Raw genomic sequence first — 56,510 nt, 5'->3', positions numbered from 1 at the left:
AGGAGAGCGGGTGCGACCTTCCAACTCGCCTGGAGCAGCGGGTAGTTCCACGGGGTGATCAGTCCGCACACGCCGATCGGCCCGTACTCGACGCGGCTGACCGCGTCGTCGCGGCCGGTGTCGATCACCCGGCCGGCGTCGGTGCCGCCGAGCCCTCCGTAGTAGCGGAAGCAGGAGACGACGTCGGCGATGTCGTACTCGCTCTCCACCAGCCGTTTGCCGGTGTCCAGCGATTCAGCTCGGGCGAACGCGCCGGCCTCGCGTTCGAGGACGTCGGCGGTGCGCAGGAGGAGGGCACCGCGCTCGCGCTCGGGGGTGTGCGGCCAGGGCCCTTCGTCGAAGGCCCGGCGGGCCGCGGCGATGGCCGCCTCGGCGTCGGGGCGCGTTCCTTCGGACACGGTCACGGAGAGCGTGCCGTCGGCGGGGCAGCGGATGTCCCGGTGGCCGCCGGCCACGGGATCCCGCCATTTTCCGTCCACGTACAGGTCTGCCACGTCGAGTGCCCTTCGAGCGAATCGCGTTGCGCATCGTGCACCGCATTGCTTGTGGTGGAACACTCTGGAGAAGGCCGCAACCCACGTCAAGGGGTTGACCGGTGACGGTTTCGCCAAGGAGGCACGCGCGAGGACGCGACGCCTGATCGGCCCGGAACGCCTTGCTTCCGGGCCGATCGGCTGTCTGAAAACTGCTCGTTACGGCACGGGACGGTGCCGGTAATACGCGGCGGAGGACGGCGGCAGCGGGTCCTTCCCGAGGATGAGGTCGGCCGCCTTTTCCGCGATCATCATCACCGGCGCGTAGATGTTGCCGTTGGTGATGTACGGCATCACCGACGCGTCGACGACCCGCAGCCCCTCCACCCCGTGCACCCGCATACTGGCCGGATCCACGACAGCCATCTCGTCGGTGCCCATCTTGCAGGTGCAGGACGGATGCAGCGCGGTCTCGCCGTCCTTGGCGACCCAGGCGAGGATCTCCTCGTCGGTCTCGACGGACGGCCCCGGTGAGATCTCCCCGGCGTTGTAGGGGGCCATGGCGGGCTGGTTGAGCAGCTTGCGGGCGACCCTGACGGCCTCGACCCACTCGCGGCGGTCCTGCTCGGTGGACAGGTAGTTGAAGCGCAGCGCGGGGTGCTCGGCCGGGTCCTTGCTCTTGATCTTCACCGAGCCGACGGCGTCGGAGTACATGGGGCCGACGTGCACCTGGTAGCCGTGTCCGCCGGCGGGCACGGAGCCGTCGTAGCGGACCGCGACGGGCAGGAAGTGGAACATCAGGTTGGGGTAGGCCACGTCCTCGTTGCCGCGGACGAAGCCGCCCGCCTCGAAGTGGTTGGTCGCGGCGGGGCCGGTGCGGAAGAGCCACTGGAGGCCGATGAAGGGCGCGCGCCACTTGGCGAGGTACGGCTGCATGGAGACGGGCTGCTTGCAGGCGTACTGGATGTACACCTCCAGGTGGTCCTGGAGGTTCTCGCCGACGCCCGGCAGATCGTGTACGACGTCCACGCCGAGCGCGCTCAGTTCCTCGGCGTTGCCGACGCCCGAGAGCTGGAGCAGCTGCGGGGAGTTGATCGCGCCTCCGCAGAGGATCACTTCGCGGGCACGCACCCGCTGGGGTCTGCCACGACCGCGCCGGTATTCGACGCCGACGGCCCGCTTGCCTTCGAAGAGGACGCGGGTGACCAGGGCACGCGTCCTGACCGTGAGGTTGGGGCGCTGTCGCACGGGCTTGAGATAGGCCTTGGAGGCCGAGAGACGGCGGCCGCGGTGGACGTTGCGGTCGAACCGGGCGAAGCCTTCCTGCCGGTAGCCGTTCACGTCGTCGGTGGGAGCGTGGCCCGCCTCCTCGGTGGCCTTCAGGAAGGCCTCGAAGAGCGGATTGGTCCCCGGGCCGCGCTCCAGGACGAGAGGGCCGTCGTGACCGCGGAACTCGTCGTCCGGACCGGCGGCGAGACAGTCCTCCATCCGCCGGAAGTACGGCAGGCAGTGCGCGTAGTCCCAGGTCTTCATGCCCGGGTCGGCCGCCCAGCGCTCGTAGTCCATGGGGTTGCCGCGCTGGAAGATCATGCCGTTGATGCTGCTGGAACCGCCCAGCACCTTGCCTCGCGCGTGGTAGACGCGCCGGCCTCCCATGTGGGGCTCCGGTTCGGACTCGTACCTCCAGTCGTAGAACCGGCTGCCGATCGGGTAGGTCAGTGCCGCGGGCATGTGGATGAAGACGTCCCAGGGGTAGTCGGGCCTGCCCGCCTCCAGGACGAGCACCTGGTTGCCCGGATCCGCGGAGAGCCGGTTGGCCAGTGCACTGCCGGCCGATCCACCACCGACGATGACGAAGTCGTACTGCAAGTGAGCCATGGGGCCTCGTCTCGCTCGCGCCGTTGAGAATGCGCGGCATGCTAGTACTCGTATCACTATGCGCACCAGGTTGCGAACCGCGCAACTTCTTCGAAACCTGCACAAGGCCCTGACCTGCAGCGCTGCCTGCTATGTTTAACGCCCGTATAGTTGCGTTGTGAGCAACTACCATGCAGATACCGAAACGACAACTGCGCCGACCGGTGGCGTGCAGTCCGTCGACCGCGCCATCACCGTGCTGGAGATCCTGGCCCGGCGCGGCGAGGCCGGAGTCAGCGAGGTGGCCACCGAGATCGATGTCCACAAGTCCACCGCGTTCCGGCTGCTCGGCGCCCTGGAGGTGCGCGGCCTGGTGGAACAGGCAGGCGAGCGCGGCAAGTACCGCCTCGGCTTCGGCCTCGTCCGCCTCGCCGGCGCGGTCACCGGCCGCATCGACATCACGCAGCAGAGCCGACCGGTCTGCGAGCGTCTCGCCGAGGAGATCGGCGAGACCGTGAACCTCGCCGTGATGCAGGAGCAGTACGCGATCAACCTGTACCAGGTGCGGGGCCCCGGCGCTGTCACGGCGTTCAACTGGGTCGGCCAGCTGACGCCGCTGCACGCCACCTCCAGCGGCAAGATCCTGCTGGCCCACATGCCGCCGAAGGAGCGCGCCGCGCTGCTGTCGGAGACCGGCCTGAAGAAGCTGACACCCCGCACCCTGACCGCGAAGACGAAGCTCGAGAAGAACCTCGCCGAGGCGCTCGAGCGTGGCTACTCCTGGACCCTGGAGGAGTTCGAGGTGGGACTGCACGCCATGGCCGCGCCGGTCCGCAACAGGGACGGCGAGGTCATCGCGGCGATCAGCGCCTCCGGACCGGCGTACCGCCTCACCGAGGACCGGATGCACGACCTGGCTCCGGTGCTGGTCAAGGGCGCGGACGAGATCAGCCACCGCATGGGCTATCTCGGCTGAGCCCGCCGTGAACCGCCGCTACTGCGGCCGTCCCACGCCCAGACGCTCCTGGACGAAGGCGTGGAACTCGCCGATGTGATGCTCGCTGGGCACGAGGACGCCGCCCTTGGCGTACAGCCGGGAGCTCATCGCGGGCTGACAGCGCTCGCACGCGTCGAAGTCCTGCCGGTTGACTCGGTCGAAGAGCTCCACCGACCGGCTGACGTCCTTGCCGCTCTCGACGACGTGCTTGAGGTAGAGCCAGTCGCACTCGACGATGGTGCGGTCGGCGGCGACCGGGTACATCCGGTGGAAGATCACGTGGTCGGGCACGAGGTTGATGAACACCTGCGGCCGGACGGTGATCGCGTAGTAACGGCGGTCCTGGTCCTCGGTCACGCCCGGAATGCGGTCGAGGCCTTCGGAGCCGTCGACGGTGAAGCCCTTGATCTCGGAGCCGAACTCCGCGCCGTGTCCCACGTAGTACTGGGCGGCGTACCCGTCGGCGAACTCGGGGAGCACCTCGGTCAGCTCGGGGTGGATCGTCGCGCAGTGGTAGCACTCCATGAAGTTCTCGACGATGAGCTTCCAGTTCGCCTTCACGTCGTAGACGATCCGTGCACCGACTTCGAGGTTGTCGATGTCGTAGTGCTCGATCGACTCCGTGTCGCCCAGGCGTGCGACCACATCCCCCACCACCTCGTCGAAGGGGGGCGGGTCCGCCGCGAGGCACACCCACACATAGCCGAGCCATTCCCGTGTGGCCACTGCTGCCAGGCCGTACTCGGTGCGGCTGACGTCGGGCATCTTGGTGAGGTTGGGTGCCGCGACGAGTTTGCCCGTCAGGTCGTACGTCCAGGCGTGATAGGGACACTGGAAGGCGCGTTTGACCTCGCCGGTCTCCGCCGTGCAGAGCTTGGCGCCGCGGTGCCGGCAGACGTTGAGGAAGGCCCGGACGGAGTTGTCCCGTGCACGGGTGATCAGGATGCTCTCGCGGCCCACCTCGACGGTGCGGAAGGCACCGGGCGCGGCGAGGTCGGCGGAGCGCACGGCGCAGAACCACATCGCCTCGAAGATGTGTTCCTGCTCCTGGGCGAAGATCTCGGGATCCGTGTAGGAGGAGCCGGGGAGGGTGGCGATCAGGCTTTCCGGCAGGCCGGTCGAGGTCACAGTGCACTCCTCGGGGAACGTCGTGGGTCGGGCATGCACGCGCCGGGACGAGCGGCACCGGACGTCGTGGAGCGACGGTGGCTGTGCGAGCGAGGTCTGCGCCCTGTCAGGGCGTCTTGGTCGCGAGTTGCTTGCGCCAGCGCGTGAACAGCTTCGGCTGGTTCATCCCGAGTACGGCGACCGGGTGTCCGGCACGCCGGTAGACGGCCAGGACGTTGCGATCGTCGGCGGTGCCTTCCTCGATCGTCACGCCGTCGGCGCGGGCCGCGTTGCCGGCGAACTGGATCTTCACGCCGTACTGGTCGGACCAGAAGTACGGCGGCCGGGGTATGCCCGGTTCGCACTCGCCCCAGGACAGCAGGGCGGCCACGGCCGCGTCGGGACGTTCCCGGGCGCCGGTCCAGTGCTCGACGCGGCGGTGGGTGCCCGCGCGCGGGTCGTACCAGGAGGCGCAGTCGCCGACCGCCACCACCCCGGCCAGGCTGGTGCGGCCGTCCGCACCGCACTTGACGCCGTCGTCGAGTTCGATGCCGGATCCGGCCAGCCACTCGACGCAGGGACGGGCCCCGACACCCACGACGACGATGTCGGCGGGGATGCTGCGGCCGTCCTCCATCAGGACGGCTTCGACGCGGGTCTCGCCGCTCAGCCCCTTGACGCCCACGCCGCACAACAGCCGTACACCGTGGTCGGCGTGGAGGGCGGAGACGATGCGCCCCATGGCCGCGCCGAGCGGACCGGCCAGTGGTGTGGGCGCCGCCTCGACGATGGTCACGTCGAGGCCGAGAGCGGAGGCGGTGGAGGCGACCTCGGCACCGATGAAGCCGCCGCCGATCACGACCAGGCGCCCGCCCCGGGCCAGTTCGTCCCGCAGGGCGCGGGCGTCGTCCAGGGTGCGCAGGGTGTGCACACCGGCCAGTCCGTCCATGCCGGGCAGGGTCCGGGCGGCGGCGCCGGTGGCGATGACGATGCCGTCGGCCCGCACCTGGCGGCCGTCGGCGAGCCGCACGGCGCGGGGCGTGGTGTCGAGTCCGGCGGCGCGGGCACCGAGCAGCCACTCCACTCGCAGGTCCTCGTCGTCCGGCTCCAGTGCGAGGTCGGCTTCGCCGATGCTGCCGGCGAGGAACTCCTTGGACAGGGGCGGCCTGTCGTAGGGGCGATGGACTTCGTCGCCGATGACGACCAGCCGTCCGTCGTACCCCTGTTTGCGCAACGAGCGCGCCGCGGACAGGCCCGCCAGCGACGCGCCCACCACGGCCACTGTCCTCACGCGACGCCCTCGGCGAGCCGGGCGGCGATGCAGGGGGGCAGGTTCGGGGCTGCCGTGGACAGCCGGACGTAGATCATGCCGTCCTCGACGAGGACCTCGTGCGTGCGCACCGGGAGCTTGGCCGGCGGGGCGTCGACGGCTCCGGTCTTGAGGTTGAACTTCGAGGCGTGCAGCGGGCATTCGACCTCACAGCCCTCCAGCCAGCCGTCGGCGAGCGAGGCGTCCTGGTGGGTGCATGTGTCGTCGATGGCGAAGAGTTCGCCGTCGTCGGTGTGGAACACCGAGACCGGCGGGTCGATGTCGAGCCTGTGGGCCTCGCCTCGGGGCAGATCCACGAGACGGCACGCGGCAATCATCATGACACCTCGGTGCGTATAGCGAAACGGATTGCGGTGAACGCAACGCCAGTTTGAGGGCGCCTTCAAACCCTTGTCAAGGAGTTCGCGGGACACCTGACGCCCTCAATTTCTGTTTCACATCATGAAACGATCTGCATCATGAGAAACGCAGGTCGGAGCGGAGCACCTCGCGGGAGTCACCAGCCGCGGGCGGCCCACTCCTGCAGGTGCGGTGCCTCCGCCTGGACGGTCGTCGTCTCACCGTGTCCGGTGTGGACGACCGTCTCGCCCGGGAGGGTCAGCAGCCGGTCACCGATGGAGCTGATGATCGTGCCGAAGTCGCTGTACGAGCGCCCGGTCGCGCCGGGTCCACCGGCGAACAGCGTGTCACCGCTGAACAGCGCACCCAGCTCGGGCGCGTACAGGCACACCGCCCCCGGAGCGTGTCCCGGCGTGTGGAGGACGCGCAGGCCGATGCCCGCCACCGTGAGTTCGTCACCGTCGGCGAGCGGCCGGTCGGGCCGCCGGCCGGGATGCGCCATCTTCCACAGCACCTGGTCGTCAGGGTGCAGGAGAATCGGCGCGCCCGTGGCCAGAGCGACGTCCGGCGCGGCGCGCACATGGTCGTCGTGGGCGTGGGTGCACACGATGGCCGACAGCCGGCGGTCACCGACGGCCGCCAGGACGGCGTCGGAATCGTGGGCCGCGTCGATGACGACCACCTCGTCGTCGTCACCGATGAGCCAGACGTTGTTGTCGACGTCCCAGGTCCCGCCGTCGAGGCTGAAGGTCCCGCTGGTGACGAGGCGTTCGATGCGCGGTGCGCCGGCCATCACAGCACCACCACCGAGCGCAGCACGTCGCCGCGGTGCATCTTCTCGAACGCCTCCTCCACGTCACCGAGGCCGATGGTCTCGGAGACGAAGGCGTCCAGGTCGAAACGGCCTCCCAGATACAGGTCGATGAGGGCCGGGAAGTCGCGCGAGGGCAGGCAGTCGCCGTACCAGCTGGACTTCAGTGAGCCGCCCCGCCCGAAGACGTCGAGCAGGGGCAGCTCCACCTTCATCTCCGGGGTGGGCACGCCGACCAGCACGACCGTGCCGGCCAGGTCGCGGGCGTAGAAGGCCTGGCGGTACGTCTCGGGGCGGCCGACCGCCTCCACGACGACGTCCGCGCCGAAGCCGCCCGTCAGCTCGCGCACCGCTGCCACGACGTCGCCCTTCGCCCCGTCGACCGTATGGGTGGCCCCCATGGCCATGGCCCGGTCCAGCTTGCGCCGGTCGATGTCGACGGCGATGACCTTGCTCGCTCCGGCCAGCCTCGCCCCCGCCACGGCGGCCATGCCGACGCCGCCGCAGCCGATGACGGCGACGGAGTCGCCCCGGCCGACGGCACCGGTGTTCACGGCCGCGCCGAAGCCCGCCATGACACCGCACCCGAGCAGACCGGCTGCCGCCGCCGGGGCCGCCGGGTCCACCTTGGTGCACTGCCCGGCGGCGACCAGCGTCTTCTCCGCGAACGCGCCGATGCCGAGCGCCGGCGAGAGCGGGGTGCCGTCGAGCAGTGTCATCGGCTGTGTCGCGTTGTGGGTGGCGAAGCAGTACCAGGGCCTGCCCCTGCTGCACGCCCGGCACTGGCCGCACACCGCACGCCAGTTGAGGATGACGAAGTCACCGGGCTCGACGCCGGTGACCCCCTCGCCGACCGCCTCGACGCGACCTGCCGCCTCGTGCCCGAGAAGGAAGGGGAAGTCGTCGTTGATTCCGCCCTCGCGGTAGTGGAGATCGGTATGACAGACGCCGCAGGCCTCGACCTCGACCAGCGCCTCACCCGGTCCGGGGTCGGGGACGACGATCGTTTCGACGGAGACCGGTGCGCCCTTCTTACGGGCGACGACAGCACGAACCTCGTGAGCCATGAGCTGCTCCTCAAGCGGGAAACCCTCGCCAGTGCGTTGCTCCATTCGCGACACGCACCGCTATGCGCAACCGAGCATCCCGGAGGGGCACGCCGAGGGTCAAGGGCCTGGTTCCAAACCGGGCAGTCAGGGCGCGTGCCGGAGTTCGTGGGCTTCGGCGAGGAGGAGGTAGGCGGCGGCGGTCCAGGTGTAGGCGCGGTCGCGCAGGCCGCTGCCGGTGAGGGCGTCGAAGTTCTCCGCGAAGCCGTGCGTCTCGCACAGGGCCCGGAAGCGGGTGCTGATCTCGTCGGCGAGGCGCTGGTGGCCGGCGCGGCGCAGGCCGTCCTCGACGAGGACGGTGGCGGGGGCCCAGATCGGGCCGCGCCAGTAGCCGTCGGCGCGGTAGTGCGGTGAGGTGGGGAGTTCGGTGGCCAGTCCGTACGGGGTCAGGTGCGCCTCGATCCGGGCGGCCAGGGTCTTGGCGACGTTCTCGGGCAGGTGCTCGCCCAGGGCGATGGGCATCAGGTCCAGCAGGCTGGAGCTGCTCCAGGTGTCGCCGCTGCCGGCGCCCCGGGCGACGAACCGCTCCCCCGCCCACAGCTCGTCGAGCATGGCCGCCCGGGTCTGCTCCGCGCTGCGTCTCCACGCGTGGGCGTCGTCGGCGAGACCGAGTTCCGTCGCCAGGGCGGCGAGCTCGTGCAGTTGGAGGGTGAGGAACGCGGCGAGGTCGGCGGTGACGACCACGCGCTCGGGGTCGAAGGTGGTGGCGTTGTCCCAGCCGCTGTCGTTGCCGTGCTGGTAGTGCGGCAGAGCGGCGCCCGGCGCTCGGCGTGCCGTGAGCCAGAAGTCCGTCCAGCGCCGCAACCGGTCGTAGATCTGGGTGAGCTCGGCGTGGTCGAGGGGTTCGGGGAGGCGTCGGCGCAGGCGGCCCAGGGTCCAGCCGTGGATGGGCGGCTTGACGAAGTTGCGGAGGACCTCCGAGTGGGTCACCGAGTCGGGCAGGGCCCCGGTCTCGTCCTGGTGGTCGAAGGGCAGCGCGAACTGGTCCCGGGCCAGCGCGGGATCTCCGGATGCCAGTGCGAGGGCGTTGAAGCAGTGGTCCCAGCTCCAGACCTTGTCCATCCAGTGCTTGGACATCAGCACGGCGGGCCGGGTGACGAGGCCGGCCGGGTCGACCGTCGCCGACCACAGGACGTACGCGGCGAGTCCGGCCGCCGGGGTGCGGGAGGAGCGCCAGGGGGCCACCGCGTCGGCGAAGGCGGTGAAGGCGTGTTCCGCGGCGGTCACGACCTCGCCGAACGCCGTCCGGGCGGTGTAGGGGCGGCGTGCGGTGTCGAGTTCCTCGATGGCGGCCTCCCAGGTTCCCCCGGCGTCCGCGCCGATCGTGAGACCGCGGTCGGCGCTGCCCAGGTCCTGGCCGCCGGTGGCATCGGTCACGGCCCCCGACAGCACGGTGATCCGGTAGCGGCGCCCGGTCTCGTACGAGGTGAACACGTACGCTCCGTCGGCCGGGTCACGGAAGAAGTACGTGCCCGTGAAGGGTGTCAGGGTCCGCGCCACCGCGGTGACGCGCAGGCTGGTGCCCTCCCCGCGCAGGCGTACGGTGTCCTGCGACTCGTAGGCGAGGTCGACGCGCCCGCTCTCGTGGGTCCAGGTCAGCAGACCCGGCGTCGCCGTGATCCGGGTCCCGGCCCGATCGCCGCTCGTGGCGTCGACGGGGACGAGGCGCAGGACCGGGTGCATGCCGTTCTGGTGGGAGACCAGATGGAGGTCCTCGGCGTAGGTGTTCTCGGCCAGGACCGGTGAGATGTCGAACCAGGATCCGCGCGTGCTGAACGGGATGTCGTGGAGGGAGAAGGCCGGGCCGGTCGGGGCGGCGGTCATGACGGGTCACTCGTTTCTTGAGCAGGGAGCACCAGTGGTGTGCCGGAGGTCAGTCCTTCACGGCTCCGGCGGTCACGCCGGCGGCGACGTAGCGCTGGGCGAGGACGAGGATCACCGCGGCGGGCAGCGAGGCCACGACGGCGGTGGCCATGATGGCGTTCCACTCCTGGTTGTTGTTGCCGATGTACTGGTAGATACCGAGGGTGATCGGCTCGTGCGCGCCGCCGTTGGCCAGGGTGCTGGCGAAGACGAAGTCGGACCACGACCAGAGGAACGCGAACAGCGACACCGTGACGACGGCGTTGCGGCTCATGGGCAGCACGATCGACCAGAAGGTCCGCAAGGGGCCGGCCCCGTCCGTCCTCGCCGCCTGGAGGAGCTCCTCCGGGATGCCGGACATGAAGGCGGTGAAGATCAGCACCGCGAACGGCACGGCCAGCGTGGAGTCCGCGACGATCAGTCCGGGCACCGACTGCAGGAGCCCGAGGCTGAGGTAGATGGCGTAGAAGCCCATCGCCATGATGATGCCGGGGATCATCTGGGCGACCAGGAAGAGGAAACTGAGCACGCCGCCGCCGCGCGGGCGCAGTTTGGCGAGGGCGTAGCCGGCGGGGGCGGCCAGGGCCACGGTGAGCACGACGGTGCCCAGGCCGATCACGAGGCTCGTGCCGAGATACGGCAACTGCTGGTCCAGGACGGCTCGGTAGCCTTCCAGGGTGCCGTGCGTGGGGAACAGGTCCGGCGGGCTCTTGCGCATGTCCTGGTCACGGGTGAACGACACGTTGAGCATCCAGTAGACCGGGAAGAGCATGATCCCGGTGAACAGGAGACCCGTGGCCGTCTTCCACCACGTCGTCGTCCGTGCCAGGCGCGGGCCGGGTGTGGTCGTGGGTGTCGTCATGAGGCGTACTGCTTTCGCTGGACCCTGAGGTACACCAGGCCGAAGACCAGCGCGGCGACGACGAGCAGATTGCCGACGGCCGCGCCGGGGCCGAAGGCGGGCAGCAGGTTGCCGAAGCCGAGCCGGTAGGACCAGGTGGCGAAGGTGGTGGACGAGTCCGCCGGGCCGCCCTTGGTCATGATCCAGATGATGTCGAAGACCTTCAGCGTGTAGACGAGCCCCAGGAGCAGGGTGATCGCGGACACCGGCCGCAGGAGCGGGAACGTGATGTGCCAGAAACGTCGCCAGGCGCCCGCGCCGTCGAGAGCGGCGGCCTCGTAGAGGCTGCGGGGGATGGACTGCAGGCCGCTGTGGAGCACGACCAGGTTGAACGGGACGCCGATCCAGATGTTGGCGATGATCACGGAGGTCAGTGACCACGACGGGGAGGTCAGCCAGTTCACCGGGTCGACGCCGACGACGCTCAGGGCCGCGTTGACCACGCCCGAGTCGCTGTTGAGCATCCACGACCAGGTGGAGGCCGACACGATGAGCGGCAGCAGCCACGGCACCAGGAACAGGGCCCGCAGGGTCCCGGAGAGCCGGAAGTTCTGGTTGAAGAAGACCGCGAGGGCCAAACCGATGGCGTACTGGAAGGCCAGGCACACGCCGGTGAACAGCACGGTGTGGGTGAGCGCCGGCCCGAAGGTGGGATCGTCCAGGACGGTGCGGTAGTTCGCCAGGCCGGTGAAGGGCGCGTCGCCCTGGACGAAGGAACGGACGGTGTAGTTGCGCAGGCTCAGATCGAGGTTGCGGTAGAGGGGATAGGCGTAGAAGAGGACGAGGTAGAGGGTGACCGGGGCGAGGAAGGCCCAGGCGGCCCACTGCTGGGAGGTCGGGCGGCGCCGTGGCGCGGGGCGGGCCGGGGGCGGGGCGGCGGCGGCCGCCCCGTTCCGGTCGGGTGCGGGCCGGTGGTCCGGCGGGTGTGTCGTCTGCTTCATCGGAGCCACGTCACTTGACTGCTGACTGCGCCGAAGTGAGAGCGTCCTTGGGGGACTTCGCTCCGCTGAGTGCGGACTGGACCGCCTTCCACATCTGCTCCGAGATCTTCGGGTACTTGGTGCCGAGGTCGTCGCTGGTGCGGCCCTTGGCCGCCTTGACCGCCTCGACCCAGGGCTTCAGCTCGGCGTTCTCCGCGACCTGCTTGTCCTGGACCTCGGCGGTGGGGGCCACGTAGGACAGGGTGGTGTCGGTGGCGTGGAGGTTCTCGGTGCTGGTCAGGCAGGTCACCAGCTTCCGCGTGGTGGCGTAGCGGCCGGTGTCGCCCTGGACGGGGACGGTGACGAACTCGCCGCCGGTCGGGGCTGCCGCGTTGCCCCCGCCGGAGGCCGGGATGGGCAGGACGCCGTAGTCGAACCCGGCCTTCTCGGCGTTGGCCAGTTGCCAGGTGCCGTTCTCGGCGAAGGCGTAGTCGCCGCCGGCGAACTCCTGCCAGCTGGTGGTCTGGGTGTTGTTGATGACCGAGTTGGGGGCGTAGTCCTTCTTCAGCCAGTCGGTCCACAGGGACAGGGCCGAGACGCCCTCGGCGGAGTCCAGTCGGGTGAGCTTCGCGCCCGCGCCCCAGAACCAGGGCAGGAACTGGAAGCTGCCCTCCTCGGTGCCGATCGCGGAGAAGGTGATGCCCTTCTTGCCGGCCTTCTTCACCTTCTCCAGCGCCGCCGTCAGTGACGTCCAGTCCTTGATGGAGGCGACGTCGACGCCCGCGCTCGCGAGGACCTTCTTGTTGTAGTAGAGGGCGAGGGTGTTGGCGCCGATCGGGGTGCCGTACGTCTTCCCGCCGGACTGGCCGGCCGCGAGCAGGTTGGGGTCCACCTTCGAGGTGTCCAGCTTGTTGTCCTCGGTGGTGGTGAGGATCCCGGACTCGGCCAGGGTCGACACCACGGGGTTGTCGACGATGAGCACGTCCGGGGAGTTGTCCTGCTGCGCGGCCAGGAGCACCTTGTTCGTCAGGTCGCTGGTGTCGAAGGCGGTCCGCTTGATCTTCACGCCGGCCTTGGTGCCGCAGTCGTCGAGCAGCTTGGCCCACGCCGAGTCCTTGGCGAACTGGGGGTACGGGTCCCAGATGGTGTAGGTGCCGCTGTCGCTTCCCTTCGCGGACGAACTGCCGCCGGACGAGCAGGCGGTGGTGCCGGTCGCGAGGGCGACGACGGTCAGGGTCGCGGCGGTGAGCCGCCGTCGGGTGAGTCTGTTCATGGCACGTTCCTTTGTGATGTCGGCACGTCGAGGCAAGGGCATGCCGAGGAAGCAGGTGCGAACGACCGGGCGGGGCCGGTGAGGGAGCGGTGTGGTGGGCGCGGGGGGAGGGTGAGAACCGTGAGTGTCAGACCGGCGAGCCGCAGCCGGGGTCCGTCGCGGCGTGCGCGGGCCCGGTGCTGGTGCGCAGGGAGATGGGCGGCTTCAGCAAGTGGTGGCGGGGTGCCGCCTCGGGCTGGTCGAGCCGCTCGACCAGCAGTTCGACGGCCAGGCGCCCCATCTGCTCCGCCGGTACGTCGGCCGCGGTGAGCTGCGGGGTCACCGTCTCCGCCCACCGGCCGGCCACGACCCCGGTGACGGAGAAGTCACGCGGTACGTGGCGGCCCGCCGCCGCCAGGCCCCGGTAGAGACCGCCCAGCGCGGCCTCGTTCAGGGTGACCAGTCCCGTGGTGGCCGGGTCGTCGTGCAGGATCCGCTCCAGGCACGCCTGGCCCGAGGGAGCGTCGTCGCCGCAGCAGTACGTGCGCACGGTCAGCCCGCGCTCGGCCGCGGCCTTGGTGAAGCCGTCCAGTCCGCGGTGCGCCGACTCGTACCCGGCCCGCAGCAGGTGCTCGGGCCGGTTCACGAAGGCGATCCTGCGATGGCCCAGGTCGGCGAGGTGGTGGACGCACGCCTCGACCAGCGCGGTGTGGTCCAGGCCGACCCACCAGTCGCCGTCCGGCTGCGCGGTACGGCCGATGCAGACGGCGGGGAAGTTCTCGGCGACGAGGTGGTCGACACGGTCGTCCTGGAGCCTGATCTCCATCAGGATCGCGCCGTCCACCCGCCGCTCGGCCAGCAGCCGCTGGAACGAACGGTCGCTGTCCACACCGCTCGGGGACAGCAGCACGTCGTAGTCGTAGGACGCCGCCGCCTCCACCACGCTGCCGATGAAGTCGAGCTGCATGCCGGTGTAATGGTTTCCGGCCGGCGGGAAGACGAGACCGAGGGTGCTGGTCCGGCCGTTGGCCAGGGCGCGGGCGCTCGCGTTGGGCCGGTAGCCCAGTTCGTCGATGACCCGCTGGATCTTGCGGCGGGTCTCCTCCGACACCGAGCGCTTGCCGCTCAACGCGTACGAGACGGTGCTCCGCGAGACACCGGCCCGCTTGGCGATCTCCCCGATGTTCACGGCGCTCCTTCGTCGAACCGGTTCGAGCGCGAGCCAGTCGTCGAACCGGTTCGCGTGAAGGGAAGGTAGGAGTGAGCCGAAGCGGGTGTCAATACCTCGCGCATCCTCCCCGAAACATGGCGGCCGATCCGTGTCAGGGGTATTGCTGGCCCGTTTCCGGCGGTGCTAGCTTCCGCCGAACCGGTTCGACAGAGCCGCCCGCAACCGTCATGCCCCCCGGCTGGGCCGCGCAGTTCCAGGCCCGCACGGCCCGACGACGATCGAACCGGTTCGCGCCATCGGACGGGACCGGATCACCCCACGGAGACCTCAGTGCGACGCAGAAGCAGAAAAAGAACAGCAAGCGCCGGCGCCACGGCCGTGGCGGCCCTCGCCGCCCTGCTCGCCGTACCCGCCGGCACGGCCGGCGCGGCGGAACGGGAGCGCCTCACGATCGACCTCGGCACCGACACCGGCGCCTTCCACGGCGGTGCCTCCGGATCGCTCTACGGGATCTACGGTGACGGCGTGCCGAGCCGCAACGTCCTGGAGGGCATGCACGTCCGTACGGTGTCGACGAAGGCCCAGGACGGTCCGCAGCACCCGGGAGCGGACGCGCTGGAGGTCCTGCCGCCGTTCGTGGACTCGGGCGGCAAGGACGTCTACATCTACATGACCGACATCTACCGCGGCTTCCCGTACCAGTGGCCGGGTGCCAACGGCCCGGAGCGGCTCGCGGACTTCAAGGAGAAGATCAAGAAGCAGGTCCAGCAGGTCCTGACGATGGGCAGGTACAAGGACCACGTCGTCTACGTGCCCTTCAACGAGCCCGAAGGGAACATGTTCGGCACCGGCGAGTGGAGTTACGACAAGGTCTCGTGGCTGAACGACCCGCGGCACTACTTCGCGGCCTGGAAGGAGGTCTACCACCTCATCAAGGGCCTCGACCCGGACGCCCGCATCGCCGGCCCCAACACCAGCGTCCTCTACAACCAGGTCAAGGGCTTCCTGCAGTACGCCAAGGCCCACGACGTGGTGCCGGACGTGATGACCTGGCACGAGTTGTCGTCGCCCGCCGCGGTCCGCACGAACGTGGCGAAGTACCGGCAGATGGAGAAGGAGGTCGGTGTCGGGCCGCTGCCGATCAACGTCAACGAGTACGGCCACAACTACCACCTCTCCGTACCCGGGCAGGTCGTCCAGTGGGTCTCCGCCATCGAGGAGTCGAAGATCGACGCCGACCTGGCGTACTGGAACATCGACGGCAACCTCAACGACTCGGCCGTGGAGGCCAACAAGGGCAACGGACAGTGGTGGCTGTTCAACGCCTACGGGCAGATGTCCGGCCACACCGTGGAGGTGAGCGCCCCGCACCCCAACCAGCAGTACACCCTCCAGGGTGTCGCCACCCTCGACGAGGACAAGAAGCAGTCCCGCGTCCTCTTCGGCGGCAAGAGCGGTGACGCGGACGTGGTCTTCGAGAACATCGACCCGAAGCTGTTCGGGAAGACCGTGCACGCCACCGTGCAGGAGATTCCCTGGACCGGTCAGGTCGGCGACTCCGCGCAGCCGCTGCGGCTCGCGGACCGGGAGCTGACGGTCGGCGCGGACGGCTCGGTGACACTGCCGATGACCGGCATGAACGAGATGTCCGCCTACCAGGTCATCCTCTCCCCCGGCGGCGACGGCGGGAAGCCCGCCGAACCCTCCGTCGGCTGGCGCAAGACGTACGAGGCGGAGAACGCGACCTACACCGGCGGCGGCTACTCCAGGAACGGCCCCGAGGGATCGCCCTCCCAGGTCGGGAAGTTCGCCACGTCGGGCGCCTACAACGTGGGCGGCCTGCGCACCGGCTCCGACGGAGTGCTCTCCTTCGACGTCGAGGTCCCGAAGGACGGCACGTACGACCTGAGCGTCTTCGCCAACTCGTACAACCTGTACGACCTGGTGAAGGAGCAAGGTCCGACCAACGTCTTCCTGCGTGTCGACGGCGAGGATCCGCAGGAGCTGCGACTGCCGCTCGGCTACAAGTGGGTGGTCTGGGGCCACACCGACACCACGGTGAAGCTCACGGCGGGCAAGCACCGGCTCACCCTCGCCGCGAAGGACGCCGACCTCGGCGTCACCAAGGGCGACGCCATCATCGACAAGATCGACCTCGCCCTGCGCGACGAGAACGTGACCGCCCCGGCGGTCTACGAGGCCGAGTACGCCACCCTCTCCGGAGCCCGGCCCGGCTACACCCACCCCGGTGCGTCCGGTCCCGGTGCCGTGCCGCTGGCCAAGGGGGACTCCGCGGCCTTCTGGGTCCACTCCCCCACCGACGGCGAAGCGACCGTCCTGTTCGACCACCTCGGCGGCGGCCGGGCGAAGGTGAGCCTCAACGGCGAGGAGCTCGACATCCCCAAGGTCGGCGGGACCAAGAAGGGCACGGACCAGATCCGGGTCTTCCTGTCCGGCGGCATCAACAAGATCACCGTCACCGGTGCCTCGCGCGCACTGCTCCTCGACCGGCTGCGGGTCGCTCCTTCCCACGGCAACCTCGTGACGAAGGTGTACCAGGCGGAGGACGGCACGCCGACCGGTGCGGCCAAGGTGACCGACACCTACACCTTCGCGGCGAACGGCAAGGCCGTCACCGGCATCGGCGACGGCAAGGCCAACGCCCTCACCGTCGACGTCGTCGCCCAGCGGCCCGGACGGCACGCGCTGACCATCCGCTACTCCAACGCCGAGCAGGCCCCGGCCACCCACTACAACCCCGACCCGATCGCCCGCCACGCCGACCTCTCCGTCAACGGCGGACCGGCGCGCCGGGTGCTGTTCCCGACCACCTTCCACTTCAACAACTTCTGGGACCTGACCGTCCCGGTCACCCTGAAGAAGGGCACGAACCGGCTCACCTTCACGGCCGAGGAACTCCCCGACTTCAACGGCGACACCTACAACCAGTACGACCAGCGGTCCCCGTACGCGCCCGTCATCGACCAGATCGGCGTCACACCGCTCACACAGAAGTAGCCCACGGACGGCCCCGGGGCGTACCGGTGACTCACCGGTACGCCCCGGGGCACCCGTCCGCAACACGGTGCACCACGCCACGTGGACCGAGACGAACAACCTCCTCGACGCAACCACCCCGGACGGCCGACGCAACTGCCCTGCACGGCCGACGCGCCGCCGCACGCGGCGGCTACCGCCTCGCCGCTTCCCCGAAGATCCCCGGCACGGTCACCGCGATCAACGTCCGGGCACTGGGCGGCGCGATCCCCGAGGGCGTCGACGAGGAGGCCACGGCCTTTTCCCGCACTGGCGCCGCGTGCGGAAGCGAGGCCGAGTGCCGGCGCCTCACCGAGCTCAAGGCGGCCAGGGACCCGCGCAACCTGTTCCGCCACAACAAGAACATCGCCCCGAGCCAACTGCGGTGAGGCGCCCCGCGCCCACCACATCGAGGCCGGTTTCCGAGCCGGAACAGCCGCGGCCTTGCCCCCTCCTCTGCCCTCTCTCCAACGTCGGCCCGGGGCAAGGCCGTTTGCCAACAGCCGCTGTTTATTTCCTCAACCGCAAGGCCCCCTTTGCATAGTGCTCATCAAGGGCGACCAGAAGAAGCTGCGCAGTCAGGTCAAGGTTATTCCTCGGTCAGGTCCTGATCACGCAAAAAGCATGGCCATGACACTCACCTGGTGCGAGGGTCCTTCTCGCCCAAATGATCTACCGATGGAGACGAGATGAGACGCATCCGCTTCAAGAAGAAGTTGGCCGCCTGCGCCACGTCATTCGCGGCAGTGGCGGCCGTGATGGCGACCGCCGGTCCGGCGAACGCGGCCGAGTACACGGTCACGGACAACTGTGACGTTCCGTGGATCACCTGCTCGTACGGTGACCTGTGGCTGTTCTACAACTCGAAGGACATCGCCGTCCAGGACGGCTACTACAAGTCGGCCTTCACGACATTCTACGGCAACGTGTCCGACCACTGGGGTACCAGCCAGTACCAGGGATCGTCACTGACGACCTACCGGTACGTATTCGGCAACGGCGGCTACGGCAACGGCCAGTACATGAAGAACAATGCGGCGTCCGTGCAGAACTGCGCCCCGGATGACAACTACCGCGTGTATTACAACTCCGGCTACGGCGGCACCTCTCAGTACTTCGCGAAGAACGGCCCCTACGGCGACTGCAACATCACCGACCTGATCTCCGCTCTGAAGAACAACAACGCATCCTCCCACTTCGCATAAGAAGGAACCCCCGTGCAGCACATCAAGCAGACAGCCGCCGCCGTGGCCTTGGCCGCCTCAGCTCTCCTGGTCAGTGCCTGCTCCTCCGGCACGACATCGGACGCCACGAAGAACGCGGCCGACGGAAGACCGATCGTGAACAAGGAGAACTGGCCCAAGAGAATCCCCACCAGCGGCCTGACCAAGGACCTGAGCCTTCCGCTGGAGGCGTACATGGCCTCCTACGAGGAGCAGGTCACCGTCGAGCAGGCCGCCAACGATCTACAGCAGTCCTGTATGAAGGATTACGGCATCGACCTGACGCTGCCGCGAGCGGGCGCCAACCCGCCTCCCAGTGACAACGACGCCAACATCGAACGCCGTTACGGCATCACCGACCGGGCCGAGGCCGAGAAGTACGGCTATGAGCTCCCGCCGGCACTGCAGGAGCACACCGAGCAGGCCATGCCTGATCTGTCCGAGGTCGAGGTCGAGGTCCTGACCGGCCATACCAAGCCCGAACCGCCCAAGGCCCCCACGGGAGTCAGGACGGGAGAACGGCTCGCAGCTCCCGGCCAGGGCGTGAAGCCCGCTCGGGCGGAGTACAACGGAAAGAAGTTGAAGACGGGCGGCTGCGTCGGCTGGTCCAAGGAGCAACTCGGCCTGAAGGAAGTCGGCCCCACCTTCGTGGCGCAGCTCGCCGGGGACAGCCTGATGCAGTCGATGAAGGACGACAAGGTCATCAAGGCGACGGCCGCGTGGTCTTCGTGCATGGACGGCAAGGGACACAAGGGACTTGCCGATCCGTACAAGGCGATGGATCAGGGCGTCACGAATGATGGGAAGCCGTCGCGGGAGTCCATCGCTCTGGCGGTCGACGACATCGACTGCAAGAAGCAGACGGACCTGGTGAAGATCTGGTTCGGTGTGGAGTCTGCGATCCAGGACAAGCAGATCGCCGACAACAAGAGCCGGCTGACCGGCATCAAGGAGCAGCACGGCAAGGAAGTCGCCGCCGCGCGCAAGCAGATGGCGGCATCCGACCAGTGAGGACTGGTGCAGTGGTGCCCGGACCGTGCATGACCCGGGCACTGTGGCTGATGGCGGCGTGTGTGCTGGCCGCCGGGTGTACGGACGGCACCGCCGACAGGGTCCCCGCATCGCAGCGGCCGGCGACTCCGAGCGCGCAGCAGAGCAGTCCGCAAGTGCGTCCATCGCCCGTGGCTTCGGTGCACTCCGAAGGCCGTACGCGTGTCCTGGAGTACGGAGACCTGACCGTGCGTGCCACACCGGAAAGCAGTGGTGTGCGTACCGAGATCGAGGTGGCCAACACCTACCAGCGGCATGCGACGTATTCCGTCCGGATCAGCATCGCCGACGGTAAGGGCTGGACCGCGTACAACCGGTTCTGGCTTCAGGACGTCCCTCCGGGAAAAACCGGGCGGGATGACGCGGTGATCGGCTCGAGAGACATGGGTCCGGTTCCGCAGGTGCCGAAGATCTACGTCGATGAGTTCACTCCCCTCGTCGACCGGAAGTAGCAGAGGAGAACCCCTTGCCGTGCACGCAAGGGGCCTCGATGAGGCCGACGGGCTCCTCGGACGCCGGCACCTCCGAGCAGTTCGCCTGACTCGCACCCAAGGCGCTCATGATGAGCGAGCGCCGTACCGCAGCTTCGGTGGCGGCCACCGCCGCCACCGCGGCTTCACCGACCGGACAGCAGATCACATGAACGTGAAGAAGCCTGTGGTCGTCGCGATCGCCATCGCCGCAGCGACCCTCATGACCGCGTGCAGCGGCAACAGCACCAGCGCCCGGAACACCTCGGCCGACAAGCCGATCGTCAACAAGGACAACTGGCCCGCACAGGTCCCCCGGCAAGGACTGGCCAGGAACATGGTGCTTCCCCTGGAGAAGTACATGCTCTCCTACGCCGACCGGGTCACCCTCGACCAGGCCACCACCGACCTCCAGCAGAAGTGCATGGCCGGCTACGGCTTCCACGTGACCCTGCCCGAGCCCGGAGCCAATCCGCCGCCCAGCACCGACGACGCCGATATGGAACGCCGCTACGGCATCACCGACCCGAACGATGCCGCGAAGTACGGCTATGAGCTGGCACCGAAGTTCCGGGGCCACACGAGCCAGAGCGTCCCCGACCTCCCCGGCGTGCAAGTGGAGGTACTGACCGGGCACACCAAGCCGGTCATCGCCCACCCCAAGGACGGCAAGAGCGGCTTCTACGTCACTCCCAACAGCGTCAAGCCGGCACGCACGTCCTACAACGGCAAGGCGCTGAAGAAGGGCGGCTGTGTCGGCTGGAGCAAGGAACAGATCAAACTCGACGACTCCGACGCACTGTTCGTCTCCCAACTCGCCGGGAAGAGCCTGACCGGTTCGCAGCGGGACGGGGGCGTGAAGAAGGCGATCCGCGCCTGGTCGTCCTGCATGGACGCCAAAGGCCACAAGAACCTGGCCGACCCGTACGAGGCGATGGCTCAGGGCGTCACCGACGGCCGCGCCTCGAAGAGCCGGGACAGCGTCAAGCTGGCTGTCGACGACGTGGCGTGCAAGCAGCGGACCAACCTGGTGAGGATCTGGTTCGACGCCGAGAGCAAGATCGAGAACAAGCAGATCGCCGACAACAAGGCCGAGCTGGAGGCGATCGCCTCACGCCACGGCAAGGCGCTGTCAGTGGCCCGGGCCCAGCAGGCCGCATGAGCGGTGCGGGGCGTGGCGGAGCCGCAACGTCCTCACCCCTGATGTCGAAGGGGCGGGGAGCCCGTGACGGACATCCCTGCAAGGTCCAGGTGCGCACCGTGCCCTGGACGGTCTCGAAGTAACGATTCGTCAGCACCACGGACTGATCTGGCAGAAAGAAAGGAGACCAACCATGCGAAGACAGCACAGAAGACGTGCGATGGCTGTCATCGCGGCGACCGCGGTCGCCGCGATGACGTTCACCATGGCCGGTACAGCGCAGGCAGTGGGTGCGGCACCGCCGAAGAAGAGCGGACACACCAGACCGATCAGACCGACCAAGAAGAAGCATCCCCTGGCGGTTCCCGCCGAGGACCGCGCCAGCGTCCTCGGCAAGAGCTGGAAGACCTCCGGCGATCGCGCCGTGACCACCGCCGCCGACAGCGACGGACTGCACCTCCTCGTCGCCGACGCGAAGACCGGCTACCACTGGAGGACCGCCACCGTCCTGTCCGAACCGCAGCTGCCGGCCGACACCTGGATCGGCAACAGCTGCCTCATGGACGAACACCACGCAGCCGTCGTCTACGCCCCCCGCACCTTCACCAACAAACCCGACCTGATGATGGGCGGCGCCCTGACGGCCGTCGTCGACCTGGACAGCGGCGACGTGACCAAGATGCCGTTCACCGGGTCCCTCGCCTACTTCGACCCCACCTGCAACTCCCACACCCACACCGCTGCGTTCACCGCCCTGCGCGACGACAAGACGCGCCTGATCACCGTCGACACGCACGGCGACACCGTCGCGGACACGACCGCCAACGGTGAGATCACCTCCGCCGTCCCCGTCGAGGACGGGCTGATCGGCGCGGCCGGGAACCGGCTCGTCCACATCAGCCGCAAGGGCAAGCAGGCGACGCTCACCGCGACGAAGCACGCCCCGTACGACATCGCCGCAGGAAAAGACGGAACGGTCACCTACATCGACCGCACCGACAACACCCGGGCCCGCGTGCAGACGTACGCACACGGCACGAAGACCACCGTCGCCCACGGCGAGACCACCGCGATGGGCCTCGCCCAGGACACCACCGGCAAGGTCTACCTCCTCGGCCAGGCCACCCACGACGCGGCATTCGGCCGCAGCGGCATCACCGAGACGAACATCCCCCACGACGCACAGCTGTCCACCCGCGGCCGTCTCGCCGTCGACCCGGTCGTCTCCGACGCCGTACAGCGCGGCGTCGCCAACATCAAGGGAATCGGCAAGGACCTCTCGCACACCGCGAAGGAGCCGGCCACCGGGCAGGGCGCTGGAATCGTCAGTCACCTCCTCGACATCACCGCGACGTCCACCATCACCGGGAAGCGCACCACGCTCACAGCCGACGAGCCGGACGCCACAGCGGGCGGCACCACCTCGCCGGCCCTGACCGGCGGCAGCCGGCCGCAGATGTCCACGATGAGCCTCATGACCACGGACACCGACGACCCGCGCGCGCACAACCCCGTGGACACCGACGCCTGGTGCTCCGTGCCCCGCAACGACGTGAACACCCAGGCCCTCCAGCCCACCCCCAACCAGGTGGAATGGGCCGTCGACATGGCCGTGCGCGGAGACCTCACCTCCGGCTACATCAAACAGGGCGGCTGGCGCACCCAGACCGGACTGGCCACCATCGACCCCCAGGGCACCTGGCCCGCCCCCCAGCTCAACGGCGGCGGCCGCATCCCCGCACAGGTCGAACTCGGCATCCTCGCCCAGGAGTCCAACCTGTGGCAGGCCGAATCCGGCGCCATTCCCGGCCAGATGGGCAGCCCGCTGGCCTCCGTGGACGGCTACTACGGACACCAGACGGGGGGCAGCCTCGCGGACTACTGGACCATCCACTGGGACCTGTCCGACTGCGGCTACGGCGTGGGCCAGGTCACCGACGGCATGCGCAAGGCCGGACTCGAGAAGGACGACGAAACCTCTCTCGACCCCAAACTCCAGCGCGCCATCGCGCTCGACTACACGATGAACATCGCCTCTTCGCTCTACATCCTCGCGGACAAGTGGAACGAGGTCCACGAAACCGGCCAGACCATCACCGTCAACAACGACGACCCGGCTAAGCCTGAGAACTGGTTCACCGCCGTCTGGAACTACAACCTCGGCTTCAACCCCCGGTCCAAGGAAGCCGAGAACGGAAACTGGGGACTCGGCTGGTTCAACAACCCCGCCAACCCGGTCTACCCGGCCGACCGGGACCCCTTCATGGACATGGACGCCGACCCGGTCAACTGGCCCTGGGACGCCGCCCACCCGCAGTACTGGCCGTACGAGGAGAAGGTCATGGGATGGGCCGCCTGGTCCATCGACACCGGCCACTCCTACGCGACCTCCGGCCGCCAGGACTGGCCCGGCGAATCGGGCTACAGCTCCGCCGGTTTCTACCCCGCATGGTGGACCACCACCGCCGCACGCACCGCCATCAAGCCGCCACTGGACACGTTCTGCAACACGGCCAACAACTGTGACGCCGCCAACCCGCCGGACTGCCCCGACGCCGGCTGCTACACCCAGTACTGGTGGAACGCCGCCAATGCCACATGGAAGGACAACTGCTCTTCCACCTGCGGCAACGAGAAGATCAAATACGCGACGCTGATCAGCGAGCCCGGTCGCGGATACCGCCTCCAGTACGGCACACCGCAGTGCGGTACCGGGGACCTTCCGTCAGGAGCGAAGATCGTCCACTCCGTTCCGGCGGGAACACCCACCTGGAGCGACTGCGGAACGACGACAACCGACGGCTCGTTCCAGTTCACGTTCTACCCCGACCCCAACGCCACCGGACCCGGCCTCGGCCAGTACGACGCCAAAGCCGACCTCCACCAGATCGGCGGCGGTTACCAGGGCCACTTCTGGTACGCACACACCCGTGATCAGGCCCACCTCGGCGGCGACGGCGGACGCATGACGATCCAAGGCGACTGGAAACTCCCCGGCGCCGTCCCCGAAGAGCAAGCGGCGATCTACGTCCACATCCCCGACACCGGAGCCCAGACCACCAAGGCGTTCTACGAAATACCCACCGCCCTCGGCACCGCCAAGGTCACGGTCAACCAGGACGCGAACGAAAGCAACACCTGGGTCTACCTCGGCGCTTTCCGCTTCAACGACAAGGCGCCCGAGGTCAAGCTCTCCAACACCACCTACACAGGGTCCGGCGACGACGACATCGCCTGGGACGCCATGGCCTTCGTCCCCGGCGACTACGGCATCCCGAGGGACTACGCCGTCGACCTCGCCCTGCCGGCGTACGACAGCAGCAGCCCCAACCCCAACCAGGCCATCCAGTCCCCGGACGACAAGGCCACAGCCGCGCTGGGCAAGGACGCGTCCAACCCCGGCCCCGACGGCTCACTGGCGACCAGCGTCTCGTCCCAGGGCCTCGCGACCTGGTGCGACGACGGGAAGATCATCGCCCGTGCCACCCGCACCATCGCCTGCGAGAACCGGGCCATGCCGTACTACTACATCACCTCGGAAGGCAACAGCGGAACGATCATGTTCCAGATCCAGCGCGTACTGGAACTGGACGGAACGAACTCCTTCACCGAACACCTCAGCATCGCGCCGGACTCCGTCCCTCTCGACATCGCCGATGTCATGCTCGCCATCAACAAGCATCTGTGCGAAACCGGCTGCACACCCAACGAACCAGGAAACAGCGCCTGGAACGGAGCACCCAACTGGACACCGGGAGACACCCACGCTGCGAATCTGACCACCACTTACACCTGGGACAACTCGGTCGCCGGTAAGGAATTCCTCTTCCACCCGGACGTCCAGATCGACGGAGACATCTACCCCTCCGACAACAGCATCGCCCCCACGCACACCGGCTACCAGTGGTCCAAGAGCCAGGTCCGCAAGACCGACCTCGACGAAATCCGGTGCGACACCAAAATAACCTCCACCGGAGGATGCGTCTTCCACAACTACGCACCCACTTACACCTTCAACGCCGCCAAATACCCGCAGGCAGCAGCCCACGCCTGGCTCATCCAGCACGGCAGTCCGAAGAGCCCGGGACTGGAAAGCATGAATACTCCCTTGTACTACCTGCCGGGCGGACGCAACGGAGCGAACCGTGCCGTCATCTGTGACGTGGACGGATGGGCACGGACCAACTACGATCCGGCTGCCATGAACAGCAGCACCGACGATCCGAACTGCGACGAGTTCACCTTCAACGCCTCCTACAACAGCGGTGGGCAGCCAGCCGACCTCGATGGACTCAACCCCGTCTCCACCGGCGCGGAATGCATGCAGACATACGCGCAGATGGACAACGGAACCATCCATCTCAGAAATCTTCCCGGAACGATGCCGAGTTTCCGGGAGGTATGCGGAAGGTCGTCCATCTCAGGCGTCCAGAACAGCGGATCCATGGCAGCCTTCTCCTCGGGATTCGCCAAGAACATGCGTCTCATGGACAGGGACGCCTACTGGCTGAACACCAACATCAAGGGTGACTGTGCCACTGGAACCGGAACCTTCATGCGCTGCACCATGACCACGAACTAGAAGCGGGAGACCGGCAGAACAGCAAGGGCGGCTGGTCCACCAGCCGCCCTTCGCATGTCACATGAACGGATCCAGCAGCAACGCCACGGGAAGCTCACCCGACTCGACCGCCCCTCTGGGAATCGTCAGACCGGTGTGCTCGCCAACCGACCTCCACACCGCGGCATGAAGACCAGCAGACCCGCCCTCCACAAATGCACGCCACTCCGCGGGAGACGAAAACCCATCCGGGTCCGGCCACACGGCGCCGTTGCTCCGCAACCGGCTGTTCAGCAGGTGAGCCCTGCTCGACTCACTGTCCGGTGCCGGACCCGCCAGGCTGTGCCGGAACTCTGCCCGTAGAAGGTCACCTTCACCGGCTGAATAGAACAACCACGACGGCTGCACGGCGACGTTCGCGTACAGGCACACGAACTCCTCACCCTCGCGAGGAATCACAGAACTGTTGCCGTCAGCCCAGTGCTGATACCAGGCACAGACTCCGGAATCCTCCAGGACGTACGACCACTCACCGGACGTGCCATACATGCAGGGAGTCCACGGGGCGTCCACGGACAGAGGATCGAAATCACGGTACTGGGCCCGAATGCCGATCTGGTCATCCCGAGCACCCAAGCGCCGCAGGAGGTCCTCCACCGGAAGACCACGCACAGCGGTCAGCGACACTCCGCCACGCATGCCGGGACCACCCATGGGTTCCTCGAAACAGTGGTCACCAAGCCACTCGATGCTGTCGCTCACTTCAACTCCTGGTCGGATATCAGGTCGGCCATGACGGCATAGAGGGACCGGCTGGGACGCCGCAGGCTCCTTGCATGGTGGACCTTGTCGCAACAGAGGCTCGGCCATCCGGTAGTAAAGATTCACGAATGAAACCCCTAAATTGTTCCCACAGCTTACTTTCAGGGCGGCTTCTCGGGCCGTCGGCTGAATCGGACCCTGCCGACCCTCGGTGGCCGACGGCGAGACTCGGTGACGGACGGCCACCACCGACGTGCCCTCGGACACCACGGCCGCAGGCTCCGACACCGACGGGCACGACACCGAGCACGGCCTGGACGGCGACCTCAGACCGTCCCCCTCTCAGTCGGGGTGGGGCCGAGGGCAGCCGCCCCGGGCGGCGCCGCCTCCTCGGGTGATGAGTTTTCGCGCCCGCACCCGTCACACCTACGACGGGGCACGACGAGGCGGAAGGAGGACGTGATGAGTGCGGACACGCGGAGGGAGGGACTGGGCGTGAGCGGTCCGGCCGTGAGCAGACTGGACGAGGTCGACGAGCCGACGTTCTCGGGGCTGGCGGAGCGGCACCGGCGGGAGCTGCACGTGCACTGCTACCGGATGCTCGGGTCGTTCGAGGACGCCGAGGACACCGTGCAGGAGACGTTCCTCTGCGCCTGGCGCCGGCGGGAGACCTTCGAGGGGCGGTCGACGTTCCGGGCCTGGCTGTACCGGATCGCCACCAACGCCTGCCTGGACCTGCTCGCCAAGTGCCGACCGGAGCCGGCGACCGGCGGAGAGGTGCTGTGGCTGCAGCCCTACCCGGACCGGCTGCTCGACGAGCTGCCCGCGGGCGACGCGGACGAGCCGGAGACCGTCGCCGTCGCGCGGGAGACGATCGAGCTGGCGTACCTGGTCGCCGTCCAGCACCTCGCGCCGCGCCCGCGGGCCGTGCTGATCCTGCGGGACGTGCTCGGCTGGCCGGCGAAGGACGTCGCGGAGATCCTCGGTGACTCCGTCAACTCGGTGAACAGCGCGCTGCAGCGGGCCCGCGCCGGCATGCGGGAGCACCTGCCCGCCGAGCGGCAGGACTGGACCGGCGGCGAGCAGGACGCCGGGACGCGCGAGCTGGTACGCCGCTACACCGAGGCCAGCGTGGCCACGGACGTCCCGGCGCTCGCCGCGATGCTGCGGGACGACGTCCGCTGCTCGATGCCGCCCACGCCGGGCCTGTACGTCGGCCGCGACGCGGTGGTGAACGACTGGGTCGAGAGCGGCTTCGAGGGCACGAAGGGCCTGCGCGCCGTCCCCACCTCGGTGAACCGGCAGCCCGCCGTCGCCTTCTACCTCTGGCGGGAGCGGGAGGGCGCGTACCTGCCGCTGACGATCGACGTCCTGCGTGTCACCGGCGGGGTGATCACCGAGATCATCACGTTCCACGACGACCGGTTCCCGCGGCTCGGGCTGCCGGAGCGCCTGCCGGCGGACGGCACACAGTAGTGGTGCCGGTGTGGACGCTCGCGCTGCGCGGTGACGCGCGTGTCGCGGCCCGCACCGCCCGCCCGTCGCAGCGCCGCATACGTCGCAGCGCGGCTGTCGTCGGCGATCGCCGGGGGTCACGCCAGGGCGGCCGGGATCAGCTGACTCAGGTCGGGCCGGTTTCCGATCCGCTGGGTGGCCGGGCGACCGGGCGCGTCCTGCTGAGGCCAGCCGGTGTTCCTCAGCAGGTGGCGGGCCCGCCACCCGTCCAGCGGGCTACGGCCGCTCGCCTTCAGTGCGCCCTGTACACAGGCGACAGCTCCAACGACGATCGGGGACGCGCTCGACGTCCCGCTGAACCTGTCGGTGTACCAGAAGTCGGGATTGCCCCCGGCCTGCAGGTCGCCGTATCCCGTCGTGGTGACCTCTCGGCCCCACCCCTGCACGTCCACGCACGAGCCGAAGTTGGAGAAGCCGAGGCGCGAACGGTCGGGGCCCCAGTCGGCACCGTGGGTGCCAGGCGGGGGAGCGCCGGCGCCGACGATGACGGCACCGGAGTCGAGCATGCTGCGCCGGAAGGGGTTGGTCCACCACAGCGGGAAGCCGGGGGACGGGGGCCTGTCGTACACCGGATCGTCGAGGTTCTCCGCGCCGTTACCGGCGGCTTCGACGACGACCACGCCCTTGTATGTGGCATAGCGGATGGCAAGGAAGTCATCCGGCCACCACTCGACCGCGATGAACCCCTGCTGACCTGTCCCGGTGGCCCGTGGCCCCGGCCGGTGAATCTCCAGGAGGAGGACGTCCCCGGGGCCCAGTCGGTCCGCGGCGGCCCGGATGGCGGTCGCGGTCGGCAGAGAGAACGACGCGGCGCTGATCACCGCGTCGGGCGCGATGCCGGTGACGCCGAAGCCGTTCACGTCACCACTGATCTCGCCGAGGACGGCGGTGCCGTGATTGGTGTCGATGCTGTTGATTCCCGCGATGACACCCCCCTGGTTCTGGAGCAGGTCCTCATGGCCGAAGCGCCAGCCCCATTCACAGTCGATCACCCGGACTCCCTTTCCTGTGCCGCCCGGCTGCTTCCAAGCGTGGCGGGCGTCGATGCCAGCCGGTCCCGGGTCCAGGTAGATCTGGCGGACCATGTAGTCGGGCGTCATCGATGGCGCGTCCGGCCCGATGGGGGCCATGTCGTTGATGGGCGTTTCCTTGCGCTCCTCGGCCCTGGAGAAGGGACGTGTCCAGTGCCGCGTCTCGGTTTCGGCCCGGGCGAGTTCGGCAGCCGGCTTGATATAGGCGGCCTCGATGACGTCGAGTTCCCGGAGTCTTTCGGCGATCCCCTCGAGCTGCTCCTCGGGCGCGTCCACCTGGTAGAAGCGCACCATTTTGCCGATGTTCTCCTCGACCTGATCGGCGGACTCGCCCGTCTGCGGCGTCTGTTGGGCCTGGCGGCCCAGCCGCGTCAGGTCGGCGTCGAACAGTGGCTTCAGCACGATGTCGGGCGCAGCCGCCAGCTCATTCAGCCCGGCCACATCAGTACCCCGGGCCGACGACGCGCCCGACGGCGTGATCTCCACGCCCACGTCCTCCGCCACCGCGCAGATGAGTTCGGGACGTCCTCGTGCTTCGTCGTACTGCGGTCGGCGGTTTCCGTCATTCATTCCCTGCCTGGGCATATTCGCTCCTTCTCCACGTCATGACGCGCGGGAGGCTTCCCTGGGGGTCGAAATTCATCATGAGCCTGCGCCCGGAAAGTCATAGATCCGCCGCACGGGGCTTCAGCCGCTGGACCCGGCGCGCGACCGTGCTTGCTGAACCACGGCCCGCCGACTGACCGGCCGAAATCTCGACAGGATGACGCTGCCGATGGTTCCTCTCCACCACGCTGACACAGGTCCCGGCCGGCCGCACATCCACATGGCGGACGGCCATTGGAGGGAAAATCGCGCTGGCGAACCTGCTGATCCGGCCACCTCAGGGCACGGGGGCAGGGGCCATTTCGGTTGGCGAGTCTCCGGTGGCATATAAGGGTGGCGGCGATGCAAGGCCGGGGGACGTCTTCTCCCGGGCGGGGAAGGCGTGTTGGTCCTCGCCGCCATGGTGCACCTCAGGGCCTCGCAAAAGCTGAGGCAGTGATCCCGCAGGTCCTTCAGCACGTCCGGTACGACGTCCCCGCCCGCGGCTGCTCGCCCTGCCCCGCGACGAACGCGGCGGCCCGCTCGCGCCAGTTCACCGATCTCCTGGCGCAGCCAGGTGCCACTAAGGCCGTTGAGCGTGGTCCGCAGGCCGCGCGCTCAGCGTTACTCGGACAGCAGATGGCGCGCCCGACCACAGCGATCTCCTTGGGTCAGCAGGAGTCCTGTCACAGCTACCCACAGGCGGTCAGCCCCTGGAATCACTCGCCACCACACATCGGACCTGCGGCAGACCCACCCACCCTCCCCCAGTGATCGATGGGCGGGGGCGGAGCCCCGACGGCACGTCACCCACCCATCGCCGGCAATCTGCCGTTTCCGCAGGTCAACGCACCCTTCCCCGCGGCTTCAACGGCGTCGGCGGCAGCTCGGGAGCGGGCAGCGGATCCCCGTCGTAACCCTTCACCTCCCCGAATCTCGACCCTTCCATCCAGTCCCGACGCGCCTGTTCGATCTCCTCCTGGGACCGTCCGATCCAGTTCCAGAACATGATCAGTTCCTCCTCGAACGGCTCGCCGCCCAGGAGCATCAGGCCCGCGTCCGACTCCGCCCGCAGCGGCAGTTCGCTGCGGCCGCAGCCGAGGTAGAGCATCGAGCCGGGCAGGACCGGGACGCTGTCCACGTGGGCCTCGCCGGACATGGACAGGACGGCGTACTCGAAGTCCGGTTCCAGGGGGAGGCGTACGTCCGCGCCTCGGGAGAGGGCCAGGTCGGCGCCCGTGATCGGGGTGTACGCCGTGCCGGGCGAGGTCGCGCCGTCGAGGTCGCCGAGGATCAGCGTCGCCTTGACGCCTGGTGCCGTGACGACCGGCAGATCGGCGTGGTGTTCGAAGCGCGGGTCGGTGTGGCGGTGGCCGTCCGGGAGGGCGACCCACAGTTGCGCGCCATGCAGGAAACGGGCGTGCGAACGAGGGCTCTCCTCGGAGTGGCTGATCGCCCGGCCGGAGGTCATCAGGCCCAGTTCGCGCGGCCGGATCATCTGGCGGCTGCCGGTGGAGTCGCGGTGCAGCACCTCTCCCTCGTGCAGCCAGCTCACCGTCTGGAGCCCCATGTGGGGATGCGGCGGCACCTGCATGCCGGGTTCGTCGGCGATGTCGTCGGGGCCGTAGTGGTCGACGAAGCACCAGGCCCCGACCATACGGCGGCCCAGGTTGGGCAGCAGCCTGCGGACCTCGCTGGATTCGCCCAGCTTGACGTGGCGCGGACTGAGGAGTTCGCGAACCGGCTCGGCCACCACGAAGCCGCGGCCACCACACAGGGAGGGAGCCGCCTCGCGCTCAAGATTGCTCATGGCGCCCAACCTAGTCCGGTGGAAGGGCCCGCGTCAGCGCGTCATCCGGGCCGCGCCCGGGCGTCCCGGATGACGCGCCGGCGACCGACACCCTGCCGAACATAGTAGCCAGGAATATAATAGCCATGAATACAGTAGCTATGTACTCTATCTGTCATGAGCAAAGGTACCGAAGGCGCGACGCCCGGCTTCCTGGTGTGGCGGCTGTCGATGAAGTGGCGGGTGGCCGTCGACCGGGCGGTGGCGCCGCTGGGGCTCACCCACGCGCAGTACTCCTTGGTGGCCTCCCTGTACGGCATGCAGCGCTCCGGCGAGCGGCCCAGTCAGCGTCGCCTCGCCGACCACACCGGACTCGAGCCGCTCTACGTGTCGAAGCTCGCGCGTGCGCTGGAGGCCGCCGGTCTCCTGGAGCGCACCCGGGACCCGCACGACCCGCGTGCGGTGCAGCTCGCACTCACCGAGCAGGGCCGCGAGGTCACCGGGCGGGCGATCAAGGTCGTCCACGGACTCCTCCAGCAGCTCCTGGAGCCACTCGGCGGCCTCGACGCCGCACGCACCCGTGAGTTCACACGCGATCTGACGGCCCTGCTCGACACACCTCTTGATCCCATCAGCGAGAACGAGACGGAGCAGTCATGACCACCACCACTCCCCCGCTCGATCCCCGCGTCATCGCCCTGGCCCACTACGCCGGCCGTGCGGTCCTGGAGAACGTACTGGCCCGGCACGGCGTCACCTTCCAGCAGTCCGTCACCCTCCGGCTCGCCGCAGTCGCCGACGGCCCGGTCGGGCGCGAGCAGCTGGTCGACGGCGTCGTCGGAGCGCTGAAGAACGACCCGGCGGAAGCGCACAGCGCGATCGACGAGCTGATCGCCGCTCGGCTGCTGGCCCCGGCCGAGGGGCCTGACGTGCGGATCACGGACGCCGGGCGGGAGCTGTACGCCAGGACGGCCGGCGAGACGGCGCCCTTCTCCGCCCGGATCTACGCCGGGATCCCGGAGGAGGACCTGGCCGTCGCCGGCCGCGTGCTGAGCCTGATCACCGAGCGGGCCAACGCCGAGTTGGCCGAGGTGGCCGCCCTCGGCGAGTAGCGGCCCGATGCAGTAGTGGAATATTGAACCAACGCGTTCGGTTGTCGGCCTCGAAGGAGGCACGAGTGACCACGACCTACGACGCGACGTACTACGCCCACGGGACACCGGCGGAGCGCTGGGAGCGCGCGCAGATGTTCTTCGACGCCAAGGACTACGCCGCCGCCGCGCGCGTCCTCGTCGGGCTGGTCGAGGAGGTGCCCGAGCAGACCGCGCCGCGGCTGCTGCTGGCGCGTTCCTACTACCACTCGGCCCAGCTGCGCCGCGCGGAGGCGGAGTTGCGGACGATCGTCGAGCGGGACCCGGTCGAGCACTACGCCCGGCTGATGCTCGGCCGCACGCTGCAGCGGCAGAACCGGCACGAGGAGGCGGAGTCGCATCTGCGGATCGCCTCGGCGCTCGCCGGTGACTTCGAGCAACGCTGACCGCCCCGTACCCGAAGGTGCCCGGCTCCCCTGTGGAGCCGGGCACCTGTGCGTCGGCGGATCCCCTGCCTCATCGGCGGGTCCGCTACCGCGCCGGCGACCCCGCTCCGTACGTCCGCCGTCCCCGCCGGTAGGCGATCTCGCCCAGCAGGATGTCGACGGCCAGGAAAGCCGCCAGCGGGATGCCGAACAGGGGCAGGAAATAGCCGAGCACCGCGATCCCCGCCAGCAGCGGTACCAGGATCTGTGGCGGCACCTGCTGCCAGGCGCCGCGTGGGACCGGGCGGCCGAAGGCGGTGCCGCGGCCGCGCTGCCACCACATGCGGTAGCCCCACACGATCATCAGGATCAGGCAGAGCGCGAGCAGCATCAGGGCGATCTGGTTGGCCAGGCCGAACAGGATGCCGGTGTGCAGGTCGATGCCCCACCGGGTGAGTTTCGCGAGCACCGGGTAGTCGGCGAACCGCAGCACGTCCATGACCTCACCACTGGCCGGGTCGATCGCGACGGAGTCCTGCTTCTCGGGCCAGCTGCGCTGCACCTGCCTGACCACGTACGCCGACTCCGCGTCCGCCGGCGGCACGATCTCCACCGGGTCGCCGAGGCCCTCGGCCCGCGCCGCCGCCAGCACCTCGTCCAGGCCCACCCCGTGCGCGGCGTCACCGGCCTGCCCGGCGGCGGAGCCGTGGCCGGTGTGTTCACCGCCGGCCGACGCCGACACCGCCGGGGTGGCCTGCCCCAGCGTGGTCCGCAGCTCGTCGATGCTGGCTCCGGCGTGGGCCGACCAGGTCAGACCGGTCGCCGAGAGGAAGAAGAACCCGGCCGCCGCCCACACGCCGATGCCGCCGTGCAGCCCGAGGGTGCGGCGCCGCCCGTTCGTGCCCCGCACCTTGCGCAGGGCACGGCGGCGGGAGAACCACAGCACCAGTCCTCCGGCCGAGATCACCCACAGCCAGCTGGCCGCCAGTTCGCTGTACAGGCGACCCGGCTCCCCCAGGTGCAGGTCCCGGTGGAACTCGTCGATCCAGGTACGCAGCGGCAGGGCGCCGGTCGAGCCGTACTGGTCGAGGGAGCCGCGCACCTTCGCGGTGTACGGGTCGACGAACACGGCGAGCGTGTGTCCCTCGTCGACGCCCGGGACACCGGACAGCATCACCCTGGTCGTCGCGTCCGCCTCGGGTGAGGGGCGTACGGCCGAGACCGTGCCCTCGGGGTGGGCCTTGCGGGCGGCGGCCACCTGCTCGCTGATCGGCAGCTTCCGCTCGCCTGCGGGGACGGTCAGTTCGTGGTCGTACACGATCTTCTCGGCCTGGAAGGAGGCGGCGTACAGCAGTCCGGTGACGGCGGCGACGAGGAGGAACGGCGCCACCAGGACCCCGGCGTAGAAGTGCAGGCGGAGGATCAGCGGACGCAGCGGGGCCCAGGTGTTCTTCGACGGTGCCGGGTTGGCGGGAGGCGGGGTCTCGTCCGTGGTGGTCGAGGGAGCGGTGGTCATCGGCGGGCTTCTCCGGGGGACGTCGTCTTGGCCGTCGCAGTGCGGTCGTCGGCCGTTGCGGTGCAGTAGTCGGGGCTGCGGGGCGTCCAGTTCCCGAAGGGGGTGTGTGATGTGGGTCACGCGAGGGGGGTGGGGGCCGTGTCATCCTGACGCGATGGGAACTCCGAGCGATCGCGCACCCCTGGCCGAACAGGTCGAGGAACTCCTCGCCGGTGGCGGCCCGTTGACCATCGTGGCGGCCGGCGATCCGGTGCTGCGGCGCGGCACCGAGCCGTACGAGGGTCAGCTGGGGCCCGCGCTGCTGGCCCGGTTCGTCGAGGCCCTGCGGATCACCATGCGCGCGGCGCCCGGGGTCGGCCTGGCCGCGCCGCAGGTCGGTGTACCGCTCAGGGTCGCGGTGATCGAGGATCCGGCGCCGGTTCCGGAGGAGGTGCGGCTGGCGCGCGGACGGGTGCCGCAGCCGTTCCGGGTGCTGGTCAATCCCGCCTACGAGCCCGTCGGCGGCGCGCGGGCCGCGTTCTTCGAGGGCTGTCTGAGCGTGCCGGGCTGGCAGGCCGTGGTGGCGCGGCCCGCCGAGGTGCGGCTGACCGGGCAGGACGAGCACGGGCACGCGCTGGACGAGGTGTTCACGGGCTGGCCGGCGCGCATCGTGCAGCACGAGACGGACCATCTCGACGGGGTCCTGTATCTGGACCGGGCCGAGTCGCGTTCCCTGTCCTCCAACCGGGCGGTGACGGAGCGCTGGGCCCAGCCGACGCCGGAGGAGGCCGCGCTGGCACTCGGCTTCGAGCTGCCGTAGCGCACGGCGAGCCGGAAGCAGGGCACGGAAAACCGGAGGCGCCCGTCGGGGCGCCTCCGTTACCGTGACGTCCATGTCTACGCCCCGAATTTCCTAGCCGAGGACCCGCTTCCACGCCACCCGTGTGTCCTCTTGCTTGTTCGGAGCGTTTTCTCATGATCACCGTTCGTGACGTCGACGTGCGCGTGGGCGCGCGTCTGCTGCTGTCCGGCGTCTCCTTCCACGTCTCCCCCGGCGACCGCATCGGCCTGGTCGGCCGCAACGGCGGGGGAAAGACGACCCTGTTGCACACCCTGGCGGGCACCCTGCGCCCCGCCGCCGGGACCGTCACCCGCAGCGGGGACGTCGGCCATCTCCCGCAGGACTCGCGCGCGGCCGACCAGTCCGTCACCGTCGCCGACCGGATCCTGTCCGCGCGCGGCCTGGACCACGCCGTACGGGCGCTGCGCCGTGCCGAGGCCGCGATGGCCGAGGGGACGGAGCGGTCGATGAACGCCTATGTGCGGGCCGAGTCCGAGTTCCAGGCGCGCGGCGGATACGCGGCCGAGGCGGAGGCCGCCCGGGTCGCCGCCGGGGTCGGACTGCCGGCGGGCCTGATGGACCGCCCGCTCAGCGCCCTGTCGGGCGGTCAGCGCCGGCGGGTGGAGCTGGCCCGCATCCTGTTCGCCGGGCACGGCACGCTGCTGCTGGACGAGCCGACGAACCACCTGGACGCGGACTCGGTCGCCTGGCTGCGCGGTTTCCTCAACAGCCACCAGGGCGGGCTGGTGATGATCAGCCACGACACGTCCCTGCTGGCCGGCACCGTGAACCGCGTCTTCCACCTGGACCCGGGACGTACCGCTCTCGACGTCCACAACACCGGCTGGGACGAGTACCTGGCCCAGCGGGACGCCGACGAGCGGCGACGGGCACGCGAGCGGGCGAACGCCGAGCGCAAGGCGACGGCGTTGCACGCCCAGGCCGACAAGATGCGGGCCCGGGTGGCGACCGCGGTGGCCGCGCGGAACATGGCCCGCCGTGCCGACCGGATGCTCGCGGACCTCGAACCGGCCCGGCGCGCCGGGAAGACGGCCAGGATCCGGCTGCCGGAGCCTGCGCCCTGTGGCCGGATCCCGCTCGGCGCCGTCAGCCTGACCAGGTCGTACGGCGGGCAGCACGTCCTGCGGGGCGTCGACCTCGCCGTCGACCGGGGCAGCCGCCTGGTGGTGCTCGGGCCCAACGGCGCCGGGAAGACGACCCTGTTGCGGATCCTCGCCGGCCAGGACACGCCGGACAGCGGCCGGGTGGTCCACGGGCACGGGCTGCGTCTCGGCTACTTCGCCCAGGAACACGACACGCTGGACCCGGAACTGACGGTGCGTGAGCAGCTGGCAGGTGCCGCCCCGCATCTCACGGACGGCGAGGTCCGCCAGGTCCTGGGCTCGTTCCTGTTCCCCGGCGACGACGCCGACAAGCGTGTCGGCGTCCTCTCCGGCGGCGAGAAGACCCGGCTCGCCCTCGCGGGCCTGGTGCACTCGGGCGCGAACGTGCTGCTCCTCGACGAGCCCACCAACAACCTCGACCCGGCCTCCCGTGCCGAGGTCCTGGCCGCGGTGGGCAGGTACCCGGGCGCGATCGTGATGGTCACGCACGACGAGGGTGCCGTCGACGCGCTGCGGCCGGACCGGGTGCTGCTGCTGCCGGAGGCGGAGGAGGACCTGTGGAGCGACGACTACCGGGAGCTGGTGGTGCCCGCGCACGCGTGACAGCCGGATCGGGTCAGGCGTCCCGGTAGGACTCCAGCAGCCGCAGCCACACCTCGCTGATCGTCGGGTACGAGGGGACGGCGTGCCACAGGCGGCCGATCGGGACCCGGCCGGCGACGGCGATCGTGGCGGAGTGGATGAGCTCGCCGACCCCGGGGCCGACAAGGGTCACACCGCGCAGGATCTCGTCCTCGACGTCCACGACCATGCGGGCGCGGCCCTTGTAGCCGTCGGCGTACAGGCCCGCGCCGGCGACGGTGGACAGGTCGACGTCGACGGCCTTCACCCGGTGCCCCGCCTGTTCGGCCTCGGCGAGTGACAGGCCGACGGCCGCCGCCTCCGGGTCGGTGAAGACGACCTGGGGAACGGCGGCGTGGTCGGCGGTCGCGGCATGCGCGCCCCACGGCTGTGCGAGGAGGGTCTCTCCGGTGGCCCGCGCGGCGATGGCGGCGCCCGCGATCCGGGCCTGGTACTTGCCCTGGTGGGTGAGGAGGGCGCGCTGGTTGACGTCGCCGACGGCGTACAGCCAGTCGTGGCCGGTGACGCGGAGGCTGTCGTCGACGTCGAGCCAGGAGCCCGGTTCCAGGCCGATCGTCTCCAGGCCGAGGTCGTCGGTGCGCGGCGCGCGGCCGGTCGCGAAGAGGATCTCGTCGGCCTCGACGCGGTCGCCGGTGTCCGTGACGGCCACGAGGGTGCCGTTCTCGCGGGTCACCGATTTCACCGACGTGCCGGTGCGGACGTCCGCGCCGGCCTCGGTGAGTGCCTCGGCGACGAGTTCTCCGGCGAAGGGCTCCATCCGGGCGAGCAGGCCCTTGCCGCGGACGAGCATGGTGACCTTCGAGCCGAGGGCCTGCCAGACGGTGGCCATCTCGGTGGCGACGACTCCGCCGCCGACCACGATCAGGCGGCCGGGCACGTTCTTGGAACTGGTGGCCTCCCGGCTGGTCCACGGCCGGACCTCGTCGAGCCCGGGCAGGCCGGGGAGGGCGGCGCGGCTGCCGGTGCAGACGGCGACCGCGTGCCGGGCTGTCAGGGTGCGGTCACCGCCGTCCGGGCCGGTGACCGTCACCGTGCGGGGGCCGGTGAGGCGGCCGTGGCCGCGGTACAGGTCGGCGCCGATGCTGTCGAGCCACCCGACCTGCCCGTCGTCCCTCCAGTTGGAGGTGTAGTAGTCCCGGTGGGCGAGGACCGCGGACGCGTCGAGGGGGCCCTGCACCGACTGGCTCAGGCCCGGCACGCGGCGGGCGTCCGCGCGGGCGATGACCGGCCGCAGCAGTGCCTTGCTGGGCATGCACGCCCAGTACGAGCACTCGCCGCCGACCAGTTCGCCCTCCACGACCGCGGTGGTCAGCCCGGCCGCGCGGGTGCGGTCGGCGACGTTCTCCCCCACGGGCCCGGCCCCGAGCACCACGACGTCGTACGCCTTGGTTTCCGTTTCCGTCATGGGGTCAGTCTGGTGGGTGGTGTGCGACCTGGCCACACGGGTAGGGGCGCGGAATACGTGCCAGGTCGGCCGTGTTGTGCCGACGGCTTGACCCACACCAGGAAGAGGGATTTACGCCATGAGCAGCACCGTGGAGCTCACCAAGGAGAACTTCGACCAGACGGTCACGGACAACGAGTTCGTCCTGATCGACTTCTGGGCGTCCTGGTGCGGGCCGTGCAAGCAGTTCGCACCGGTCTACGAGAAGGCGGCGGAGGAGAACCCGGACCTCGTGTTCGGCAAGGTGGACACCGAGGCGCAGCCGGAGCTGGCCGCGGCCTTCGGCATCCAGTCGATTCCGACGCTGATGATCGTCCGTGACCAGGTCGCCGTGTTCGCCCAGCCGGGCGCGCTGCCCGAGGCCGCCCTGACGGACGTCATCGGGCAGGCCCGGAACCTCGACATGGACGAGGTCCGCAAGGCGATCGCCGAGCAGCAGGCCCAAGAGGGCCAGCAGGCGGGCTAGGGGTCCGCAACGTCCCGTCGCCCGCCCGGGGGCGGGCCTAGTACGGATACGGAGCCACGTCTCCGCGTACCGTCGTCCAGCGCAGTTCGGTGAAGGCCTCAAGGTTGGCCTCGCCGCCGAAGCGGGCGCCGGTACCGGAGGCGGCCACTCCGCCGAAGGGCGCCACGGCCTCGTCGTTGACGGTCTGGTCGTTGATGTGGACGATGCCGGTCGGTATCCGCTCGGCGAGGTCCAGGCCGCGGGCCGTGTCGCGGGTGACGATGCCGAGGGAGAGCCCGTAGGGGCTCTGCGCGGCCAGGGCCGCCGCCTCGTCGGGGGTGGTGAAGGAGCGTACGGGCGCCACGGGCCCGAAGACCTCCTCCGTGTAGGCCGGGGTGTGGTCGCCGACGTGGGCGAGCACCGTGGGCCGGTAGAAGAGCCGGTCGTGGGTGCCGCCCGCGGCGAGTTTGGCGCCGGCGGCCTTGCTGGACTCGACCAGGCCGCTGATCTTGGCGAGTTGGCCTGAGTCGATGATCGGGCCGAGGTGGACCTGTTCGCGGTACGGATCGCCGACGGCGAGCGAGTCCGCCTTGGCGGCGAGCCGCTCGACGTACTCGTCGTACAGGGACGCGTGCACCAGGTGGCGGCCGGTCGTCATGCAGATCTGGCCCTGGTGGAAGAAGGAGCCCCAGGCGGCGGTGGAGATCACCGCGTCCAGGTCGGCGTCCGCCAGCACGATCATGGCCGAGTTGCCGCCCAGTTCCAGGTGGGCCCGCTTGAGGTGGCGGCCGGCGGCCTCGCCCACGGCCCGCCCGGCGGGGGTGGAGCCGGTGAAGGAGATGACCGGTACGCGCGGGTCGGCGACCAGGGCCTGCCCGGCGTCCGGGCCGCCGGGGAGCACGTGCAGCAGGTCCTGCGGCAGGCCCGCGGCGGCGAAGACCGCGGCGAGGGACAGCCCTCCGCAGACGGCGGTGCGCGGATCGGGCTTGAGGACGACCGCGTTGCCGAGGGCCAGGGCCGGTGCCACGGAACGGATGGACAGGATCAGCGGGGCGTTGAACGGGGAGATCACGCCGACCACACCGGCGGGGACGCGGCGCGTGTACGACAGGCGCGGCGCCTCGCTGGGCAGGACCTGGCCGGCCGGGCGGGAGGCGAGTGCGGCGGCCTCGTAGCACTCCTGGGCGGCGACGTGCAGTTCGAAGTCGGCCTTGCCGGGGACGGAACCGGACTCGCGGACGAGCCATTCGCGCAGTTCGGCGGCGTGTGCCGTGAACAGGTCGCCGGCCCTGCGGAGCACGGCGGCGCGGGCGAAGTGCGGGGCGCGGGCCCACTCGCGCTGGGCGGCGGCGGCACTCTCGGCGGCGGCCCCGACGTCCTCGGGGCCGGCGAGGGCGAGGGTGCCGAGGGCTTGGCCGGTGGCGGGCTCGGTGACGGTGTACCCGGGCCCGGTCAGGGTCTGGGGCTGCCAGGTCCTGGTGTCGAGCAACGGCATGACGGCTCTCCGATCGATCGGTCACCGGCTGACGGGGCGAGCGGAACTCCCGTGAGTGCGCGGCCGGTTCGGCGGTCACATGACGGGACGCGCCGAGCGGGCCGCAGCCGTGTGTGCCGCGGCGGCGTCCGTACGCGTCCTCATTTGGTTGAGCGTGCAACATCCTAGTCATGTCGCGGGGCGGCGATCCTGCCGACCGCCCTCAGCGGCGGCCGTGCGATCCCGACCGGCCGCCGCGCAGCCGTGCTCCGGTCCGGTCAGCTCGACTCGCGGTGCAGCACCGTGGCGCCCAGCACCTTGTGCGTCTCGGGCTCGGTGCCGGGCTTGCGCACGGCGCGGTCGACCAGTTCGGCGAGTTCACGGCCGGAGGGCAGTTCCAGGCGGACCGTGCTGAGCCGCGGGCGCAGCAGCCGGCCGAGCATCAGATCGTCGGCGCCGATCACGGCCGTCTCCTCGGGGATGCGGACGCCCTCGTCCTCCAGGGCCCGCATGAGCAGCATCGCGTACTCGTCGTTGTAGGTGAACACGGCGTCGAGGCCCAGGCTCCGCCAGCGGGCGGCGAGGTGCGCGGCGGCCTCCTCGTCGTACGGCAGGGGCAGTTCGGCCACGGTGGCGTCGGTGCCCCGCAGGGACTGGCGCACACCGTCGAGCCGGGGCGCGGAGAACGCCTCGAGGCCCGGTTCCTGCGGGACGACGACGCCGATGCGGCGCCTGCCCCGGTCGTAGAGGTGGGAGCCCGCGCTGTGGCCGACCACGTCGTGGTCCATGAGCAGTGCGTGCGCGCCCTCGATGGTCTCGGGGCCGAGGGTGACCACGGCCCGCGCCCCCGATCGCTTGAGCACCGCCACCCCGCGCGGGCCGAGCCCGGACCCTGGCACGAGCACGGCCACGGGCCGCAACTCGGCCCAGGCGCGGGCGGCTTCGTCGCCGTGCGGGCCGCCGGTGCCGTACTGCACGACCGTGTAGTCCAGGCTGCCGAGCGCGCCCTGGAGGTCGGTGAGGAACCGGTGGTAGAGCGGGCCGACGGGGAAGGTCGGCGCGGGGATCAGGACCATACGGCTGTGCCCGGCGCGCAGGCTGCGGGCCGCCGCGTGCGGGACGTACCCGAGTTCCTTCGCGGCCTCGTGGACCCGGCGGCGAGTGGGCTCGCTGATCCGTACGGCGCTGGTGTTGTTGAGGACGTAGGAGACGGTCGCGCGCGAGACGCCGGCCAGGCGGGCCACATCGGCGCTCGTGGGCACGGAGCGCGACGGCGCGGGGGACGGGGGCGCGGGCGTTCTGGGTATCTGCACCATGACGTACGGCATCTTGGCAGAAGCCCCAATGCGCCTGTCGGGCGGGGGAGTTGTGAGGAAGCCGTGAGCGGTCACGGAGCCCCGGACGCGGGCTCAGCCGCCCGTGGCCGTGCCCGTCACCCGGTCGACGAGGTCGACCCAGGCGTCCTCCAGGCGCTCCAGGGATATCCCGCACTGTCGGGTCAAGTGGTGGATCAGGGCGGGGTCGAGCTGGCCCATCAGGGTGTGGGAGAGCAGCTCGCAGTCCGCTTCCGGGACGGCCTGCCGCAGCAGCATGACCACGTGGTGGCGCAGCACCCGGCGGGGCGGGGAGGTGAAGCGCCGGCTGGCGCCCGGCTCGGCCGCCAGCTGCAGCTCCAGTTCGTCGGTCGAGCGGCGCAGCATCGCGCGGCCGAAGGCGCGCAGCCGCTCCACGGGCGGCGCTCCGGGTCCGAGCGGCGGCGGCCCGGCCAGGAACGCGGCCTGGAACTTCTTCTCGGAGTGGTCGAGCAGCGCCGTCAGCAGACCGGTGCGGTCGCCGAACCGGCGGAAGACCGTGCCCTTGCCCACGCAGGCCTCGGCGGCCACCGCCTCCATCGTGACGGCGTCCGCGCCGCGCTCCGCCACCAGCCGCGCGGCGGCCTCCAGCAGCCGGGCCCGGTTGCGCGCGGCGTCGGCCCGCAGGCACGGCTCGCCGGGCTCCAGGACGGTGCCCAGCTGGAGCAGCTCCGGATGGCCGACGGACTCCGGATGGCCGACGGACTCCTGGGGCGTCGGGAAGGGCGGCGGGACGGTGGACATGAAGCCAGCGTAAAGCATCGGGAACACAACTGGACCGCGGTCCGGTTAGGATGCTAGAACATTAAACGGACCCCGGTCCGGATCGTAACGGCAGTGTTTCGGAGCCGTCCTTCACTACGTGGGAGTCACCATGTCTGTTCGTATCCTCGCCCTCGTCGGCAGCCTTCGCGCCGGTTCGCACAACCGCCAGCTCGCCGAGGCCGCCGTCAAGCTCGCCCCCGAGGGTGCGGAGGTGGAGCTGTTCGAGGGGCTGGCCGAGATCCCCTTCTACAACGAGGACATCGACGTCGAGGGCACCGTTCCGGCCGCCGCCGCGAAGCTGCGCGAGGCCGCGAACGCCGCCGACGGCCTGATCCTGTTCACGCCCGAGTACAACGGCACCATCCCGGCCGTCCTGAAGAACGCCATCGACTGGCTGTCCCGCCCCTACGGCGCCGGTGCCCTCAGCGGCAAGCCGGTCGCCGTGGTCGGCACCGCGTTCGGCCAGTACGGCGGCGTCTGGGCGCACGACGAGACCCGCAAGTCCGTGGGCGTGGCCGGCGGCAAGGTGCTGGAGGACGTCAAGCTGTCCATCCCCGGCTCGGTGACCCGCTTCGCGGAGACGCACCCGGCCGACGACGCCGAGGTCGCCGCGCAGCTGACCGAGGTCATCGCCCGTCTGCACGGCCACGCCGCGGAGCCGGCCGCTGCCTGACCCGCTCGCGTGCGGTGCCACAGAGGGGCCGAGGCCGTCGCCGGCCGCGGCCCCTCCGGCATGTCGTCGGCGAGGTCGCCGCTCAGACCGGTTGCGGCAACGGCCCGGCCGCCCGCTCGTCCCGGTGGATCGGGGTGTCCGCACCGGTGAGCGGTCGGCCCGTGCCGCCGTGTCTCGCGGCGACGATCTCGGCCGCGATCGACAAGGCGGTCTCCTCGGGCGTGCGGGCGCCCAGGTCGAGGCCGATGGGTGACCTGAGCCGGGCCAGCTCGCGCTCGCTCACGCCCGCTTCCCGAAGCCGCCGGTTGCGGTCCTCATGGGTACGGCGGGAGCCCATGGCGCCGACGTAGGCGACGGGCAGCCGCAGGGCTTCGGTCAGCAGGGGGACGTCGAACTTGGCGTCGTGGGTGAGCACGCACAGTACGGTCCGGGCATCCGTGTCCGTGCCCGCCAGGTAGCGGTGGGGCCAGTCGACGACGATCTCGTCGGCGTCGGGGAAGCGGACCCGGGTGGCGAAGACGGGGCGGGCGTCGCAGACGGTGACGTGGTAGCCGAGGAACTTGCCCGCGCGTACGAGGGCGGCGGCGAAGTCGATCGCGCCGAAGACGATCATGCGCGGCGGCGGGACGGCCGACTCGACGAGCAGGGTGACACCGCCCGGGCAGTGCGAGCCGTCCTCCGAGACCTCGACCGTGCCGGTGCGGCCGGCGTCCAGCAGGGCGCGGGCCTGGGCGATCGCCGTGCGGTCCAGGTCGGGGTGGCCGCCGAGGCCGCCTTCGTGGGTGCGGTCGGGGCGGACGAGCACCGCCCGGCCGAGGAGGTCGGCCGGGCCGTGCACCACTCGGGCCAGAGCGACCGGCTCGCCGTCGGCGGCGGCCGACAGCGCGGTGGCCTCGGCCGTCCGGCCGGAGTCGTACGGGGTGACCATGATGTCGATCGTTCCGCCGCAGGTCAGTCCGACCGCGAAGGCGTCCTCGTCGCTGTAGCCGAACCGCTCGATGCGGGTCTGCCTGTCCTGGAGGGCTTGGAGGCACAGGTCGTACACGGCTCCCTCGACGCACCCTCCGGAGACCGAGCCGATGGCCGTGCCGTCGGCGGAGACGGCCAGGGCGGCGCCGGGAGGGCGCGGGGCGCTGCCGCCGACCGCCACGACGGTGGCGACGGCGAAGTCCCGGCCCTCCTCGGCCCATGCGTGCAGGTGCCCGGCGAGGTCAAGCATCGCCGTCGGCCATCAGGACACGGTCGGGGCGGATGGGCAGGTGCCGGTGGCGGACGCCGGTCGCGTGCCACACGGCGTTGGCGACCGCCGCCGCGGCACCCACGATGCCGATCTCGCCGATGCCCTTGATGCCGACCGGGTCGTCCGGGTCGGGATCGTCGACCCAGTCGGCCTCGACGTGCGGGATGTCGGCGTGCGCGGCGACGTGGTAGCCCGCGAGGTCGGCGCCGTAGACGCCGCCCGTGGCCCGGTCCCGGACGGCTTCCTCGTGCAGGGCCATCGAGATGCCCCAGATCATGCCGCCGACGAGCTGGTTGCGGGCGGTGAGCGGGTTGACGATCCGGCCGGCCGCGAAGATGCCCAGCATGCGGCGCACCCGGACCTCACCGGTGGCCGGGTCGACGGCGACCTCGGCGAACTGCGCCCCGAAGGAGTGTCGTTCCTTCTGGGCCAGGGCGCCGATGGCCTCGGCCGTGTTCGACCGTACGGTGATGCCCTCCGGCGGAATGTCGGCGCCCGGCGCGAGGCTCTGCCGCAGCTCCTCGGCGGCGGCCGTGACGGCCCATGCCCAGGAGCGGGTGCCCGTCGAGCCGCCCGCGATCATCGCCGGACCGAGGTCGCTGTCCCCGATGCGCACGCGGACGCGATCCGTCGGCACTCCCAGCGCGTCGGCGGCGACCAGCGTGAGCGCGGTGCGGGCGCCGGTGCCGATGTCCGCGGCGTTGATCCCGACCGTGAAGGTGCCGTCCGCCTCCGCGGTGACGGCCGCCGTGGAGGGCATGGCTCCGGCGGGGAAGGAGGCGGCGGCGGTGCCGGTGCCGAGCAGCCAGCGGCCGTCGCGGCGCACTCCGGGCCGCGGGTCCCGGTCGGCCCAGCCGAACCTGCGGGCGCCTTCCCGGAAGCAGGCGATCAGGTTGCGGCTGCTGAACGGCAGCCCGGACACCGGGCCCACCGCGGGCTCGTTGCGCAGGCGCAGCTCGATCGGGTCGATGCCGCAGCGCTCGGCGAGTTCGTCGAGCGCCGACTCCAGCGCGAAGGAGCCGGGGGCCTCCCCGGGGGCGCGCATCCAGGTCGGGGTCGGCACGTCGAGCCGCACGATCCGGCTGGCCGTGTGATGCGCGTCCGCGTCGTACATCGCCCGGCTCGCGGCGGCGCTCGGCTCCACGAACTCGTGCACGGACGAGGTCATGTTCAGGGACTGGTGCTCCAGGGCACGCAGCCGCCCGTCCGCGTCGGCGCCGAGCCTGACCCGCTGGGCCGTGGGGCTGCGGTAGCCGGCGAGTGAGAACATCTGCCGGCGGGTCATGACGACCCTGACCGGGCGCTGCAGGACGGTCGCGGCCAACACGGCGGCCACCTGGTGCGCACGGACGCCCTTGCTGCCGAAGCCGCCTCCGACGTGCTCGGAGCGCACCCGTACGGAAGCGGGGTCGAGGGAGAACAGGTTCGCGAGCTCGCCGGCGACCCAGCTGGTGCCCTGGTTGGAGTCGACGACCTCCAGCCGGCCGCCCTCCCACAGGGCCGTGGCGGCGTGCGGCTCCATCGGGTTGTGGTGCTCCTCCGGAGTGGTGTACTGCGCGTCCACCACGACGGCGGAGGAGGCGAGTCGGGCCTCCAGGTCGCCCTTCTCCATGACGCCCGGCGCATGGCCGTCGACCGGATACGCCTCGGCCTGCCGCTCGGCGGAGAACGCGACGTCGTGCGGCTCCTGGTCGTACGTCACGACGAGGGCCTCGGCGGCCTCCCTGGCCTGCTCGGACGTCTCGGCGACGACCAGCGCCACCGGCCAGCCCATGTGGACGACCCGGTCGTTCTGGAAGAGGGCGACGCTCGGGTCCGGCGGCACGCCCAGCAGGCCGACGTAGTCGTTGTCGACGCGTGGGGCGTTGTGGTGGTGGAGCACGGTGAGCACGCCGGGCATCCGCAGTACCGCCTCGGTGTCCAGGGCGCGGATGCGGCCACGGGCGACGGTGGACAGGACCAGCCAGCCGTGGGCGAGTTCGGCGAAGGGGATCTCGGCGGCGTAGCGGGCGGCTCCGGTGACCTTGTCGCGGCCTTCGACGCGGGTGTGCGCCGTGCCGACGGAGCCCTTGGTCGCGGTGGTCATCGGGCGGCCTCCTCGGCGAGTTCGCCGAGCACGGCCACGACGAGGTTGCGCATCAGGGTCACCTTGTATCCGTTGTGGGGCAGCGGTTCGGCGTGGGCCAGTTCGGTGTCCGCGGCGGCCGCGAAGTTCTCCGCGTCGGCCGGGGCCCCGATCAGGGCGCGTTCGGCCGTGCGGGCCCGCCAGGGGCGGGACGCGACCGCCCCGAAGGCCAGGCGGACGTCCTGTACGAGGCCGTCCCGGACGTCGAGGGCGGCGGCGATGGAGCCGATGGCGAAGGCGTACGAGGCGCGCTCACGCACCTTGCGGTAGCGGGAGTGGGCGGCGACCGGGGTGGGCGGCAGCGTGACGGCGGTGATCAGCGCACCCGGCGGCAGGGCCGTCTCCAGGTGCGGGGTCTCGCCCACGGGCAGGTAGAAGTCGGCGAGCGGCAACTCCCCCGGCCCGTCCGCCGTTTCGTAGGACACGACGGCGTCGAAGGCGGCGAGCGCCACGCCCATGTCGGAGGGGTGCGTGGCCACGCAGTGGCCGGAGGCTCCGAGGATGGCGTGGTTGTGGTGCTCGCCGGTGAGGGCGGGGCAGCCGCTGCCGGGGTCGCGTTTGTTGCAGGCCGAGGTGACGTCGGCGAAGTAGCCGCAGCGCGTGCGCTGGAGCAGGTTGCCGCCGACGGTGGCCATGTTGCGCAGCTGCCCGGAGGCGCCGGCCAGCACCGCCTGCGCCAAGGCCGGGTAGTGCGACCGGACTTCGGGGTGCGCGGCGAGGTCACTGTTGGTGACGGTCGCACCGATGCGCAGGCCGCCGTCACCGGTCGGCTCGATGCGGTTCAGGGGCAGTTCGCGGACGTCGACGAGCCGGGCGGGCCGCTCGACGCCGGTCTTCATCAGGTCGACGAGGTTGGTGCCGCCGCCCAGGAAACGGGCTTCCCCGTCGCCGTCGAGCAGCGCCACGGCGCCGGAGACGTCGTAGGCGCGCTGGTAGCCGAACTCCCTCATGCCGCCGCTCCCTTGGCCTCGGCGGCCCGGGCCACGGCCTGGACGATCGACACGTACGCGCCGCAGCGGCACAGGTTGCCGCTCATCCGCTCCCGGATCTCCTCCGGCGTCAGGGGTGGCGGTCCCGCCTCGGGCCGTATGTCGTCGGTGGCGGCGCTGGGCCAGCCCGCCGCGTGTTCCTCGATCAGGGCGATGGCCGAGCAGATCTGCCCCGGCGTGCAGTAACCGCACTGGAAACCGTCGAGGTCGAGGAAGGCCTGCTGCACCGGGTGCAGTTGATCACCGTCGGCCACGCCCTCGATGGTGGTGATCTCACGCCCCTCGGCCGCCACCGCGAGCTGGAGGCAGGACACGGCCCGGCGGCCGTCGACCAGGACCGTACAGGCGCCGCACTGCCCCTGGTCACAGCCCTTCTTCGTGCCGGTCAGGTCCAGGCGCTCGCGCAGGGCGTCCAGGAGGGTGGTGCGGTGGTCGACGGTCAGCGTGTACTTCTCGCCGTTGACGGACAGGGTGAGGTCGCTGGACGTCGATGGGGGCATGGAAGCCTTCTTTCTCACGTCGCACGGTCAGGCGGCAGGGGTCGTGGGTGGCGGGGCTGGTTCGCAACGGTGCAGGATGCGGGGCGGGTCTGCTGCGGCGCGGCCGTCGCGGGCTGTCCGCGCGGACGTCCCGCCGATACGATGGAGCAAGCGGACAGTTGTCCGTTACCCGGAAACGTAACGGACAACTGTCCGCTTAACAAGGGCCGGGTTTCGGCCAAGGACCGCGAGGAGGGCGAGTGCCGCAGAAGAAGGACGCTCCTCTGCGCTCGGACGCGCAACGCAACCGCGAGCGCATCCTGGAGGTCGCGCTGGTCGAACTGACGCGTGCGGCGGACGCCCCACTGAGCGCGATCGCCAAGAAGGCGGGGGTCGGGCAGGGGACCTTCTACCGACACTTCCCGAGCCGTGAGGCGCTCGTCATGGAGATCTACCGGCACGAGATGCAGCAGGTCGCCGACACGGCGGCGCCGCTGCTGGAGAGCCGGGAGCCGGACCGGGCGCTGCGCGAGTGGCTGGACCGCTGCGCGCAGTTCGCCATGACGAAGGCCGGTCTGGCCGACGCCCTCCGGCAGGCCACCGGCGCGCCGGGAAAGCCGGCGAAGCCGGCCCCCACGCCGCTGACCGAGGCGGCCGAACTCCTCCTGCGCGCCAATGAGAAGGCCGGCACCATCCGCCCCGGAGTCACCGCGGACGACCTCTTCCTCGCCGTCGGCGGTCTCTGGACGATCGCCCCCCACACGGACTGGCAACCACGCGCCAACCGCCTGCTGGACCTCGTCATGGACGCGCTGCGAGTGGGGGCGCCCGGTGCCTGACCATTGCCGTCCGCGGGTGCGTGGGGGCTGTTCGCGCGGTTCCCCGCGCCCCTGAGCCGCCCAGCGTTTCAGGCGACGGCCGTGGCAGCCAGTTCTCGTAGTTCCCGCAGGGCCGTCGCCACCGCCGGGCGGGCGTGGCCGCCGCCGCGGGTGCAGGTCAGGAGCTTGCGGTGGGGGTTGCCTTCGCAGCGGACCCGGGTGATCGGCAGGTGCGGCGTCAGATGGGCGAGGCGCGGGACGAGGGCGACGCCGAGCCGGTGGGCGACGAGGTGGGCGGCGACGTTCCAGTCGAGGGCGTGATGGACGACGTCGGGGGTGAAACCGGCCGCCCCGCAGGCGGACAGGACGTGCGGGCGGCAGGCGCTCTCCTCCACCGGTGCGATCCACGCCTCGTGTGCCGCCTCGGCGAGATCGACCCGGGCCCGTCCGGCCAGCCGGTGCCCGTCGGGGACGACCAGGTCGAACGGGTCGTCGAGCAACGGCTGCTGGTCGAACCGCGTGTCGCTCAGCGGGGGGTTGTGCGGGGTCGACTCGACGATCGCCAGGTCGATGTCACCCTCGAAGAGGAGGTCGAAGCTCTCCGGGACGCCCGCCTCGGTGATCCGCACGGACAGCCGCGGGTGCCGCTCCCCCAGCCGGGCCGCCATCGGCGCCAGCAGCACCGAGACGGCCACGGGGAAGCCCGTCACCCGCAGCACCCCGGACGGCGCCCCGTGATCCGCCCGCAGATCGAGTTCCGCCTGGTCCCAGCGGGCCTGGATGGCGTCGGCGTGCGCGAGCAGGCTCTCGGCGGCCGGAGTCAGCCGGACCCCGCGCCCCTGCGGCTCCAGCAGGTCGACACCCAGGTCACGGGCGAGCTGCCGGATCTGCTGGGAGGCGGCGGACGGGGTGAAGTGCAGGGCTCGGGCGGCCGCGGTGACCGTGCCGTAGTGGGCGACCGCCCTCAGGACATGCAGTCGGCGCAGGTCAATCATGAAGTCCACGCTTCACAATGCACTCCACAAAGTCAACCTGGACGTGTACGGAGGCTCCGGCGCACCCTGGCTGTGTCACGACGGTCAACCAGCCATGACGTACGAGGAGTCAGAGACATGACCTGCACCACCGGCACCGTCTGCCCGCACTGCGGCTGGCCGGACGGCGGCGAGCCGTTCCAGGTGCTGTCCCGGCACGCCACCGCGACGGGCCGCACGGAATGGACGCGCTGCGGATGCGGCTCGCTCCAGGTCCGGGTCGTCGACGGCTGCGGCCTGCGCGTCGTCTCGCGCAGCAGGCCCCCGTCGGGGTCGGCTCCGGCTCAGTCGGGCACGGCGAACCGCTGAGGCTCAGGCCCTGCCGTGCTGTGCCAGCTGCTCCCCCAGCGGGCTGCGCCGGTAGAGGACGCGGCGGCCGTCGCGGGTGCGGGTGACCAGGCCCGTCCCGTGCAGGACGCGCAGATGCTGGGACACGGCGCTCGGGGTCACACCGAGGCGCCGGGCCAGCTCCACCGTCGGCAGGGGCTCGGCCAGCAGCCGCAGCAGCGTGCTGCGGGGCGCGCCGAGCAGGGCCGCCAGGGCGGGGGCGCCGGGCTCGGGCTCCGGTTCCCACAGGGTGGCGGCGCCCCGGCCGGGGTAGGCGAGCATCGGCGGTTCCGCGGCGCTGACCGGGGGCGCCGGCTGGTGCGCGAACAGGGACGGCACCAGGCGCAGGCCGCGTCCGGAGCCGTCCACGTGGTGGCGGCCGCGCATCCGGTCGACGTGCAGGACACCGTCGTCCCAGCGCAGGTTGCGGTGCAGGTCGGCGAAGAGCAGCCGGGCACCGCCGGTGGCCAGCTGCCGTGCCCGGTGCGTGATGTCGGCCTCCAGCACGAGCCGCATCCGTGGCCAGTACGGCAGCAGCGCCGACTCCCAGTAGCACCGCAGGAGTTCGCACAGCTCCTCCACCAGCTCCGCGACGGGAGCGTCACCGGGAGAGGTGACCGCCCGCAGGGCAGGCGGCAGGGGCCTCGGCGCGTGGGCCGCGAGCAGGTCACGGCGGACGGTCGGCGCGGGGGTGGCGCGTACGACGGTCAGCTGCTCGTCGAGGGTGGGCGCGAAGGACGCCGGTCTGGGGGTCAGGAAGTCGGGCAGGGCCAGGGTGTCCCCCACCAGGGCCGCGAGCAGCCGCGCGTCGGCCGGGTCGAGCTTCCGGAGCACGGCGGCGCGCCACCGGACGTGCAGGGGATAGAGGGCGGGGGCACGCAGGGCGCGCAGGCTGCCCATCACCTCACGCAGGGGCGAGATCGCGAAGCGGGTGTCGGCGAGGTCCTCGGCGTCGAGCCGGAAGCTGATCATTAAGGCCCCCGCTACATCCTTTGGCAACCGCCCTGCCATGGCGTGGACTTCGGCCCATGACGGATCACGATCAACGGCAGCCTACCGCGCACCCCGGCGCGAGTCCCCGGGTGATCCTGGCCCTGGCGCTCGTCTGCGGCGCGGCCGTGGGCAATGTCTACTTCCCGCAGGCCCTCAGCCCGCTGATCGCGTCCGGGCTGCACGTCTCGCCCGACGCGGCCGCCGGCGTCGTCACCGCGACGCAGTTCGGCTACGCGGCCGGGATCTGTCTTCTCGTCCCGCTCGGTGACCGCCTCCCGTACCGCCCGCTGCTGGTCACCCTCCTCACGCTCACCGGCCTCGGGCTGTTCGCGGCGAGTGCCGCGCCGGGGCTGGTGCCGCTGGTCGTCGCCAGTGCCCTGGTGGGGGTGACGACGGTGGCGGCCCCGCTCGCCGGGCCGCTGGCGGCCGGTCTGGTATCAGAGGAGCGGCGCGGCGTGACCGGCGGCACCCTGCTGAGCGGCTCCCTCGCGGGCATGCTGCTGTCGCGCACCGTCGGCGGCGCGCTCGGCGACCTGCTCGGCTGGCGGGCACCGTACGTCCTGGCCGCCGTGCTGTCCCTGGCGGTGGCCGCGCTGTCGGCGCGCCTGCTTCCGCGAACGTCCCCGCCCTCCTCCCAGGGCTGTGTCGCGCTCCTGGCCGAGCCGCTGCGGCTGCTGCGCACCGAACCCGGTCTGCGCCGCTCCTGCCTGTACCAGGCCCTGGTGTTCGCCGGTTTCTCCGCGGTGTGGACCGGTGTGGCCCTGCTGCTCACCGGCCCGGCATACGGCATGGGTGCGGGGGCCGTGGGACTGCTCGCCCTGGTCAACGCAGTCACCATGGTGTGCACGCCGGTCGCGGGCCGCCAGGTCGACCGGCGGGGGCCGGACGCGGTCAACCGGGTGTGCTTCCTGGTGGTGGGCGCCTCGGCCGCGGTGCTGGCGCTGGGCGGTCTCGGCGGCGTGGCGGGGATGACGGCCCTGGTCGTGGGCACGCTGCTGCTCGACGTCGGCATGCAGTCCGGGATGGTCGCCAACACGGTGCGGATCCAGGCGCTGCGCGCCGAGGTGCGCAGCCGGCTCACCACCGCCTACATGACCTGCGCGTATCTTGGTGGCGCCGTCGGCTCGTGGCTGGGCACGCGAGCGTACGGCCGCTTCGGGTGGCCCGGGGTGTGCGCGCTGGTCGCGGCGCTCACGGCCGTGGCCCTCGCCCGCCACCGGGGCGCCACCCGCCGGACGGCGGCGAGGTTCCGCCGGACGGCGGCGCCCGGGTCCGGCGCGGCGGGACCGACCATGGCCGCACGAGCCGCCGCGACCTCGCGTGAGGAGACGTCATGACACACGTTCCGCCCCCGTTCGACCCGGAACTCGCCGCAGCCCTGGAGCTGATCAAGGACATGATCAGCCCGGGTCTCACCCTGGACGAGATCGCCGAGGTGCGCCAGGGCCCGGGCATCCAGCTGCTGGCCGATCTGGACCTGACGATGGGCGGGACGTTCGAGGTGGAGGACCGGCAGGTGCCCGGGCCGCAGGGCGAGCCCGACATCTCGCTGCTGATCTGCCGGCCGACCGTTCCGGCGACCGCCCTGGCACGGCCCGTCATCTGCCACGTGCACGGCGGCGGCCTGGTCATCGGGAACAACCGGGTCGGCGTGGACGTCCCGCTGGCGTGGGCGCAGGCGCTGGACGCGGTGGTGGTGTCGGTGGAGTACCGGCTGGCGCCGGAGCATCCGTATCCCGCGCAGATCGAGGACGTGTACGCCGGTCTGCTGTGGACGGCGGACCACGCCGCCGAGCTCGGTGCCGACCCCGAGCGGATCGTCATCGCGGGCGGCAGCGCGGGCGGTGGGCTGTGCGCGGCCCTGGCCCTGCTCACGCGGGACCGCAAGGGGCCGCAGCCGGTCGGGCAGGTCCTGATGTGCCCGATGCTCGACGACCGCAACGACACGCCGTCGACGTACCAGATGGCGGGCCTCGGGGTGTGGGACCGCACCGCCAACGAGACCGGCTGGACGGCGCTGCTGGGCTCGCGGCGCGGCGGCCCCGACGTACCGGCGTACGCGGCACCGGCCCGTGCCGAGGACCTGACCGGGCTGCCCCCGGCGTTCCTCGACGTCGGCTCCGCGGAGACCTTCCGGGACGAGGTCGTCGCCTACGCGTCACGCATCTGGCAGGCCGGCGGGGTGGCCGAGCTGCACGTCTGGCCCGGCGGTTTCCACGGTTTCGACGGCTTCGCACCCCAGGCGGCGCTCTCCCGGTCGGCCCGGGCGGCGCACGTGGACTGGCTGCGGAGACTGCTGGGCGCGTGACGGGCCGAGGGTCCGGCCGGCCGCGTACGGGACCCGCCCCGGCTCACCTCCTGCTCCTGCCCGGGCCCTGCTGACCGTCCCCGGAGGGTCTTCCACCGGCGCCGGCCACGACGGAGCCTCGGGCAGCCACCCGCACGCGGGGGCCCGCTCGGCGGCCGCATGCCGCACCATGGGCCTATGAAAGAGCTGGCCGGGCGCCTGACCGCGCTCGATCCGGATGCCGGTGCGGCGGTCCGGGTCATCGCCTACTTCGACCGTCTGGCCGAGTCCAGGGCCGGTGTCGAGGCACTCGTACGCGCTGCCGCCGTACTGTCCGGCTGCCCGGCCCGGCTGGTGGACCCCGAACGCCGCGTGCACGTACGTGTGGAGCCGGACGGCGTCCGCCGAGACACGGATGAGCCACCGGACCCCCGCTGGCCCTCCGCGCGGCTGTCGCCGGACGGCACGGCGACCCTCTGGCTGGAGCGGGCCGGGGTGGCGTCCGGCGTTGTGGACGCGGACCTCGGCGGGTCGGCGCCTCGCACCCTGACAGCGGACCGCACCGACACCGGCCGTGGCGGGGCGGCGTCCTACGCCGTGGACGGGGACCGACCCGGGGTGGCGCCCCGCGGGGGCGACACCGGCCGCACGGGGCCGGCGTCCGGTGGCCTGGCAACGGACCGCGCCGGGGCGGCAGCCGGCGTGGGCGACACCGACCGTACGGGGTCGGCGTCCGGCGCCTCGAAGGCGGACCGCGGGGCGGCGTCTCAAGCGGTCGGCACCGGCCGTGCCGGGGCGGTGGCGTCCCGTGTCGGCGGCGCCGGGCCCTCCCGGGTCGCCCCCAGCGTGGTCGACGCGGTGATTCTCGAGCGGGCCGCCGGTGTCCTGCGGCTCGTTCTCGACCGTACCCGCGGGCGGGCCCCGGCCGACGATCCCGCGCTGGTCGAGACCCTGCTCGACGGCACGGCCCCGGAAGCGGCCCGGCTGCATGCCGCCCGCCGTCTCGGTCTGGACACCTCGGTTCCGGCCCGGGCCCTGGCCCCGCTGAACGAGCGGCCACGGGTCGTACCCGCCGGGACGCAGGCCGACGCAGTCGGACGGCTCGGCGTCGGACCTGCCGTGCCCGTGCTCGAACTCCCCCGGTCGTGGACCGAGGCCCGTACCGCCCTGCGGTTCACCGCCGAGGGCACCCCGCAGGACCCCGGGCCGCGAGTCGTGTACGCCGAGGAACTGGGCGGCATCGCCCTCCTCGCCGATCTCGTCGTACCAGGCGCCGAACCGCCGCCCGACGTCCGTGCCCTGGAGACGGCCGCGGCGACCACGCCCTGGCTGTCGGCGACTCTGCACGCGGTCGCGTCCACGGCGAGCTTGCGGGCGGCCGCCTCCGAGATCAACGTCCACCACTCGACGCTGCAGGACCGGCTGGCCCACGCCGAGCACCTGCTCGGCTGGCCGGTGCGCACCCCGCAGGGCCGCCTCCGGCTGCAACTGGCGCTGGCGATGCGGCACCTTGCCCGGCCGTAGGACCTGTCGTTCGGATCGGATCGCGGACGCGGGGCCGTGCCGCCGCCGTCCGGCTGGGAGAGACTGTCCGGGCGCCGTACGGTACGAGGTTCAGGAGCATGAGGCATGAGCGTGCAGCGGTATCCCCTGGCCGGGGTCACGGTGGTCAGCCTGGAGCAGGCCGTGGCCGCGCCCTACGCCACCCGGCAGCTCGCCGACCTCGGCGCCCGTGTCATCAAGGTGGAGCGGCCGGGCGGCGGCGACTTCGCCCGCCGGTACGACACGACCGTGCACGGCCACTCCAGCTATTTCGTGTGGCTCAACCGCTCCAAGGAGTCCCTCACCCTGGACCTCAAGGACCCACGGGGCCGCGAGATCCTGAACGAACTCCTCGACGGGGCCGACGTGTTCGTCCAGAACCTCGCCCCGGGCGCCGCCGGCCGGCTCGGTCTGGACACCGCCACCGTCACCGGCCGCCGCCCCGGTCTGATCCCGTGCACGATATCCGGCTGGGGCACGACCGGCCCCTGGGCCGACCGCAAGGCGTACGACCTGCTCGTGCAGTGCCAGACCGGGCTGGTGTCCCTGACGGGAACCCCCGAGGGGACCGCCCGGACCGGAATCTCCGTCGCCGACATCGCCGCCGGGATGTACGCCTACAGCGGCATCCTCACCGCCCTGTACACCCGCGCCGTCACCGGCGAGGCCCACCCGGTGGAGGTGTCCCTGTTCGAGGCGCTGGCGGAGTGGATGGGCCAGCCCGCGTACTACACCCGGCACGGCGGCACCCAGCCCCCGCGCCTCGGCACCCAGCACGCCACCATCGCGCCGTACGGGACGTACGAGGCCGCCGACGGCAAGGAGGTGCTGTTCTCCATCCAGAACGAACGGGAGTGGGCGGCCCTGTGCGCCGAGTTCCTCGGCCGGCCGGAGCTGGTCGGCGACCCGCGGTTCGCCACCGCCTCCGACCGGGTCGCCCACCGCGACGAGCTCAACGCGATCGTCGCCGCCCGCTTCGCCCGCACCGGTTCCGACGAGATCCTCAAGGACCTGGAGGCCATCGGCATCGCCTGTGCCGGGGTCAACGACGTCGCCGCGTTCCTGGACCACCCGGTGCTGGCCGCCCGCGGCCGCTGGACCGAGGTCGGGGTGCCGGGCGGCACGGTTCAGGCCCTGCTCCCGCCGGCCGACCTCGCGGGCCTGCCCGCCCGGATGGACCCCGTACCGGCGGTCGGCGAGCACACCGGGGCGATCCTCGCCGAGCTGGGCCGCAGCGACGAGGAGGTGTCGGCCCTGCGCGCGGACGGCGTCGTCTGACGCGACCGTCCGACGCCCCGGCGGGAGAACCTACCGGGACCCGGCGGCGCGCCGCTTGTCCTCCTCGGCCTCCTCGGCCTCCCGCTTCTTCGAGGCGCGCAGGCTGGTGACCGTCGTGGCGGCCAGCACCAGCACGATGAAGCCGAGCGAGAAGGGGATGCTGATCTCGGGGACGTGCACGCCCGACTCGTGCAGGGCGTGCAGCACCAGCTTGACGCCGATGAAGCCGAGGATGATCGACAGTCCGTAGGAGAGGTGGACCAGCTTCTTCAGCAGGCCGCCGATGAGGAAGTACAGCTGCCGCAGACCCATCAGGGCGAACGCGTTCGCGGTGAAC

48 protein-coding genes and 1 pseudogene (1 of these 49 running past the window's edge) are annotated in these 56,510 nt (G+C 70.9%); 22 read left to right on the top strand and 27 right to left on the bottom strand.

Translation table 11 applies throughout. From position 1 onward, the window contains the following. Together GTY47_RS29185 and betA are read right to left on the bottom strand one after the other, a co-directional pair. On the bottom strand, nucleotides 1–494 hold the start of the coding sequence (locus tag GTY47_RS29185) for an aldehyde dehydrogenase family protein (protein WP_010043824.1). The gene continues 976 nt to the left of window position 1, outside the view; only the first 494 of its 1,470 coding nucleotides appear in the window; it begins with the start codon at nucleotides 492–494; its stop codon lies off the left edge, out of view. Between the two features lie 198 nt (nucleotides 495–692). Further along, nucleotides 693–2,351 (bottom strand): choline dehydrogenase, encoded by a 1,659-nt coding sequence (gene betA / locus GTY47_RS29180; protein WP_010043822.1) that lies wholly within the window; start codon nucleotides 2,349–2,351, stop codon nucleotides 693–695. A gap of 208 nt (nucleotides 2,352–2,559) precedes the next feature. On the opposite strand from betA, the gene GTY47_RS29175 reads away from it, so the two are divergent. After that, nucleotides 2,560–3,306 carry an IclR family transcriptional regulator gene (locus GTY47_RS29175; RefSeq protein WP_010043820.1) on the top strand — a complete coding sequence of 249 codons (747 nt, stop codon included), beginning with the start codon at nucleotides 2,560–2,562 and terminating at the stop codon, nucleotides 3,304–3,306. 18 nt (nucleotides 3,307–3,324) lie between these two features. Here GTY47_RS29175 and GTY47_RS29170 read toward each other — a convergent pair whose 3' ends face one another. From GTY47_RS29170 to GTY47_RS29125, 10 genes are all read right to left on the bottom strand, one after another. Continuing rightward, a complete protein-coding gene (locus tag GTY47_RS29170) occupies nucleotides 3,325–4,455 on the bottom strand; it encodes an aromatic ring-hydroxylating dioxygenase subunit alpha (RefSeq protein ID WP_010043818.1) in 1,131 nt (376 codons plus the stop codon). A 106-nt stretch (nucleotides 4,456–4,561) separates the two neighbouring features. Next, a complete protein-coding gene (locus tag GTY47_RS29165) occupies nucleotides 4,562–5,725 on the bottom strand; it encodes an FAD-dependent oxidoreductase (protein WP_029181447.1) in 1,164 nt (387 codons plus the stop codon). Continuing rightward, nucleotides 5,722–6,084 carry a bifunctional 3-phenylpropionate/cinnamic acid dioxygenase ferredoxin subunit gene (locus tag GTY47_RS29160; RefSeq protein ID WP_029181446.1) on the bottom strand — a complete coding sequence of 121 codons (363 nt, stop codon included), beginning with the start codon at nucleotides 6,082–6,084 and terminating at the stop codon, nucleotides 5,722–5,724. Before GTY47_RS29160 ends, GTY47_RS29165 begins: the two co-directional genes overlap by 4 nt. 176 nt (nucleotides 6,085–6,260) lie before the next feature. Beyond that, entirely contained in the window at nucleotides 6,261–6,896 is a 636-nt protein-coding gene (locus GTY47_RS29155; protein ID WP_010043811.1) for an MBL fold metallo-hydrolase, read from the bottom strand. Further along, complete coding sequence (locus GTY47_RS29150; RefSeq protein WP_010043810.1) at nucleotides 6,896–7,981, bottom strand: S-(hydroxymethyl)mycothiol dehydrogenase; 1,086 nt, start codon at nucleotides 7,979–7,981, stop codon at nucleotides 6,896–6,898. The genes GTY47_RS29155 and GTY47_RS29150 overlap by 1 nt, the downstream gene beginning before the upstream one ends. Nucleotides 7,982–8,107: 126 nt before the next feature. Next, complete coding sequence (locus GTY47_RS29145; RefSeq protein ID WP_010043808.1) at nucleotides 8,108–9,844, bottom strand: trehalase family glycosidase; 1,737 nt, start codon at nucleotides 9,842–9,844, stop codon at nucleotides 8,108–8,110. A gap of 49 nt (nucleotides 9,845–9,893) precedes the next feature. After that, nucleotides 9,894–10,745 (bottom strand): carbohydrate ABC transporter permease, encoded by an 852-nt coding sequence (locus GTY47_RS29140; RefSeq protein ID WP_010043806.1) that lies wholly within the window; start codon nucleotides 10,743–10,745, stop codon nucleotides 9,894–9,896. Beyond that, the gene (locus GTY47_RS29135; RefSeq protein WP_010043804.1) at nucleotides 10,742–11,725 is read right to left on the bottom strand and encodes a sugar ABC transporter permease; all 984 of its coding nucleotides are present in this window, start codon (nucleotides 11,723–11,725) and stop codon (nucleotides 10,742–10,744) included. The genes GTY47_RS29140 and GTY47_RS29135 overlap by 4 nt, the downstream gene beginning before the upstream one ends. A gap of 10 nt (nucleotides 11,726–11,735) precedes the next feature. Beyond that, nucleotides 11,736–12,977 carry a sugar ABC transporter substrate-binding protein gene (locus GTY47_RS29130; RefSeq protein ID WP_010043802.1) on the bottom strand — a complete coding sequence of 414 codons (1,242 nt, stop codon included), beginning with the start codon at nucleotides 12,975–12,977 and terminating at the stop codon, nucleotides 11,736–11,738. Between the two features lie 127 nt (nucleotides 12,978–13,104). Continuing rightward, on the bottom strand, nucleotides 13,105–14,145 hold the full coding sequence (locus GTY47_RS29125) for a LacI family DNA-binding transcriptional regulator (protein ID WP_010043799.1): 1,041 nt from the start codon (nucleotides 14,143–14,145) through the stop codon (nucleotides 13,105–13,107). Between the two features lie 312 nt (nucleotides 14,146–14,457). On the opposite strand from GTY47_RS29125, the gene GTY47_RS29120 reads away from it, so the two are divergent. The 7 genes from GTY47_RS29120 to GTY47_RS29090 all read left to right on the top strand — a co-directional run bounded on the left by GTY47_RS29120 (nucleotide 14,458) and on the right by GTY47_RS29090 (nucleotide 25,629). Then, nucleotides 14,458–17,145 (top strand): cellulosome protein, encoded by a 2,688-nt coding sequence (locus GTY47_RS29120; RefSeq protein ID WP_040903623.1) that lies wholly within the window; start codon nucleotides 14,458–14,460, stop codon nucleotides 17,143–17,145. Nucleotides 17,146–17,171: 26 nt separating this feature from the next. Further along, nucleotides 17,172–17,552: a BBE domain-containing protein gene (locus GTY47_RS29115; RefSeq protein ID WP_158688441.1), complete on the top strand. Its 381-nt coding sequence runs from the start codon at nucleotides 17,172–17,174 to the stop codon at nucleotides 17,550–17,552. Nucleotides 17,553–17,852: 300 nt separating this feature from the next. Beyond that, nucleotides 17,853–18,368 (top strand): hypothetical protein, encoded by a 516-nt coding sequence (locus tag GTY47_RS29110; RefSeq protein ID WP_010043787.1) that lies wholly within the window; start codon nucleotides 17,853–17,855, stop codon nucleotides 18,366–18,368. A 213-nt stretch (nucleotides 18,369–18,581) separates the two neighbouring features. Continuing rightward, nucleotides 18,582–19,397 carry a hypothetical protein gene (locus GTY47_RS29105; RefSeq protein ID WP_234025777.1) on the top strand — a complete coding sequence of 272 codons (816 nt, stop codon included), beginning with the start codon at nucleotides 18,582–18,584 and terminating at the stop codon, nucleotides 19,395–19,397. Nucleotides 19,398–19,426: 29 nt separating this feature from the next. After that, on the top strand, nucleotides 19,427–19,888 hold the full coding sequence (locus GTY47_RS29100) for a hypothetical protein (protein ID WP_158688440.1): 462 nt from the start codon (nucleotides 19,427–19,429) through the stop codon (nucleotides 19,886–19,888). Nucleotides 19,889–20,075: 187 nt separating this feature from the next. After that, nucleotides 20,076–21,068 carry a hypothetical protein gene (locus GTY47_RS29095; RefSeq protein WP_040903620.1) on the top strand — a complete coding sequence of 331 codons (993 nt, stop codon included), beginning with the start codon at nucleotides 20,076–20,078 and terminating at the stop codon, nucleotides 21,066–21,068. Between the two features lie 199 nt (nucleotides 21,069–21,267). Beyond that, nucleotides 21,268–25,629 carry a hypothetical protein gene (locus GTY47_RS29090; protein ID WP_010043778.1) on the top strand — a complete coding sequence of 1,454 codons (4,362 nt, stop codon included), beginning with the start codon at nucleotides 21,268–21,270 and terminating at the stop codon, nucleotides 25,627–25,629. Between the two features lie 57 nt (nucleotides 25,630–25,686). Here GTY47_RS29090 and GTY47_RS29085 read toward each other — a convergent pair whose 3' ends face one another. Further along, nucleotides 25,687–26,370, bottom strand: a complete 684-nt coding sequence (locus GTY47_RS29085) for a hypothetical protein (RefSeq protein WP_010043776.1) — start codon at nucleotides 26,368–26,370, stop codon at nucleotides 25,687–25,689. A gap of 462 nt (nucleotides 26,371–26,832) precedes the next feature. Here GTY47_RS29085 and GTY47_RS29080 point away from each other — a divergent pair, with 462 nt between their 5' ends. Next, complete coding sequence (locus GTY47_RS29080) at nucleotides 26,833–27,846, top strand: RNA polymerase subunit sigma-70 (protein ID WP_010043774.1); 1,014 nt, start codon at nucleotides 26,833–26,835, stop codon at nucleotides 27,844–27,846. Nucleotides 27,847–27,962: 116 nt separating this feature from the next. Here GTY47_RS29080 and GTY47_RS29075 read toward each other — a convergent pair whose 3' ends face one another. Further along, nucleotides 27,963–29,402 (bottom strand): S8 family peptidase, encoded by a 1,440-nt coding sequence (locus tag GTY47_RS29075; RefSeq protein WP_343336051.1) that lies wholly within the window; start codon nucleotides 29,400–29,402, stop codon nucleotides 27,963–27,965. A 943-nt stretch (nucleotides 29,403–30,345) separates the two neighbouring features. Then, on the bottom strand, nucleotides 30,346–31,311 hold the full coding sequence (locus GTY47_RS29070; protein ID WP_010043770.1) for a pirin family protein: 966 nt from the start codon (nucleotides 31,309–31,311) through the stop codon (nucleotides 30,346–30,348). 156 nt (nucleotides 31,312–31,467) lie between these two features. Here GTY47_RS29070 and GTY47_RS29065 point away from each other — a divergent pair, with 156 nt between their 5' ends. From GTY47_RS29065 to GTY47_RS29055, 3 genes are all read left to right on the top strand, one after another. Next, the gene (locus tag GTY47_RS29065) at nucleotides 31,468–31,950 is read left to right on the top strand and encodes a MarR family transcriptional regulator (protein WP_010043768.1); all 483 of its coding nucleotides are present in this window, start codon (nucleotides 31,468–31,470) and stop codon (nucleotides 31,948–31,950) included. Beyond that, the gene (locus GTY47_RS29060) at nucleotides 31,947–32,402 is read left to right on the top strand and encodes a MarR family winged helix-turn-helix transcriptional regulator (protein WP_010043766.1); all 456 of its coding nucleotides are present in this window, start codon (nucleotides 31,947–31,949) and stop codon (nucleotides 32,400–32,402) included. Before GTY47_RS29065 ends, GTY47_RS29060 begins: the two co-directional genes overlap by 4 nt. A 134-nt stretch (nucleotides 32,403–32,536) precedes the next feature. Continuing rightward, complete coding sequence (locus tag GTY47_RS29055) at nucleotides 32,537–32,827, top strand: tetratricopeptide repeat protein (protein WP_050810287.1); 291 nt, start codon at nucleotides 32,537–32,539, stop codon at nucleotides 32,825–32,827. Nucleotides 32,828–32,912: 85 nt separating this feature from the next. Here GTY47_RS29055 and GTY47_RS29050 read toward each other — a convergent pair whose 3' ends face one another. Continuing rightward, nucleotides 32,913–34,322, bottom strand: a complete 1,410-nt coding sequence (locus GTY47_RS29050; protein WP_010043754.1) for a PepSY domain-containing protein — start codon at nucleotides 34,320–34,322, stop codon at nucleotides 32,913–32,915. Between the two features lie 154 nt (nucleotides 34,323–34,476). On the opposite strand from GTY47_RS29050, the gene GTY47_RS29045 reads away from it, so the two are divergent. Both GTY47_RS29045 and GTY47_RS29040 read left to right on the top strand, forming a co-directional pair. Then, nucleotides 34,477–35,121 carry a peptide deformylase gene (locus GTY47_RS29045; RefSeq protein ID WP_010043752.1) on the top strand — a complete coding sequence of 215 codons (645 nt, stop codon included), beginning with the start codon at nucleotides 34,477–34,479 and terminating at the stop codon, nucleotides 35,119–35,121. Between the two features lie 155 nt (nucleotides 35,122–35,276). Continuing rightward, nucleotides 35,277–36,869 (top strand): ABC-F family ATP-binding cassette domain-containing protein, encoded by a 1,593-nt coding sequence (locus GTY47_RS29040; RefSeq protein WP_010043751.1) that lies wholly within the window; start codon nucleotides 35,277–35,279, stop codon nucleotides 36,867–36,869. A gap of 13 nt (nucleotides 36,870–36,882) precedes the next feature. Here the strand turns inward: GTY47_RS29040 and GTY47_RS29035 are convergent, their stop codons facing one another. Then, nucleotides 36,883–38,313 (bottom strand): NAD(P)/FAD-dependent oxidoreductase, encoded by a 1,431-nt coding sequence (locus tag GTY47_RS29035; protein ID WP_010043748.1) that lies wholly within the window; start codon nucleotides 38,311–38,313, stop codon nucleotides 36,883–36,885. 118 nt (nucleotides 38,314–38,431) lie between these two features. Between GTY47_RS29035 and trxA the strand changes: the two genes are divergently transcribed. Next, on the top strand, nucleotides 38,432–38,818 hold the full coding sequence (trxA, locus tag GTY47_RS29030) for a thioredoxin (RefSeq protein ID WP_010043745.1): 387 nt from the start codon (nucleotides 38,432–38,434) through the stop codon (nucleotides 38,816–38,818). 37 nt (nucleotides 38,819–38,855) lie between these two features. On the opposite strand, the gene GTY47_RS29025 is transcribed toward trxA, so the two are convergent. From GTY47_RS29025 to GTY47_RS29015, 3 genes are all read right to left on the bottom strand, one after another. Next, nucleotides 38,856–40,292 (bottom strand): benzaldehyde dehydrogenase, encoded by a 1,437-nt coding sequence (locus GTY47_RS29025; RefSeq protein WP_010043744.1) that lies wholly within the window; start codon nucleotides 40,290–40,292, stop codon nucleotides 38,856–38,858. A 257-nt stretch (nucleotides 40,293–40,549) separates the two neighbouring features. Then, entirely contained in the window at nucleotides 40,550–41,587 is a 1,038-nt protein-coding gene (locus tag GTY47_RS29020; RefSeq protein WP_040903617.1) for a LacI family DNA-binding transcriptional regulator, read from the bottom strand. A 93-nt stretch (nucleotides 41,588–41,680) separates the two neighbouring features. Next, complete coding sequence (locus GTY47_RS29015) at nucleotides 41,681–42,367, bottom strand: TetR/AcrR family transcriptional regulator (protein ID WP_010043742.1); 687 nt, start codon at nucleotides 42,365–42,367, stop codon at nucleotides 41,681–41,683. Nucleotides 42,368–42,497: 130 nt separating this feature from the next. On the opposite strand from GTY47_RS29015, the gene GTY47_RS29010 reads away from it, so the two are divergent. Next, nucleotides 42,498–43,061 (top strand): NAD(P)H-dependent oxidoreductase, encoded by a 564-nt coding sequence (locus tag GTY47_RS29010; RefSeq protein ID WP_010043741.1) that lies wholly within the window; start codon nucleotides 42,498–42,500, stop codon nucleotides 43,059–43,061. An 82-nt stretch (nucleotides 43,062–43,143) separates the two neighbouring features. Here the strand turns inward: GTY47_RS29010 and GTY47_RS29005 are convergent, their stop codons facing one another. From GTY47_RS29005 to GTY47_RS28990, 4 genes are read right to left on the bottom strand one after another with little or no spacing between them, the layout of a single operon-like run. After that, the gene (locus GTY47_RS29005; protein WP_010043740.1) at nucleotides 43,144–44,280 is read right to left on the bottom strand and encodes an XdhC/CoxI family protein; all 1,137 of its coding nucleotides are present in this window, start codon (nucleotides 44,278–44,280) and stop codon (nucleotides 43,144–43,146) included. After that, nucleotides 44,273–46,387, bottom strand: coding sequence for a xanthine dehydrogenase family protein molybdopterin-binding subunit (locus tag GTY47_RS29000; RefSeq protein WP_010043737.1), 2,115 nt, complete (start codon nucleotides 46,385–46,387; stop codon nucleotides 44,273–44,275). The genes GTY47_RS29005 and GTY47_RS29000 overlap by 8 nt, the downstream gene beginning before the upstream one ends. Next, the gene (locus tag GTY47_RS28995) at nucleotides 46,384–47,376 is read right to left on the bottom strand and encodes a xanthine dehydrogenase family protein subunit M (protein WP_010043736.1); all 993 of its coding nucleotides are present in this window, start codon (nucleotides 47,374–47,376) and stop codon (nucleotides 46,384–46,386) included. The genes GTY47_RS29000 and GTY47_RS28995 overlap by 4 nt, the downstream gene beginning before the upstream one ends. Continuing rightward, nucleotides 47,373–47,915 carry a 2Fe-2S iron-sulfur cluster-binding protein gene (locus GTY47_RS28990; protein ID WP_010043734.1) on the bottom strand — a complete coding sequence of 181 codons (543 nt, stop codon included), beginning with the start codon at nucleotides 47,913–47,915 and terminating at the stop codon, nucleotides 47,373–47,375. Before GTY47_RS28990 ends, GTY47_RS28995 begins: the two co-directional genes overlap by 4 nt. A 239-nt stretch (nucleotides 47,916–48,154) precedes the next feature. Here GTY47_RS28990 and GTY47_RS28985 point away from each other — a divergent pair, with 239 nt between their 5' ends. Further along, nucleotides 48,155–48,733: a TetR/AcrR family transcriptional regulator gene (locus GTY47_RS28985; RefSeq protein ID WP_010043732.1), complete on the top strand. Its 579-nt coding sequence runs from the start codon at nucleotides 48,155–48,157 to the stop codon at nucleotides 48,731–48,733. A gap of 68 nt (nucleotides 48,734–48,801) precedes the next feature. Here the strand turns inward: GTY47_RS28985 and GTY47_RS28980 are convergent, their stop codons facing one another. Next, entirely contained in the window at nucleotides 48,802–49,707 is a 906-nt protein-coding gene (locus GTY47_RS28980) for a LysR family transcriptional regulator (protein WP_040903663.1), read from the bottom strand. 117 nt (nucleotides 49,708–49,824) lie between these two features. Here GTY47_RS28980 and GTY47_RS28975 point away from each other — a divergent pair, with 117 nt between their 5' ends. Next, nucleotides 49,825–50,055, top strand: coding sequence for a hypothetical protein (locus tag GTY47_RS28975; RefSeq protein WP_010043727.1), 231 nt, complete (start codon nucleotides 49,825–49,827; stop codon nucleotides 50,053–50,055). 3 nt (nucleotides 50,056–50,058) lie between these two features. Here the strand turns inward: GTY47_RS28975 and GTY47_RS28970 are convergent, their stop codons facing one another. After that, entirely contained in the window at nucleotides 50,059–51,045 is a 987-nt protein-coding gene (locus GTY47_RS28970) for a metalloregulator ArsR/SmtB family transcription factor (RefSeq protein WP_010043724.1), read from the bottom strand. Nucleotides 51,046–51,101: 56 nt separating this feature from the next. On the opposite strand from GTY47_RS28970, the gene GTY47_RS28965 reads away from it, so the two are divergent. The 4 genes from GTY47_RS28965 to GTY47_RS28950 all read left to right on the top strand — a co-directional run bounded on the left by GTY47_RS28965 (nucleotide 51,102) and on the right by GTY47_RS28950 (nucleotide 56,173). Further along, nucleotides 51,102–52,403, top strand: a complete 1,302-nt coding sequence (locus GTY47_RS28965; protein WP_050810284.1) for an MFS transporter — start codon at nucleotides 51,102–51,104, stop codon at nucleotides 52,401–52,403. Beyond that, nucleotides 52,400–53,374 (top strand): alpha/beta hydrolase, encoded by a 975-nt coding sequence (locus GTY47_RS28960; RefSeq protein ID WP_010043722.1) that lies wholly within the window; start codon nucleotides 52,400–52,402, stop codon nucleotides 53,372–53,374. Before GTY47_RS28965 ends, GTY47_RS28960 begins: the two co-directional genes overlap by 4 nt. Before the next feature lie 177 nt (nucleotides 53,375–53,551). Beyond that, on the top strand, nucleotides 53,552–54,877 hold the full coding sequence (locus GTY47_RS41935; protein ID WP_010043721.1) for a helix-turn-helix domain-containing protein: 1,326 nt from the start codon (nucleotides 53,552–53,554) through the stop codon (nucleotides 54,875–54,877). A gap of 105 nt (nucleotides 54,878–54,982) precedes the next feature. After that, complete coding sequence (locus GTY47_RS28950; RefSeq protein WP_010043720.1) at nucleotides 54,983–56,173, top strand: CaiB/BaiF CoA-transferase family protein; 1,191 nt, start codon at nucleotides 54,983–54,985, stop codon at nucleotides 56,171–56,173. 30 nt (nucleotides 56,174–56,203) lie between these two features. On the opposite strand, the pseudogene GTY47_RS28945 reads toward GTY47_RS28950, so the two are convergent. Continuing rightward, nucleotides 56,204–56,510 (bottom strand): annotated as a pseudogene (locus tag GTY47_RS28945) (TerC family protein); the annotation flags it as partial.

It is taken from the genome of Streptomyces sp. SID5464 (assembly GCF_009862985.1).
Lineage (GTDB): Bacteria > Actinomycetota > Actinomycetes > Streptomycetales > Streptomycetaceae > Streptomyces > Streptomyces chartreusis_D.
Note: the sequence above shows the minus strand (reverse complement) of the source record. Positions and strands in the feature narration are given on the sequence as shown.

Excerpts from the sequence above, each read along its gene's own strand:
- GTY47_RS29135 (WP_010043804.1), bottom strand. The coding sequence starts at position 11,725 with ATGAAGCAGACGACACACCCGCCGGACCACCGGCCCGCACCCGACCGG.
- GTY47_RS29005 (WP_010043740.1), bottom strand. The coding sequence starts at position 44,280 with ATGCTTGACCTCGCCGGGCACCTGCACGCATGGGCCGAGGAGGGCCGG.
- GTY47_RS29100 (WP_158688440.1), top strand. The coding sequence starts at position 19,427 with ATGACCCGGGCACTGTGGCTGATGGCGGCGTGTGTGCTGGCCGCCGGG.
- GTY47_RS41935 (WP_010043721.1), top strand. The coding sequence starts at position 53,552 with ATGAAAGAGCTGGCCGGGCGCCTGACCGCGCTCGATCCGGATGCCGGT.
- GTY47_RS29020 (WP_040903617.1), bottom strand. The coding sequence starts at position 41,587 with ATGGTGCAGATACCCAGAACGCCCGCGCCCCCGTCCCCCGCGCCGTCG.
- GTY47_RS29000 (WP_010043737.1), bottom strand. The coding sequence starts at position 46,387 with ATGACCACCGCGACCAAGGGCTCCGTCGGCACGGCGCACACCCGCGTC.
- GTY47_RS29065 (WP_010043768.1), top strand. The coding sequence starts at position 31,468 with ATGAGCAAAGGTACCGAAGGCGCGACGCCCGGCTTCCTGGTGTGGCGG.
- GTY47_RS28960 (WP_010043722.1), top strand. The coding sequence starts at position 52,400 with ATGACACACGTTCCGCCCCCGTTCGACCCGGAACTCGCCGCAGCCCTG.
- betA (WP_010043822.1), bottom strand. The coding sequence starts at position 2,351 with ATGGCTCACTTGCAGTACGACTTCGTCATCGTCGGTGGTGGATCGGCC.
- GTY47_RS29150 (WP_010043810.1), bottom strand. The coding sequence starts at position 7,981 with ATGGCTCACGAGGTTCGTGCTGTCGTCGCCCGTAAGAAGGGCGCACCG.
- GTY47_RS29090 (WP_010043778.1), top strand. The coding sequence starts at position 21,268 with ATGGCTGTCATCGCGGCGACCGCGGTCGCCGCGATGACGTTCACCATG.
- trxA (WP_010043745.1), top strand. The coding sequence starts at position 38,432 with ATGAGCAGCACCGTGGAGCTCACCAAGGAGAACTTCGACCAGACGGTC.
- GTY47_RS29160 (WP_029181446.1), bottom strand. The coding sequence starts at position 6,084 with ATGATGATTGCCGCGTGCCGTCTCGTGGATCTGCCCCGAGGCGAGGCC.
- GTY47_RS29080 (WP_010043774.1), top strand. The coding sequence starts at position 26,833 with ATGAGTGCGGACACGCGGAGGGAGGGACTGGGCGTGAGCGGTCCGGCC.
- GTY47_RS28970 (WP_010043724.1), bottom strand. The coding sequence starts at position 51,045 with ATGATCAGCTTCCGGCTCGACGCCGAGGACCTCGCCGACACCCGCTTC.
- GTY47_RS29130 (WP_010043802.1), bottom strand. The coding sequence starts at position 12,977 with ATGAACAGACTCACCCGACGGCGGCTCACCGCCGCGACCCTGACCGTC.
- GTY47_RS29040 (WP_010043751.1), top strand. The coding sequence starts at position 35,277 with ATGATCACCGTTCGTGACGTCGACGTGCGCGTGGGCGCGCGTCTGCTG.
- GTY47_RS28950 (WP_010043720.1), top strand. The coding sequence starts at position 54,983 with ATGAGCGTGCAGCGGTATCCCCTGGCCGGGGTCACGGTGGTCAGCCTG.
- GTY47_RS29060 (WP_010043766.1), top strand. The coding sequence starts at position 31,947 with ATGACCACCACCACTCCCCCGCTCGATCCCCGCGTCATCGCCCTGGCC.
- GTY47_RS29050 (WP_010043754.1), bottom strand. The coding sequence starts at position 34,322 with ATGACCACCGCTCCCTCGACCACCACGGACGAGACCCCGCCTCCCGCC.
- GTY47_RS29105 (WP_234025777.1), top strand. The coding sequence starts at position 18,582 with ATGGCCTCCTACGAGGAGCAGGTCACCGTCGAGCAGGCCGCCAACGAT.
- GTY47_RS29145 (WP_010043808.1), bottom strand. The coding sequence starts at position 9,844 with ATGACCGCCGCCCCGACCGGCCCGGCCTTCTCCCTCCACGACATCCCG.
- GTY47_RS28980 (WP_040903663.1), bottom strand. The coding sequence starts at position 49,707 with ATGATTGACCTGCGCCGACTGCATGTCCTGAGGGCGGTCGCCCACTAC.
- GTY47_RS29095 (WP_040903620.1), top strand. The coding sequence starts at position 20,076 with ATGAACGTGAAGAAGCCTGTGGTCGTCGCGATCGCCATCGCCGCAGCG.
- GTY47_RS29045 (WP_010043752.1), top strand. The coding sequence starts at position 34,477 with ATGGGAACTCCGAGCGATCGCGCACCCCTGGCCGAACAGGTCGAGGAA.
- GTY47_RS28990 (WP_010043734.1), bottom strand. The coding sequence starts at position 47,915 with ATGCCCCCATCGACGTCCAGCGACCTCACCCTGTCCGTCAACGGCGAG.
- GTY47_RS28975 (WP_010043727.1), top strand. The coding sequence starts at position 49,825 with ATGACCTGCACCACCGGCACCGTCTGCCCGCACTGCGGCTGGCCGGAC.
- GTY47_RS29010 (WP_010043741.1), top strand. The coding sequence starts at position 42,498 with ATGTCTGTTCGTATCCTCGCCCTCGTCGGCAGCCTTCGCGCCGGTTCG.
- GTY47_RS28995 (WP_010043736.1), bottom strand. The coding sequence starts at position 47,376 with ATGAGGGAGTTCGGCTACCAGCGCGCCTACGACGTCTCCGGCGCCGTG.
- GTY47_RS29070 (WP_010043770.1), bottom strand. The coding sequence starts at position 31,311 with ATGAGCAATCTTGAGCGCGAGGCGGCTCCCTCCCTGTGTGGTGGCCGC.
- GTY47_RS28965 (WP_050810284.1), top strand. The coding sequence starts at position 51,102 with ATGACGGATCACGATCAACGGCAGCCTACCGCGCACCCCGGCGCGAGT.
- GTY47_RS29025 (WP_010043744.1), bottom strand. The coding sequence starts at position 40,292 with ATGCCGTTGCTCGACACCAGGACCTGGCAGCCCCAGACCCTGACCGGG.
- GTY47_RS29015 (WP_010043742.1), bottom strand. The coding sequence starts at position 42,367 with ATGTCCACCGTCCCGCCGCCCTTCCCGACGCCCCAGGAGTCCGTCGGC.
- GTY47_RS29055 (WP_050810287.1), top strand. The coding sequence starts at position 32,537 with ATGTTCTTCGACGCCAAGGACTACGCCGCCGCCGCGCGCGTCCTCGTC.
- GTY47_RS29155 (WP_010043811.1), bottom strand. The coding sequence starts at position 6,896 with ATGGCCGGCGCACCGCGCATCGAACGCCTCGTCACCAGCGGGACCTTC.
- GTY47_RS29110 (WP_010043787.1), top strand. The coding sequence starts at position 17,853 with ATGAGACGCATCCGCTTCAAGAAGAAGTTGGCCGCCTGCGCCACGTCA.
- GTY47_RS29140 (WP_010043806.1), bottom strand. The coding sequence starts at position 10,745 with ATGACGACACCCACGACCACACCCGGCCCGCGCCTGGCACGGACGACG.
- GTY47_RS29035 (WP_010043748.1), bottom strand. The coding sequence starts at position 38,313 with ATGACGGAAACGGAAACCAAGGCGTACGACGTCGTGGTGCTCGGGGCC.